Below are 56857 nucleotides of genomic sequence, written 5' to 3' on the forward strand. Positions count from 1 at the left end.
TGAGAACGCGCAAACTTCATGATCTCTGGCATGTCAGCCAGCTGACCATAGAGGTGAACAGGGAGGATTACCTTTGTTTTTTCCGTCAGTGCACTGGCGATATTCAGAATATCAATATTCATCGTATCGTTGTCAGGCTCAACCAAGACGGGTATCAGACCGTTCTCAGTAATTGCCAATATACTTGCAATGTATGTATTTGCAGGAACAATTACTTCATCACCGTCGTTGAGCTTACCCAGGACCTTCCACGCTCTTAATGTCAAAATCAGCGCGTCAAGCCCATTCGCCACACCGATGCAATGACGCGAACCACAATAAGCAGCGAATTCAGCTTCGAAGTTACTCAGCTCTTCTCCGCCGATGTACCAACCAGAATCGATGACTCTCGCTGCAGCTGATTTTAGCTCAGAATTATATTTATTATTAATAGACTTCAAATTCAGAAAATCGATCATGACTCACCCATCAAATACTTAGATTTCGCATTAAAAAAATTATTATATGATTCAGGATTCATACTAAAAAAGAAGTCGAGCTCAGACTCCCGTAGGCGTTGAGCGCCCATTTTTTCGTGAAAAGCTATAACTTTGATATTTTCTTTCCTGACATCGAAGTGACAGGACTTGAACCCAAGCTCTTTGAATGCGAATTCGTATACCAGCATTGCACTTTCAATTGCAGCATAGCGGGTTTTGTTTTCATCAAGAATCCAACTGCCCCAGCAAAATGATTCTTTATTGCCTATAAAGTCATAAAGCCTGACCGTGCCGATAGCCTGACCTGTATCACTACGTTCTATAATAAAGTAATATTCTTGCGCAGCCTTTTCTCTTGATTTGTAGCTAAGAAGCCACGCTCGCTGCGCTTCAACGTCACCCGTTACAGCGGATAGATGTTCATTTAACGCCGAGTTCACTCTTAGCGAATGAATATATGCGGCATCATCACTCTCAGCCAATCGTAAACGTACGGTTTTCCCTTGAATATCATGCATAACGCTTCACCGCCAACTTAAAGTCATTATAATTTCTAATGTAGTCAGACTCTTTATAGTGATCGCTTGCGAAAACCAGAAGCACGCAATCTTCACTAAAGTCGTGCATTTCCCGCCAAATCAGGTTCTTTACATGAAGCGCTTTTTGCGGAGCGTCAAGCCACGTGTTTTGTACCGTTACTCCATCGTCCGTCAAAATACGACAACTTCCGGACACACAAACAATATACTGCTGGAGTCGATAGTGCGCATGATACCCTCGACTCACATCTTTGCGTGTATCAAAAATATAATAAGCGCGACGAATATCAAAAGGAATATTCAGTCCTTGTTCAAGAGCAATCAAGCTGCCCCTATCGTCGCCCAGAACTTTAAGACTGTGCGCAACAACACTGCCTTTAAGAGACTCTTTCGATGAGCCCACGTCGGTAAAAAGCGGAGCAGCTTGATCTCTTTCACTGATGATTAGGTTTTCACAGACTGGCCAATCAATAGCCAACTCGGGATCGTTCCATCGAATACTCCGCTCACTGTGTTCCCTATAGACATCAGTCGTCTTGCAAAACAATTGCGTATTATCTTCCAGTGCCAGAAAGCCATGGGCAAACCCCTCAGGAATCCAGAGCATCTTTTGATTGGCTTCGCTAAGCTCTATACCGAGCCACTGAGCATACGTGGACGAGCCTTTACGCAGATCAACAACTACGTTATATATTGCACCGCTGAGTACCCGTACTAACTTACCTTGAGCGTGTGGATCCATTTGGTAATGCAAGCCACGCAGTACATTTTTCTTGGAGCAAGAGTGATTGTCCTGGATAAAAGATCTAGGGACAGCGCAACCCAACAACTCGAGCTTTTTATGAAAAAGAGGCTCATTGAACACCTCAGAAAACCAGCCTCGATCATCTTCTAAGACGCTTGGCTGAATAATAACTACATCCGAAATCTCACTTTGAGTTAACCTCATGTACCTGAAGCCTCATCCAATAGCCTTTTCAAATAATCATCCTTACCTGCTTTACTTAACGTGGTTATATGCTCACTTAGTTTTTTGGGGACGGCTATCCGGCCTTTATGGTAAGCAATATCCTTCAGGCGAACGATGTTCAAACGGTGTATCAGTACAACGGAGCACACAAATTTATTAGCTTTTGATGATGAATCATGGAAGCTGGAGTCAAGCCGTTCTGCCCCACGCCCCTTCACTTTTAAACTCGGGCATTCTTCACCCCGATCAGTTGAAAGCAACGAAACTTCATAGCTGCCAGCGTGCTTGCACGCAGACGGGGGACACCCCCTCGCCCATTTGTCATGAAGCGACTTCGCTGGGTCGCAAAAACCCAGAAGAGGATAAAGCACGCCCCCACCCTCAGCAGGAGGGGAGGCTTCGAGTTTGGTGTCCGTCATATCTCTACCTTCCCTTAGGTGTCTGGACTAATCCCCATGCGGCGTCAGCAGAGCACTTAAACAAATGCGCGAGGTTACGTATTATGCCGCAAATTTGCTCTAAGTCTGAAATGTCGTCAATCGCCTGCGTCTTATGCCCTGGCTACGCCGGGGACTCTCTCAGCACTGATTCGACAGAGCCGAAAATCCACACAACGAAACTCTGTAACATTACAATCAGGGCGATTGACTTTTTAAAAATCGCTCGGTCGCTATGCAGGCCTCATGACGATGATGCCCCATCCTGCACGAACCACCACTCACCTAACCCTCGAGCTGAGTGACGCGTGAAATAGTACTATAGAGGGCGCTGCCTGAGCGCGATCGTAGTTAATTAATCTCAGAGCAGGCAACATCTGAGCTCAGCCTCTTAAAGAAGCCACTACAGATCCAGGCCGAAGGAAGCGCAGATCTGCATAAACGGCCATCAAGAAATACGGGGAGGTTCGCCATCCAGTGACGTCGCCCCAGCGCCGCTCGATGAAATCGGAAGAGTACGATAGAATGATTGACGATTTCTAATGAACGCCCAAATGAACGCCAAAGCACATCCGACGATAAAGCCCAAAATGATCCCGATCACTACGACCAACAACCGCTTGGGCTTGAAAGGAGTTAAAGGTTCTTGAGCTGGCCTATCTATCGTGACCAATTTAACCCCAGCCATATCAATACTCAAATTACGAAGCCTCGCCTCTTCGGCACGTAGAGGCTGGACACCGGCCAAAAACAGGTCTTCCTTTTCACGGCTTTTCAACACTTCAATCTCACGATTGGCTTCGAGCAATTGAAGCTCTTTTGCAATTTGCGCTATTCGACCTTCGGTAAAGTCGTCGGACTTGCGCTTCATCAAGGCATTACGCTCTGCTTCAAGCGCTTCAACCCCCATGAAATACAGCGGAATTTGTTGATTATTGATCTCGGTGCGCATGACACTATTACTTGGTGATCGTTCCGAATCGCCCAACAGTGACGGCGTGCTGGGCTTTCTGATACCAAGCGACTTGGCGATACCAATTGCCTCGTCCAACTGAGCCACTCTATCGGTGCGCAATGTCTTTAGCTGAGCTCTCAACGCCTTTCGCTCATCTTGCAATTGAGCCCGGCGCAGGTTATCGAGCTCGCTAAGCGATGCTATCTTGGCCTCTTTATCAACTTCATAGTTTGCACGCGCCGCATCTAGCTTGCCTGCAATCTCAGTCAGACGGTTTTTTATTATAACGCGCATATCGGAGGCTATTTGTTCTCGCTCCGTATCAATCGCATAGTTAACAAGGCCATTCAGAATAGAGACACCGTCTACTCCCTTCGGATAAGTCATTTCCAGCTTGATATAGGCACTGAGAGAGTCAGCTTTTCTGGGATCAGGCAATATCAAGCTGATTGAGTTGCGATTAAACTCTTCAAAACTCTGCTCCAACGTCCTTCCCGGCGCTTCAAACTCCTTGAAGAAACCTGGGTTTGCACGAAAGAAACCTAGCCGGGTTTCATAAGACTCTAGAGATGCCCCCACCTTGGTTAAGGCTTCGCCTGGCGGAAGCTTATACACCTCAGAACGATTAAGGGCGTCTAGTTCATTGATGGCCGCAGGGCGTAAAACACTGCTGACCTCATAAGTGGGAGTAATCAGAAACGCGCAGGCAACGGCGATCAACCCTGCCGAAACTGTAATAGCCGCAACCAGTTTTTTACGCTGCAAGGTAATTTTGACAAGCTGAATGAAATCAATTTCTTCAGCGTGAGAAAAAGGAGAGACACGGAGGCTACTACTCACAACAAAAACCTGCCTTCAAAGAGAAACTGCGGGCTCGTTATGCAGACAAAATTGCGTATTTTTTATTCTAATTGGATGACCGCCAAAACCCGGCGTCTCTGCCAAATTTTGAGCGCACAAAATGCCTGTTATCGAGAACAGATTCCATTCTGCCATCTCTTTGGCATATTACAAGTCTTGACATGTATGCCAGACGATTCTGAATTTCCCATGAGAACTGTCGCAACCAACGGGGCTAGGTAGCTAGGCAGATTGAAGCGCTGGACATGATAAGATTTCTGACAAACGGTTGCCAACGCGACTGCTTCCCTAGGACTTAACCCTAAACCACCGCCTTACCCCGACGCCTACGCACAACCACACCCAACACAGGCCCAATCATCATCCCCACAATCAAAGCCACCACCACAAACACCGCCACCGGCATCTGCGCAGTACTCCACCCCAGGAACGACAGCGCCACGCCCTGCTGGTTCTCCAGCACAAACGCCAAAACCACCAACGCTGCAAGCACCGCAATCAACACCGCAACAACGCGCTTAACCCCACGCATACCCTTCTCCCTCCCCAAAAACACTCAGACGCCTTCTTCCTCTTCTTCGTTCACCCGATCGCGCAATTCCTTGCCCGGTTTGAAGTGGGGAACGAATTTGCCGTCGAGGCTGACGGATTGGCCGGTTTTTGGGTTGCGGCCTACGCGGGGTGCGCGGTAGTGCAGGGAGAAGCTGCCGAAGCCGCGGATTTCGATGCGATCTCCGGTGGCGAGGCATTGGGACATTTGCTCAAGCATGGTCTTGATAGCCAGCTCCACATCCTTGGATGAGAGCAGCCCTTGATGGGTGACAATTCGTTCGATCAACTCCGACTTCGTCATATTTTTCCCTTCTTTTTCAAGCAGCTAGGAAAAGCGCTCCGAAGGTTTTAGCATGAGTTGATGAATTTGAACAGCCCATGTGTCAACTTATCTGAGGCCGAATAAACACGCTTAGCGAGCAGCCAACCCCTTATTTACAGATCACCAACATGGTCCGCGTCACCGCGCCAGCAGGGTTCCAGCCGAACAGGTAGTCACCCTCTTCGTCCTCGGCGTCGCTGGAACGGGTAATGACCTTGTAGCCCTGCATCTTGCACTCACGGGCGGCGCGCTTTTCGCACTTTTCCCACTTGTTGCCCAGGCCAGAGCAGTCGATCTCGATGCCGCTGACGCCGCGCTTGGCGTGGGTCTTGGCGCTGGTGGAGGAGCAGCCTGCAAGTACCAGCAAGGCGAGTATTACGATAATTCTGTTCATTCAAACCCTTATTGAGTCAGCAACGCGAAATAGCCGTTTTTATGACTATAGTCAGTTCTGACATTGGGCTGAATGCCTTGGTTCGGTGCAGTTGCTTCATCAAATTTCAGGCAAAAAAAAGGCCTCGCATCGCAAGGCCCTTGATCGTGATCGTTCCGATGCTCTGCGTGGGAATGCAGCCAGTGACGCTCTGCGCCACTGGCGCTAACGGACGAGACGCAGAGCGTCTCAAGAGGCGTTCCCACGCGGAGCGTGGGAACGATCATGAATCCTGAATGAACGTGTCGTCTGTGAGTTTTTCGCGAGCGAGCTCGCTCCTACCGTTGAGGCGGCAGGCAACAAAAAAGGGCGACCGAAGTCGCCCTTTTTCTACAGCTTTACAGAACTTAGTTCTGCTTAGCCATTGCCTGGCGCAGCAGTGCCGCCATGGTGGTGTCAGCAGCAGCTTCCGGAGCAGCTTCTTTCAAGCTCTGGATAGCTTCTTTCTCTTCCACTTCGTCTTTCGACTTGATGGAGAGCTGAATCACGCGGCTCTTGCGGTCAACGCTGATGATCTTGGCTTCTACTTCCTGGCCTTCTTTCAGAACGTTGCGCGCGTCTTCAACGCGGTCACGGCTGATTTCGGAGGCTTTCAGAGTCGCTTCGATATCGTCGGCCAGAACGATGATGGCGCCTTTGGCGTCAACTTCTTTCACAGTGCCTTTAACGATGGCGCCTTTGTCGTTCTCTTGAACGTACTCGGAGAACGGATCGCTTTCCAGTTGCTTGATGCCCAGGGAGATGCGCTCGCGCTCTGGGTCAACCGACAGGATAACGGTGTCCAGCTCGTCGCCCTTCTTGAAACGACGAACAGCTTCTTCGCCAACTTCGTTCCAGGAGATGTCGGACAGGTGAACCAGGCCGTCGATGCCGCCGTCCAGACCAATGAAGATACCGAAATCGGTGATCGACTTGATGGTGCCGGAGATTTTATCGCCCTTGTTGAACTGGCCAGAGAAATCTTCCCATGGGTTAGATTTGCACTGCTTGATGCCCAGGGAGATACGACGACGCTCTTCGTCGATGTCCAGAACCATAACTTCCACTTCGTCGCCGACTTGTACGACTTTCGAAGGGTGGATGTTCTTGTTGGTCCAGTCCATTTCGGAAACGTGTACCAGGCCTTCCACGCCTTCTTCCAGCTCTGCGAAGCAGCCGTAGTCAGTCAGGTTGGTAACACGCGCGGTTACGCGGGTGCTTTCTGGGTAACGAGCTTTGATAGCAACCCATGGATCTTCGCCCAGCTGCTTCAAGCCCAGGGAAACGCGGTTACGCTCACGATCGTACTTCAGAACCTTGACATCGATCTCGTCGCCAACGTTGACGATTTCGGAAGGATGCTTGATACGCTTCCAAGCCATGTCGGTAATGTGCAGCAGGCCATCGACGCCACCCAGATCGACGAATGCGCCGTAATCGGTGAGGTTCTTGACGATACCTTTGACTTGTTGGCCTTCCTGCAGGGATTCCAGCAGAGCTTCACGCTCGGCGGAGTTCTCTGCTTCCAGCACGCTGCGACGGGAAACGACAACGTTGTTGCGCTTCTGGTCGAGCTTGATGACTTTGAATTCCAGTTCTTTGCCTTCCAGGTGCGTGGTGTCGCGCACTGGACGAACGTCGACCAAAGAACCTGGCAGGAACGCACGGATGCCGTTAACGTCGACAGTGAAGCCGCCTTTAACCTTACCGTTGATAACGCCCTTGACCACTTCTTCAGCTGCGAAGGCTGCTTCGAGAACAATCCAGCATTCAGCGCGCTTGGCTTTTTCACGGGACAGCTTGGTTTCACCGAAACCGTCTTCAACCGAGTCCAGAGCAACGTGAACTTCGTCACCGACATTGATAGTCAGGTCACCAGCATCGTTGTAGAACTGTTCCAGCGGGATCAGAGCTTCAGACTTCAGACCAGCGTGAACGGTTACCCAGCGAGCTTGGTAATCGATATCAACGATAACACCGGTGATGATGGAGCCTGCCTGAAGGTTCAGGGTTTTTAGGCTTTCTTCAAAGAGTTCCGCAAAGCTTTCGCTCATTTTAATTCCTGTTGATAAGGGCGAAGAATACGCCCATCTCCACACCCCAGACGGTGTGGGTCAGTTTCAGTTAAAAGAAGCCACCGCAGGACTATGACTGGTCCCCTGCGGCCTTCTTGATCACCCGGCGATATCGCGAATGGCGATTTCACTCATGATGCGTTCCAGCACCTGCTCGATGGACAGCTCCGTGGAATCCAGCTGTATGGCGTCAGCCGCCGGCTTGAGCGGGGCTACCGCACGCTGGGTATCACGCTCATCGCGTGCACGGATCTCATCTAGCAGACTCGACAGACTAACACCATCGACTTTGCCCTTCAACTGCAAGTAACGGCGGCGTGCCCGCTCCTCGGCGCTGGCGGTCAGGAAAATCTTCAGCGGCGCCTCGGGAAACACTACCGTGCCCATGTCGCGGCCATCGGCCACCAGGCCCGGTGCTTCCTGGAATGCGCGCTGGCGCTGTAGCAGCGCCTCACGCACGGCAGGCAGCGCGGCCACTTGGGAGGCACCCGCGCCGATACTCTCGGTGCGAATCACGTCGCTGACTTCATCACCCTCCAGAATAATGCGCTGCAACTGACCCTCGGTCGCCGCAATGAACTGCACATCCAGATGGGCGGCAAGTTTGGTCAGCAATTCTTCGTTGGTCAGGTCCACACCATGGTTGTGCGCAGCGAACGCCAGCAGGCGGTACAGCGCTCCAGAATCCAGCAGGCACCAACCCAGGCGCTTGGCCAGAATGCCAGCGATTGTGCCTTTGCCCGAGCCGCTAGGCCCGTCGATGGTAATCACCGGTGCTTTGATATTCACAATTGAGCCTCTTGGGCAACACGGATGCCGACTTGGGCACACAGTGTCAGAAAGTTCGGAAAAGACGTAGCAACATTGGCGCAGTCAAGAATACGAATAGGCGCCTTCGCCCGCAGGGAAGCCACACTGAACGCCATGGCAATCCGATGATCGCCATGAGCATGCACTTCACCGCCGCCCATCGGGCCACCGTCAATGATAATCCCATCGGGGGTGGGTTCACACTTCACGCCCAAGGCCAACAGACCGTCGACCATCACCTGGATGCGATCGGACTCCTTGAGGCGCAGCTCTTCGGCACCGCGCAAAACGGTGCGGCCTTGGGCACAGGCTGCGGCAATAAACAGCACAGGGAACTCATCAATCGCCAACGGCACCAGGGCCTCTGGAATCTCGATACCCTTGAGCGCGGCAGCACGCACACGTAAATCCGCAACCGGCTCGCCGCCCACCTCACGCTGATTTTCGAGGGTGATATCAGCCCCCATCAGCCGCAGGATGTCGATCACACCGGTGCGGGTCGGGTTGATACCGACATGCTCCAGCAACAGCTCGGAGCCTTCGGCAATCGAGGCCGCCACCAGGAAAAACGCCGAAGACGAAATATCCCCCGGCACTTCAATACGCGTAGCGGTCAACCCATGCCCCGACGCCAGCGACGCCGTCGCGCCCTGCACCGCCACCGAGTAACCAAAGCCGCGCAGCATGCGCTCGGTGTGGTCGCGGGTCGGTGCGGGCTCGGTCACCGAGGTTTTACCCTCAGCGTACAACCCCGCCAACAACAGGCAGGATTTCACCTGGGCACTGGCCATGGGCAGTACATAGTTCAAGCCTTTGAGCGATTGCCCGCCACGAATGCTCAGTGGCGGGCGCCCGTCCGGCCCGGTCTCGATGATCGCGCCCATTTCACGCAGCGGCTTGGCCACGCGGTTCATCGGGCGCTTGGACAGCGAGGCATCGCCGGTCAACACGCTGTCGAAGCGCTGCGCCGCCAATACACCGGCCAACAGGCGCATCGACGTGCCGGAATTGCCCACGTAGATCGGCCCCGGCGCTGCCTTCAGGCCCTGCAGGCCGACACCGTGAATGGTCACGCGCCCATGGTGCGGGCCCTCGATCACCACGCCCATGTCGCGAAAGGCCTGCAAGGTCGCCAGGGCGTCTTCACCCTCAAGGAAGCCTTCCACCTCGGTCACGCCCTCGGCCAACGACCCCAACATGATCGAACGGTGAGAGATCGACTTGTCACCCGGCACGCGGATGCGCCCGCTCAAGCGGCCACCCGGGCTGGCGATGAAGGTCAGGTCATCGGTGTTCACTGCGGTTTCCATATAGGCCCGGCGTGCGAGGATCTTGCTGAAATGTTCACGCGCCACCCGCGCACGGGTGAACACGCCCAGCAGTTGATGACCATCCCCAGCATCCACGGCGTCACGCAAGGCGTCGAGGTCACTGCGGAAGGTGTCCAGGGTGCGCAACACCGCTTCGCGATTGGCGAGGAAGATGTCGTGCCACATCACCGGGTCACTGCCGGCAATCCGCGTGAAATCGCGAAAACCACCGGCCGCGTAACGGAAAATCTCGAGGTTCTCGTTGCGCTTGGCCAACGAATCCACCAAGCCAAATGCCAGCAGGTGCGGCAAGTGACTGGTGGCAGCCAACACTTCGTCGTGACGCTCGACCTGCATATGCTCCACATCCGCGCCCAGCTCGCGCCAGAGACGATCCACCACCACCAACGCCGCGGGATCGGTTTGCGCAAGCGGCGTCAGGATGACCTTATGCCGACGGAACAACTGCGCATTGGAGGCCTCCACCCCGCTCTGCTCGGAACCCGCAATGGGGTGACCCGGCACAAAGCGCGGCGGCATGCCACCAAACGCCCGTTGTGCAGCGCGCACCACGTTGCCTTTGGCGCTGCCCACATCGGTAAGAATTGCTTGCCCGAGGTCCATACCGGCCAGTACCGCCAGCAGTTTCTCCATGGCCAGGATCGGCACGGCGAGCTGGATCACATCCGCGCCCTGGCACGCGACGGCCAGGTCCGCCTCACAGCGGTCCACCACCCCCAACTCCACCGCCAACGTGCGCGATTGCGGGTCGAGGTCCACGCCTACGACTTCGCCACACAGCCCGCTTTCACGCAGGCCCTTGGCGAAGGAGCCACCGATCAACCCCAGGCCGACCACCACCAGGCGACCGATCATAGGCACAGCAGGTTGCAATGCAGTGACATCAACCACGGGCCAGAACCTTGGCCAACGCCTCAAGGAAGCGGCTGTTCTCAGCCGGCAAACCGATGGTGATACGCAGGTGGTTCGGCATGCCGTAGTTGGCCACCGGGCGCACAATCACGCCCTCGCGCAGCAAGCCCTGGAACACCGGCGCGGCCACTTGGCCGAGGTCGACGCAGATGAAGTTGCCCTTGGACGGAATCCAGCCCAGGCCCAGCTCACGAAAGCCTTCCTGCAATTGCAGCATGCCGCTTTCGTTGAGGCGACGGCCTTCTTCCAGGTATTCGGCATCCTTCACCGCCGCACAGGCGGCCGCCAGGGCCAGGCTGTTGACGTTGAACGGTTGGCGCACGCGGTTCAGCACATCGGCGACCACGGGGGTGGACAAGCCATAACCGACCCGCAACGACGCTAGGCCATAAGCCTTGGAGAACGTACGCGACACCAGCAGGTTCGGGTAGGCCGCAAGGAAATCCAGGCCGTCGGGCAGGTCGCTGCCTTCGGCGTACTCGATGTAGGCTTCGTCCAGCACGACCAGCACATGCTGGGGCACGTCCTGCAGGAATTCGTTCAGTGCCTGCTCGTCAAACCAGGTGCCGGTCGGGTTGTTCGGGTTGGCGATAAACACCACGCGAGTCTGGGCATCGATGGCCGCCAGCATCGCCGGCAGGTCATGGCCCCAGTCCTTGGCAGGAATCACGCGAGCATCTGCCCCCACCGCCTGGGTCACAATCGGGTAGACCGCAAACGCGTGCTCGCTGAACACCGCATTCAAACCTGGCGCCAGGTAGGCACGGCCGACCAGCTCAAGGATGTCGTTGGAGCCGTTGCCCAAGGTCACTTGATTCAACTCGACCCGGCACTTGTCCGCCAGTAGCGACTTGAGGGCAAAACCGTTGCCATCGGGATAACGGGTCAGCTCGGCCAGCTCTTCACGAATCGCCGCCAACACTTTGGGGCTCGGGCCCAGCGGGTTTTCGTTACTCGCCAGCTTGACGATTTTGGACGGGTCCAGATTCAACTCGCGGGCCAACTCGTCCACAGGCTTGCCTGGAACGTAAGGCGAGAGTTGTTGCACGCCCGGCTGCGCCAGGGCGAGGAAGTTGCCACTCATGTCAAAGCCTCACAAAACCGCTTTCGGGTAAGAGCCCAGCACCTTGAGTGCCACGGCTTCCTGACTGATCTTCTCCAGCACGCCCTTGACCAGCGGGTCGCGGTGATGGCCGATGAAGTCGATAAAGAACACATAGGTCCACTTACCGCTGCGCGAAGGACGAGTCTCGATGCGCGTCAGGTCAATCCCGTTGTCGTGGAATGGCACCAGCAGTTCATGCAGCGCGCCGGGCTTGTTGCTCATGGAAACGATGATCGAGGTCTTGTCGTCGCCGGTGGGCGGCACTTCCTGGCTGCCGATCATCAAAAAGCGCGTGGAGTTGTCCGGGCGGTCTTCGATTTTCTCGGCCAGGCGCGTCAGGCCATACAGGCCCGCGGCCATATCGCCGGCAATCGCCGCCGAATTCCACTCACCCTTGACCCGCTTGGCCGCTTCGGCGTTGCTGGACACCGCCACGCGCTCGACATTCGGGTAATGGGCGTCCAGCCATTTGCGGCACTGGGCCAGGGACTGGGCGTGGGAGTAGATGCGGCTGATGCTGTCGGTCTTGGTGTTTTCACCCACCAGCAGGTGGTGGTGGATACGCAGCTCCACTTCACCGCAGATCACCATGTCGTGCTCAAGGAAGCTGTCCAGGGTGTGGTTGACCGCGCCTTCGGTGGAGTTTTCCACCGGCACCACGCCAAAATTCACCGCACCGGCCGCGACTTCACGGAAGACTTCATCGATAGCCGCCATCGGCTTGCTGATCACCGCATGGCCGAAGTGCTTCATCGCCGCTGCCTGGGTGAAGGTGCCTTCAGGGCCGAGGTAAGCCACTTTCAGCGGCTGCTCCAGCGCCAGGCACGACGACATGATTTCACGGAACAACCGCGCCATCTCTTCGTTGCCCAGCGGCCCCTTGTTGCGCTCCATCACACGCTTGAGCACCTGGGCTTCACGCTCCGGGCGGTAGAACACCGGCACTTCGCCTTCGGCGAGGGATGCCATCTTTACCCGGGCCACTTCCTGGGCGCAGCGCGCACGCTCACTGATCAGCTCCAGGACTTTCTCGTCCAGGCTGTCAATGCGTACGCGCAGGGCCTTGAGTTCTTGCTCAGACATTAGCCGTGTTCCTTCTCGAACTCTGCCATGTAGGCAACCAGCGCATTGATGGCGTGGATGTCGACGGCGTTATAAATGGAGGCGCGCATGCCGCCCACCGAGCGGTGGCCCTTGAGGTTCAGCAGGCCGCGCGCGTCGGCGCCAGCCAGGAACGGCTTGTCCAGACGGTCGTCAGCCAGGCGGAACGGCACGTTCATCCACGAGCGGTCGGTGAGGTTGATCGGGTTGCTGTACAGGCCGCTGGCGTCGATGAAGTCGTACAGGACGCGCTTCTTCTCTTCGTTGAGCTTGCCCATGGCCGCGACACCGCCCTGCTCCTTGAGCCATTCGAACACCAGGCCCGACAGGTACCAGGCAAACGCCGGCGGGGTGTTGTACATCGAGCCGTTATCGGCCGCGACCTTGTAGTTGAGCATGGTCGGGCACAGCGAACGGGCACGGCCCAGCAGGTCTTCGCGGATGATATTGACCAGGATGCCGCTCGGGCCGATGTTCTTCTGCGCGCCGGCGTAGATCATGCCGTACTTGGACACGTCGATCGGGCGCGAGAGGATGTCCGAGGACATGTCGCACACCAGTGGCACGTCACCTACTTCAGGTACCCAGTCAAATTCCAGGCCGCCGATGGTTTCGTTCGCGACGTAGTGCACGTAGGCCGCATCCTTGGACAGCTTCCACTCGTTCTGACCGGGAATGGCGAAGTAATCGTAGGGTTTGGCGGTGCCTGCCACGTTGACATGGCCGTAGCGCGAGGCTTCTTCGATAGCCTTCTGCCCCCAGATACCGGTGTCGATATAGTCGGCAGTGCCGCCTTCGGGGAGCAGGTTCAGCGGGATCTGGGCGAACTGCTGGCTCGCACCACCCTGCAAGAACAGCACTTTGTAATGGGATGGGATGCCCAGCAAGTCGCGCAGGTCCTGCTCGGCCTTGTTGGCGATGGACACGAACTCATCGCTGCGATGGCTCATTTCCATCACGGAGAGGCCTTTTCCATGCCAGTCGAGGAGTTCACCCTGCGCACGCTGCAGGACTGCTTCAGGAAGCGCCGCGGGACCGGCACAGAAGTTATAGGCTCTCTTGCTCACATCCAATCTCACTCTGATCTGGTGGGGCTGCAATCATGTCAGCAACGCCCTCGTTCCGGAGCGGACATCTGTGGGAGCTGGCTTGCCTGCGATAGCAGCGCCGCGGTATCACTGAATGACCGAGGCGCCTGTATCGCAGGCAAGCCAGCTCCCACATGGACCGCGTCCAGGCAAAGGGCGCTGTATTTCATACGGGACAAACAACAAGGGGGCGAATCTTCATCCGCCCCCTGTGTGTCCGCTTATTCCTGCGGTTCTTCTTCGTCTGCGGCAGCGTCGAGGGTTGGCTCGTCAACGTTGTCATCGCCGGCTGCGATCACCTCGCCTTCAAATTCCTCACCTTCGAGCTCTTCACCTTCGACTTCCGAAGGCTCCTGCACACGCTCCAGGCCGACCAGTTTTTCGTCCTTGGCCAGCTTGATCAGGGTCACGCCCTGGGTGTTACGGCCCAGGCTCGACACTTCCGCCACACGGGTACGCACCAGGGTGCCCTGGTCGGAAATCAGCATGATCTCCTCGCCGTCGAGCACCTGCACCGCGCCGACCAGACGGCCGTTGCGGTCGTTGCTGACCATGGCGATCACGCCCTGGCCGCCACGCTTGTACTCCGGGAACTCACTGATGGCGGTGCGCTTGCCATAACCACGCTCGGAAGCGGTGAGGATCTGGCTGCCTTCTTCCGGGATCAGCATCGAAATCAGCTTCTGCCCCTCTGGCAGGCGCATGCCGCGTACACCGCGGGCGGTACGGCCCATGGCACGCACGTCGGATTCCTTGAAGCGGGTGACCTTGCCGCCATCGGAGAACAGCATGACTTCACGTTCGCCATCGGTAATGGCGGCAGAAATCAGTACGTCGCCCTCATCCAGCTCCAGGGCGATCAAGCCCACGCTGCGTTGACGGCTGAAGGATTCCAGCGGGGTCTTCTTCACGGTGCCTTTGGCGGTGGCCATGAAGATGAAGTGACCTTCGGTGTATTCCTCGACCGGCAGCATGGTGGTGATGTACTCATCACTGTCCAGCGGCAGCAGGTTGACCAACGGACGACCACGGGCAGCGCGGGAGGCCTCCGGGATTTCGTAGGTCTTGAGCCAGTACACCTTGCCTTTGCTGGAGAACAGCAACAGGGTGGTGTGGCTGTTGGCGACCAGCAGGTGAGCGATGTAGTCCTCATCCTTCACGCCGGTAGCCGATTTACCTTTACCGCCACGACGCTGGGCCTGGTACGCAGCCAATGGCTGGGTCTTGGCATAGCCGCCGTGGGAGATGGTCACCACGCGCTCTTCTTCCGGGATCATGTCACCCAGGGTCAGGTCCAGGCGCGCATCGAGGATTTCGGTGCGGCGCACGTCGCCGTATTCGGCGCGGATCACTTCCAGTTCTTCGCGGATCACTTCCATCAGGCGCACGGCGCTGCTGAGGATGCGGATCAACTCGCCGATCTGGTTGAGGATCTCCTGGTACTCGGCCAGCAGCTTCTCGTGCTCAAGGCCGGTGAGGCGGTGCAGACGCAGCTCCAGGATGGCCTGGGCCTGTTCTGGCGACAGGAAGTACTTGCCTTCACGCAGACCGTATTGCGGGTCCAGGGTCTCCGGGCGGCACGAATCGGCGCCAGCGCGCTCAACCATCGCGACCACGGCGCTGGATTCCCAAGGCGTGCTGATCAGCGCTTCCTTGGCTTCCGACGGGGTTGGCGAGGCCTTGATCAGGGCGATCACCGGGTCGATGTTCGACAGCGCAACCGCCTGGCCTTCCAGGATATGGCCGCGCTCGCGGGCCTTGCGCAGTTCGAACACGGTACGGCGGGTAACCACTTCGCGACGGTGACGCACGAAGGCTTCCAGCAGGTCCTTGAGGTTCAGGATGCGCGGGCGGCCATCGATCAGGGCAACCACGTTGATACCAAACACGCTTTGCAGCTGGGTCTGGGCGTAGAGGTTGTTGAGGATCACCTCAGGCACTTCGCCACGGCGCAGCTCGATTACCACGCGCATACCGTCTTTGTCGGACTCGTCGCGCAGCTCGGTGATGCCTTCCAGCTTCTTCTCTTTAACCAGCTCGGCGATCTTCTCGATCAGGCGCGCCTTGTTCAGCTGGTACGGGAGTTCGGTGATGACGATCTGCTGGCGGCCACCGACCTTGTCGATGTCTTCGATCATCGAGCGGGCACGCATGTAAATGCGCCCGCGACCGGTGCGGTAGGCTTCGATGATGCCGGCGCGACCGTTGATGATCGCCGCGGTCGGGAAGTCCGGGCCGGGGATGTACTGCATCAGCTCATCGACGGTCAGCTCAGGGTTGTCGATAAGGGCCAGGCAACCGTCGATGACTTCACCGAGGTTGTGCGGCGGGATGTTAGTGGCCATGCCCACGGCGATACCGCTGGAACCGTTGACCAGCAGGTTGGGAATACGGGTTGGCATGACCGCCGGGATCATTTCGGTGCCGTCGTAGTTCGGCACCCAGTCCACGGTTTCTTTGTGCAGGTCGGCCAGCAGCTCGTGCGCCAGCTTGGTCATGCGCACTTCGGTGTATCGCATGGCCGCGGCGTTGTCGCCGTCCACCGAACCGAAGTTACCCTGGCCGTCTACCAGCAGGTAGCGCAGGGAAAACGGCTGCGCCATCCGAACGATGGTGTCGTACACCGCAGTGTCGCCGTGAGGGTGATACTTACCGATCACGTCACCGACAACACGGGCAGATTTCTTGTACGGCTTGTTCCAGTCGTTACCCAGCTCGCTCATCGCGAACAGCACACGCCGGTGCACGGGCTTCAAGCCATCGCGCGCATCAGGCAGTGCCCGACCGACAATTACGCTCATCGCGTAGTCGAGGTAGGACTGTTTCAGCTCGTCTTCGATATTGACCGGGAGGATTTCTTTGGCCAGTTCGCCCATGAGAAGCCTGATTCCTTTTTCGGGTGAAACCTCGTCACATCCATTCGGGACGAACGAAGCTCGCCGCTGCCGGCACGGTGCCTGACAACGACTTACGACAAATCAACGAGTTATGACACGGATCTGCACGTTATAGGCCACCCCTCGGGGCAGCCCTGGAAACCGCCGGATGTTATCACAATCGCCGCCACGCACCTATCCCCCTGATGCGCATGGAGGCTAGTAATTTGACGGATGACAGGCTTGAAGGGGACGAGAGGGGCTCAGAGGCGCGGTGGTGCTTTTTTTTGAGGGTGGAATGCAGACGTTTTGTTGACATCAAGCTCCATTCGCGAGCAAGCCCGCTCCCACCTTTGATTTGTGAACACCGTTAATGTGGGAGCTGGCTTGCCTGCGATAGCGCCCCCACAGGCGCCCACACACTCAATGCAGGCGCTTACGGCACATCAACTTGGCCAACTTGGCCACATCCGGCCGCTCCACCACGCCCTTTTCAGTCACGATCACATCAATCAGATCGGCAGGCGTCACATCAAACACAGGGTTAAACGCCGCGACATCCAACCGCTGCCCATCCACCTCAAGCAACTCGCCACTATCGCGCTGCTCCAGCGCAACATCCTCCCCCGTAGCCATCATCAAATCCAGGGTCGAACTCGACGCCACCACCATAAAGCGCACGCCATGGTGCATGGCACACACGGCCAGCTGATAAGTGCCGATCTTGCTGATCACATCGCCATTGGCCGCGATACAGTCAGCACCGACCACCACCCACGTCACGCCTTTGGTCTTGAGGATATGCGCCCCGGCGGAGTCGGCATTCACTGCCACCGGGATGCCCTGGCCCGCCAACTCCCACGCCGTCAGGCGCGAGCCTTGCAGCCATGGGCGGGTTTCATTGACATAGACCTGCTCGACCAAGCCCTCCAGATACGCTGCATGAATCACCCCGAGGGCTGTGCCAACGCCGCCGGAAGCCAGCGCGCCGGCGTTGCCATGGGTGAGGATCGCCTGGGCATTGCCCTGGTGCTTGCGAATCCGCTCCATGCCCAACTGGGCCATGACCACATTGGCCTCCCGGTCGCTTTCATGGATCGCCACGGCTTCGGCTTCCAGCACCACCAGCGGGTCGGCGTGCTGTTTGAGGCGGTCCAGGCGGTCGCGCATGCGCTGCAAGGCCCAGAACAAATTCGATGCGGTCGGTCGGGTATGAGCCAGCAAGGCGTAGTCTTCTTCCCATGCGGCCTGCCAGTCACCGCCCTCGGCGATGCGCTCACGGGCGGCCAGCACCAAGCCATAGGCGGCGCAGATGCCGATGGCCGGTGCACCCCGCACCACCATGGTGCGAATGGCGTCGGCCACTGCTTCAACGGTAACGCAGGCTACCCAGCTCTCATGGGACGGCAAAACACGCTGATCGAGCAGGTGCAGCGCGCCATCACGCCATTGGATGGCCTTCACTTTCTCTGCAGCCAACAGTCGGTCGCGCATCCCTTACCCCGCACTCATGAACAAAAGCCGCCGATTATAGCGATCCGCCAGCCAGGGCGCTCGGGTATACTTCGCCCTTCTTTTATAGCTGCCTGGGAAGAAGCCTGCGATGACCTCCACTGCCGCCCCGCTCGACTTGTTGCTGCTGCCGACCTGGCTGGTACCCGTCGAGCCCGCTGGCGTGGTGCTCAAGGAGCATGGCCTGGGCATTCGCGATGGCTGCATTGCCTTTATCGGGCCACGGGACGCGGCGTTGAAGCTGGCGGCGCGCGAGGTGCGCGAACTGCCCGGTATGCTGCTCAGCCCTGGCCTGGTCAATGCCCACGGCCATGCCGCCATGACTCTGTTCCGCGGCCTGGCCGACGATTTGCCGCTGATGACCTGGCTGGAAAAACATATCTGGCCGGCTGAAGCCAAGTGGGTCGATGAAGCGTTTGTGCGCGACGGCACCAACCTGGCCATTGCCGAGCAGATCAAGGGCGGCATCACCTGCTTCTCGGACATGTATTTCTACCCCAAGGTCGCCAGTGACTGCGTGCACAACAGCGGTATGCGTGCGCAGATCGCGTTGCCGATCCTCGACTTCCCGATCCCCGGCGCCAGCAGTGCCGACGAGGCGATTCGCCAGGGTATCGAGCTGTTCGGCGACCTCAAGCACCACCCGCGCATCAAGATCACCTTCGGCCCTCACGCGCCCTACACCGTGTGCGATGCCAACCTGGAAAAGATCCGGGTAATCGCCGAAGAGCTGGACGCCGTGATCCATATGCACGTTCACGAAACCGCCTTCGAAGTGCAGCAAGCCGTCGAGCAGACCGGCGAGCGGCCATTGGCGCGCCTGGCTCGCCTTGGCCTGCTGGGCCCGCGTTTTCAGGCCGTGCACATGACCCAAATCAGCGAAGACGACCTGGCTTTACTGGTAGAAAGCAACACCAGCGTAATCCATTGCCCGGAATCGAACCTGAAACTGGCCAGCGGCTTTTGCCCGGTAGAGCGCTTGTGGCAGGCTGGCGTCAACGTGGCCATCGGCACCGACGGCGCCGCCAGCAACAATGACCTGGATTTGCTCGGCGAAACCCGCACGGCGGCGATGCTGGCCAAGGCCGTGGCCGGTTCCGCTACAGCACTGGACGCCCACCGAGCCTTGCGCATGGCTACGCTCAACGGTGCCAGGGCGATGGGCCTGGACAGCCAGATTGGCTCGTTGGAAGTCGGCAAGGCGGCAGACATCGTCGCCTTTGATCTTTCCGGGCTGGCGCAACAACCGATCTACGATCCGGTCTCACAGCTTATATATGCCACCGGGCGCGATTGCGTGAAACACCTTTGGGTCGCTGGCAAACCATTGCTCGACGACCGGCAATTGACCCGCATGGATGAACAACAGTTGACCGCCACGGCCATTGCCTGGGGCCAACGCATCAGCGGGCACAGCGAATAACGACGCGGCTGAAGCCTTGGGTTCAGCCGCGACACACCGACTTATCAGATTCAGAGGATTCACCATGAGCAACGTCGACCACGCTGAAATCGCCAAGTTTGAAGCTCTGGCCCACCGCTGGTGGGACCGCGAGAGCGAATTCAAACCCCTGCACGACATCAACCCACTGCGGGTCAACTGGATTGACGAGCGCGTCAACCTGGCCGGCAAGAAGGTGCTGGACGTCGGTTGCGGCGGCGGCATTCTCAGCGAAGCCATGGCCCAGCGCGGCGCCACCGTCATGGGCATCGACATGGGCGAAGCGCCGCTGGCCGTAGCCCAGTTGCACCAGCTCGAATCCGGCGTGAGCGTGGAATACCGCCAGATCACTGCCGAAGCCCTGGCTGAGGAAATGCCCGAGCAGTTCGACGTGGTCACCTGCCTGGAAATGCTCGAACACGTGCCAGACCCGTCCTCGGTGATCCGTGCGTGCTTTCGTATGGTCAAGCCCGGCGGCCAGGTGTTCTTCTCCACCATCAACCGCAACCCCAAGGCTTACCTGTTCGCGATCATCGGCGCCGAATACATCATGAAGCTGCTGCCGCGCGGCACCCATGATTTCAAGAAATTCATCCGCCCTTCCGAGCTGGGTGCGTGGAGCCGCCAGGCCGGGCTGACCGTCAAGGACATCATCGGCCTGACCTACAACCCGCTGACCAAGCACTACAAGCTGGCCAACGATGTTGACGTCAACTACATGATCCAGACCCTGCGCGAGGAGTAAGCCTGTGAAGTTGCGAGCGGTTCTCTTCGACATGGACGGTACCCTGCTGGATACCGCGCCGGACTTTATCGCCATCTGCCAGGCCATGCGCGCCGACCGAGGCCTGGAACCGATCAACCCGCAGCACATCCGCGATGAAATCTCCGGCGGTGCCCGGGCGATGGTTGCCGTGACCTTCTCGATGGACCCCGAGTCGCCGGGCTTTGAGGAACTGCGCCAGGAATTCCTGGAGCGTTACCTCAAAGATTGCGCAGTGCACAGCAAACTGTTCGACGGCATGGCCGAGCTGCTGGAAGACATCGAGAAAGCCAAGCTGATCTGGGGCGTGGTCACCAACAAGCCGGTGCGCTTTGCCGAACCGATCATGCAGCGTCTGGGCCTGGCCGAGCGTTCGGCCGTGCTGATCTGCCCGGACCATGTGAAAAACAGCAAGCCCGACCCGGAGCCTATGATCCTGGCGTGCAAAATGCTCGACCTGGACCCGGCCAGCGTGCTGTTCGTGGGCGATGACCTGCGCGACATCGAATCCGGCCGCGACGCTGGTACGCGCACGGCGGCGGTCACCTATGGCTATATCCACCCGGACGACAACCCACGCCACTGGGGCGCGGATGTGGTGGTGGATCACCCGCTGGAATTGCGCAAGGTGCTGGATAACGCACTGTGCAGTTGCTGATTGTTCGAAGATCTCAACAACGCTGAGATCAATGTGGGAGCTGGCTTGCCTGCGATAGCGGTCTGCCAGCCTGCACATTTGGCGGCACGTAGTCCGCCATCGCAGGCAATCCAGCTCCCACAGGAAATGGATTCCACTTCAAGTGGTGTATCACCTTGAAATTTGTCGAGGCTATTTATGTTTGATTATTCTGCCCCTCCAGAACTGCTCAAAGGCCGGACCATCCTGGTAACCGGCGCCGGTCGCGGGATTGGTGCGGCAGCGGCAAAAACCTATGCCGCCCATGGCGCCACCGTGCTGTTGCTGGGCAAGACCGAAGCCAACCTGGCCCAGGTGTATGACGAGATCGAAGCCGCCGGCCACCCGCAGCCGGTGGTGATCCCGTTCAACCTGGAGACCGCCCTGCCCCATCAATACGATGAGCTGGCAGCGATGATCGAAAAGGCATTCGGCCACCTCGACGGCCTGTTGCACAACGCCTCGATCATCGGCCCGCGCACGCCCATCGAGCAGTTGTCCGGCGAGAACTTCATGCGGGTGATGCATGTGAACGTCAACGCGATGTTTATGCTGACCAGCACGTTGCTGCCGTTGCTCAAGCTGTCCCAGGATGCGTCGGTGGTGTTCACCTCCAGCAGCGTCGGGCGCAAGGGCCGTGCTTATTGGGGTGCCTACGGCGTGTCCAAGTTCGCCACCGAGGGGCTGATGCAAACCCTCGCCGATGAGCTGGAAGACGTGGCCGCAGTGCGCGCCAACAGCATCAACCCGGGCGGCACCCGCACCAGCATGCGCGCCCAGGCGTACCCAGGGGAAAACCCGATGGAAAGGCCAGCACCGGAAGAGATCATGCCGGTGTACCTGTACCTCATGGGGCCCGACAGTGCCGGCATCAATGGCCAGGCCTTCGATGCGCAATAAGCCCTGACACACCGCAAAACAAAGGTGGGAGCTGGCTCGCCTGCGATAGCGGTGGTGAATGTTCCATCGCCATCGCAGGCAAGCCAGCTCCCACATTGCTTTGTGGTGTACTCAAATACTCAGTTTTTGACCACTTCCTCCAGGGTGAAACGCCCCAACGGGTTCTGCAGGAAGTTGCTCACGTTCTTGCGTGAGATGTTGATGTACGGGCTGTAGTACAGGTCAATCCAGTTCACATCCTGTTTGGCCAGCTTCTGCAACTCCACATACATTTGCTCGCGCTTGGCCGGGTCTGCCTCGATCCGCGCGGCCGCCACCAAGGCCTTGACCTGGTCGTTCTTGTAGCGGGTCATGTAGTTCTGGTTGGTGTCGTGGCCCAGCACGAAGGTGGTTTTCTGGTCGGGGTCGAGGATGTCGTTGGTCCAGTACATCACCGAAATATCGTACTCACCGTCCACCAGCATCTGCCAGCTTTGGGTCGGGTCGACTTTTTGCAGGTTGGCGGTCACGCCGACCTTGGCCAACTGGTCCTTGATGATTACCGCGATTTGCTCGTCGGCCTCGTTGCCAGCGTTGACCACGTAGTTGAGCTTCAAGTCCTGGGCACCCGCAGCGGCCAGCAGCTTCTTGGCTTCGGCCGGGTCGTACGGGCGTTGCAGGTTGTTGGCGTAGTGGTACAGCGAGCCCTTTGGAATGTAGGAATAAGCCACGGTGCCTTGACCGTAAGTGACGGCTTTGACCAGCGATTGCTTGTCGATGGCCATGTCCAGGGCCTGGCGCACTTGCGGCTTGGCCAACAACCCGTGCTCGTGGTTGATCAACAGGTGATCTTCACGGGTGGACGGGTCGGCGTGGATCACCACGTTCTGGTCTTTTTTCAGCTCTTCGACGCGGGAGAACGGCACGAAAATCGCCGTGTCGAGTTCGTTGCTCTGCACCATGCGCATGCGCGTGTTGTCATCGGTCACCGACACCCACTCCACGCCGTCCAGGCTCACACTGCCGGCCTGCCAGAAATTCGGGTTTTTCTTCAGGATCACGCGGTCGCCCTTGCGCCACTCGTCCACGGTAAACGCGCCGGAAGTCACCGGGTTTTCCGAGTAGGCGTCTTCGCCCATCTTGGTCATGGCTTTTTCCGACAGGATCGACACCGTCGGCGACGCCAGTTGCGAAAGGAAGGCCACCGCCGGGGTTTTCAGGGTGACCACCAGGGTCTTGGCATCGCTGGCCGTGGCGGTGTTGATCAGGCTGAACGGGTCGCTCCACAAGGAGGCCTTGTTGTCGCGGATGCGCAGCAGGCTGAACGCGGCGTCGGCGGCGGTGATCGGCGAGCCGTCAGAGAACTTCGCCTCGCGCAGCTTGAAGGTGTAGGTCAGGCCATCCTTGGAAATGTCCCAGCTTTCGGCCAGGCCCGGTTCCATCTTGGTGCCCAGGTTATCCACGCGCACCAGGGTGTCGTAGACGTTGGCAAATACCCAGGTGTCGCGGTTTTGCGCGCTTTTGATCGGGTCGAAGGTGGTGCTGTCTTCACGGCAGCCGATGGTGAGCACACCGGCGGCCTGGGCCAGGCCGGCGGTCAGCGACCAGGCCGTGAGGGTAGCGGCGGCGAGCAATTTCAAGTGGCGCGAGTGCATATCACAACTCCTTGTTAATGAATGGCAGAGGGTCAAGGCAAAGGGTCTTCACGCACGCAACTGTACCGATGCTCGTGCAGGAAATGGGTGGGGGGCAATACCGAGGAACACTTGGCTTGCGCATACCGGCAACGCGGATGAAAGGCACAGCCTGTCGGCAGATTCAGCGGGCTCGGCGGTTCGCCGGGCAATGGCTGCGCAGGCAATGGCCGATGCGGATCGATCTCCGGGATGGCCTGGATCAGCGCGGCCGTATACGGGTGACGGGGCGTGGTAAACACCGCCTCCACCGGGCCTTCCTCGACGATCTTGCCCAGGTACATCACCGCCACGCGGTCGCACAGGCGTCGCACGATGGCCAGGTCATGGGCGATAAACAGGATCGCCAGGTTCATGCGTTGTTGCAGTTCCAGCAGCAGGTTGATGATCTGGCCCTGGATCGACACATCCAGCGCCGCCACGCATTCATCGGCAATGATCAGGCGCGGCTCCACCGCCAGCGCCCGGGCGATACCCACGCGCTGGCACTGGCCGCCACTGAGGGAGCCGGGCTTGCGTGAAGCCAGCTCAGGACGCAAGCCGACCAGTTCGAGCAATTCATTCACACGATCAGGAATCTGCTGCGCCGCCACCTTACGCTGCACACGCAGTACCTCGGCGATGGTTTCGCCAATGCTGTGCCGTGGATTGAGCGCGGCGTAGGGGTCCTGGAAAATCATCGCGGTTTCATGCCGCAGCCGGGCAATGTCGATAGCGCTGCCATGGGCCATGTCGATACCGTCGAACAGCACCTGCCCGGCGCTGATCGGGTTGAGGTGCAAAATTGCCCGGCCCAGGGTGCTCTTGCCACTGCCGGACTCGCCCACCAAACCCAGGGTTTCACCGGCGGCAAGGTTCAGCGACACCCCGTTCACCGCCCTCACCCACTGGCGGTTGAGGCCGAACAGGCCGCTGCCGGACGCGGCAAAGCGCACCTCCAGATCCTTGATCTGCAATAGGCTCATGGACGCCCTCCCAACGGATAGTGACAGGCCACGCGTGCGCCTTGTGGCAGCAACTCGGTACACAGGGCGCCGGCCTGTGGGCAACGCGGGTGGAAGCGGCAGCCGTCGGGCAATGCATCGAGCAACGGCGGCTGGCCAGCAATGGTGCGCAACGACGCATGCCCGCTGCTGTGGGCCGGCTGGCAGTCGATCAGGCCTGCGGTGTACGGATGTTGCGGTTGGGCCAGCAACTCGTATTTGCTGCCGTGCTCGCACAGGCGCCCGGCGTACATCACGGCGATGGCATCGCAGGTTTGCGCCACCACGCCCAGGTCATGGGTGATCATGATGATCGACAGGCCACGCTGGTCGCGCAGGTCGAGCAACAACCGCAGGATTTGCGCCTGCACCGTCACATCCAGGGCCGTGGTCGGTTCGTCGGCGATCAACACCTTCGGGTTGCAGCCCAGGGCCACGGCGATCATTGCGCGCTGGCGCATGCCGCCGGAAAACTCATGGGGGTAGTTGTCGACCCGCGCCTGGGGGTCGGGAATCCCGACCTGACGCAATACCTCGATCGCCTGCACGCGCGCGTCTTTTTTCGACGCACCTTGATGCAGGCGGATGCCCTCGGCGATCTGCTCACCGATACGCATCAGCGGGTCCAGGTGGCTGCTGGGGTTCTGGAACACCATGCCCAACTGCCCGCCGCGCACGGCGCGCATACCGGCATCATCCAGCGCCAGCAGGTCCTGGCCGGCCAACCGCACCGCGCCGCCCTGCACCCGCAGGTTGGGCGATGGCAACAGACGCATCAGGCCGCGACAGGCCATGGTCTTGCCCGAACCGCTCTCGCCCACCAGGCCAAGGATTTCACCTTCAGCCAGATCGAACGACACCCGATCCACCAACGTGATATCACGCCCCGCATTGTTGGCGATCACACTGAGGTCGCGCACCTGCAGCAGGCTCATGAGCGCTCTCCCAATACCTGCGCAACGCCGTCGGCCAACAGGCTGAAGCCCATGGCCAAGGTCACGATGGCCAGGCCCGGGAAGGTGCAGATCCACCAGGCGGTGGTGATAAAGGCTTGCCCTTCGGCCACCATCGTCCCCCATTCGGCGGTCGGCGGTTGCACCCCCAGGCCCAGGTAGCTGACGGCGGCGCCGTTGAGCAGCACCAGCACCGCGTCGGACATGGAAAACACAATGGAGCCAAACAGCGCATTGGGCAACAAATGCCGGAACAGAATGCGTCCATGGCCAAAGCCCAGGCTCTTGGCGGCCAGGGCGAACTCGCTTTCCTTGAGCACCAGGATCTGCGAGCGAATCAGGCGTGCGTACGACACCCAGCCCACCAGTGCCATGGCGATATAAAAACTCTGCAAGCCCGGCCCGAGGATGGCCATGATCGCCAGCATCAACACCAGGAACGGGAACGCCAGCACTACATCGATCACACGCATGCAGACACTGTCGAAACGCCCGCCGATATAACCCGAGACCGCGCCGATAAAGGTGCCGATGATGAACGGAAAGATCACCCCGATAATCGCCAACTGCAGGTCGATGCGCGCACCCCAGATCACCCTCGAGAGGATATCCCGGCCGTAATTGTCCGTACCCAACGGATGGGCAAGGCTGGGGGCCAGCAAACTGATGCTGGTGTCCTGCGCGATGGGGTCGTAGGGCGCGACCCACGGCGCAAACAGCGCCAGGGCCAACCACGCGAACAGGATCAACAAACCCCATGCGGCGGTCAGCCGGCCATTGCGAAAACCAAAGCGCAGGCGCAAGCGCCACGGGGCGATCAGGGGGCGACTGCTCATTGCATCTTCACCCGTGGGTCGAGGGCCACGGTTACCAGGTCGGCCAGGAAGTTGACTACCACCGTGGCACAGGCCAGCACCATCGCCACGCCCTGCACCACCATGTAGTCACGGGTGAAAATGCCGCGTACCAGCAACTGGCCGATGCCTGGAATCGCGAACAGGCTTTCGATGACCACCGTGCCGCTGATCAGCCAACCGATGTTGACCGCCAGCAGGTTGACCGCCGGCACCAGTGCGTTGGGCAGTACATGCCGGCGAAACACCGCGCCTTCAGGCAGCCCGCGCGCACGTGCGGCGGTGACATGGTCTGCCTGCAACTCCATCAACATGCTCGCCCGCAGGTTGCGCACCAGCACCGCCGACAGCGCCAGGGCGATGGTCAGGCATGGCAAGAGCATATGGTGCGCTTTGTCCAGCCAGGTGCGCCCGTAACCAGACACCGGGAACAGGCCCCATTTCACGCTGAGCAGCAGGATCAGCATCAACCCCAGCCAGAACGCCGGCATACCCAGGCCGACCGTGGTGAACACGCGGATCAGCTTGTCCGCCCAACGGCCTTGCTGGCGTGCCGCAATCGTCGCCAATGGCAGCGCTATCAACAAAGCCAGCACCACGCTGCCCAGCACCAGCACCAGAGTTGGCTCGATGCGGGTGACGATCAGTTTGAGGGCGTCGACCTTGTACAGCAGCGATTGGCCGAGGTCGCCCTTGAGCAGGTTTTTCAGGAAGTAAAAGTATTGCAGCCACAAGGGCTGGTCGAGGCCGAACTGGGCGCGGATCTTCAGCAGCGCATCTGGCGTGCTGCGCGAACCCAGCAAGGCGCGCGCCGGGTCGCCAGGAATCGAGCGCACCAACACGAAGGTGATCAGGCTGATGCCCAGCAGCACCGGCAGCAATTGCAGGGGCCGGGACAACACAAAACGGTAGCGCGCCAGGTTCATGCGTCAGCCTCGGTGGCGAGCGAGAAAGTCCAGCAGCACCGGGAAGTACGCCTGCGGCTCCTCGTAAAACGGCATATGGCTGCTGTTGGGGAACACATGCAACTCGGCATGGGGTGCTGCAAGTTTCATGCGCATCGCACAGGCGGGGGTGAGTTCGTCGTGCTGGCCGGTGGTGATCAGGATCGGCATCGTGAACTCGGCCATTTCCTTGAGGCGGTTCCAGTCCTTGAGGTTGCCGATATAGAGGAACTCGTTGGGGCCTTGCATGGTTTCGTAAGGCCCCATGTTCCAGTCGCCCAGGGAGCGCTTGACCGGCTCGGGCCATTCGTCGAGCCGGCACACGTGGCGGTAGTTGAGCAAGGTGATGGCGGCCTGGTACTGCGGGTGGTCGAGGGTGCCCATGGCTTCGTGGCGTTGCATCATGGCCACGGTTTCGCTGCCCAGGGCGCCGCGCAGGCGCTCCAGTTCCTGGGACAGGTGGGGAATGTCGCCGACGGTGTTTTCCAGGATCAGGCTTTTGAGCGCACCGGGATAATGCACGGCATATTCGATGCCCAGCCAACCGCCCCAGGAATGCCCGAGCAAATGCACGCGGCCCAGGCCCAGCGCCTGGCGCACGGTCTCGACTTCTTCGACATAACGGCGGATTTCCCACAGTGCGGCATCGGTCGGTCTGGCTGATGCGCCTGTGCCAAGCTGGTCGAATGCAACCACTCGCAGGTTATGTGCTTTGAGCCAGCCATGGGCGTCACGCAGATAGTCACACGGCAGGCCCGGCCCGCCGTTGAGACACAGCAGCACCTCATCGCCTTCGCCAAAGCTGTAGACCACGAGGTTATGGCCGTCGACTTGCACGTTGTACTGCTGGTCGGGGGCAATTTCACGCCACATGCATACATTCCTTGTGTTGTATCGGCCTGGCGGGTAGCGGCCGTTTATCAGGTCAACACTACCGAGGATGCCGTGCGTCCATAACCTAGTATTTCTTATAGGTTTGGCCTGGCAGTCCTTCGCCGGGGCGTGGCATTCTACTTGCAGCAAGTGGAGATTCAAATGAATTCGGGAGCAGAACGGATGCTGGCCAAGCTGACCGCCTTCAATAATCGCCTCATACCGGGCAGGAGCCTGGATGAACAGATGGACAATACGTTTATCCTTGCCCAACAACTGGGCTTCGATGCCCTGGTGTATGACTACAGCCCGGTGCCCATCGACCTCAATGGCACACTGATCACCCCCTCGCTGTTGCAACTGCGCAACACACCGGCCGACTGGCACGCCTTATGGTGCAGCGAAGGGTTTTACCAGATCGACCCGGTGCAACACCTGGCACTGAGTTCGGTATCACCGTTTGTCTGGTCCTATGAGGCCAAGACCGAGACGGCCCTGCAAAAGATCATCGACCCCTGCCACGCCCCCGTTTCCTCCTACCTGCATGAACGCCAGCTGACCTGCGGCGTCAGTGTGCCGATTCATCTGCCCAAGGGCGGTTTTGCCTCGCTCACCGGCTTACGCACCGGCAAGGCGCGCACGGTATTGAAGGACGCCCAGCATACGCTGGCCGATTTCAGCCTGATTACCCATGCCCTCCAGGAAGCGGCGTACCCGCTGTTCAGCAAGGAGATGCGGGCTTATCCGCACATCCGCCTGACCAAGCGCGAGCGCGAATGCCTGAAATGGGCGGCTGAAGGCCTGACCGCCGCTGAAATCGCCACGCAATTGAGCCGCTCCCTGGCGGTGGTGACCCTGCACCTGGCCTCGGCGATGCACAAACTGGGGGCCAAAAACCGTGTTCAGGCGGTGGTTCGCGCCACCCATTACCGCTTGCTGGAAGGTTGAGCTTTGGGCAAAAACCTATCTGTTTTGCTAGTTACCTAAACTTTTTGTTCAGACTATCGTAACCCTGATCCTTTTTTTTCAGAGCAGGGTACGAAATGGAATTCATCGAAAAAGTTCGCGAAGGCTACGCGCCCTTTGGCGCCTATCAGACCTGGTATCGCGTCACGGGTGACCTGAGCACAGGCCGCACGCCCTTGGTGATCATCCATGGCGGCCCGGGCTGTACTCACGATTACGTCGACGCCTTCAAGGACGTCGCCGCCAGCGGACACGCGGTCATCCACTACGACCAGTTGGGCAACGGCCGCTCCACGCACTTGCCGGAAAAAGACCCGTCGTTCTGGACCATCGGCCTGTTCCTCGACGAGTTGAACAACCTGCTGGACCACCTGCAAATCAGCGAGAACTACGCGATCCTCGGGCAATCCTGGGGCGGCATGCTCGGCAGCGAACACGCGATCTTGCAACCCAAGGGCCTGCGTGCGTTTATCCCTGCCAACTCGCCCACCTGCATGCGCACCTGGGTCAGCGAAGCCAACCGCCTGCGCAAGCTGTTGCCTGAAGGCGTGCACGAAACCCTGCTCAAGCACGAGCAGGCCGGCACCTACCAAGACCCGGAATACCTGGCGGCCTCACGGATTTTCTATGACCAGCACGTGTGCCGGGTCAACCCGTGGCCCGAAGAAGTGGCGCGCACCTTCGCCCAGGTGGATGCCGACCCGACGGTGTACCACGCCATGAGCGGCCCGACCGAATTCCACGTGATCGGCAGCTTGAAGGACTGGAACGTGATCGGTCGGCTGTCAGCGATCAAGGTGCCAACCCTGGTGATTTCCGGCCGGCACGACGAAGCCACACCGTTGGTGGTCAAGCCGTTCCTGGATGAGATAGAGAACGTGCGCTGGGCACTGTTTGAAGACTCCAGCCACATGCCCCACGTGGAAGAACGCCAGGCGTGCATGGGGACAGTGGTGAAGTTTCTGGATGAGGCGTGTTCGTTGCCGCACAAAGCCCTCAAGGCCGGCTGAAATCCGCCCTCTGTAGGAGCGAGCTTGCTCGCGAAAAACTCATCGACGCCGTGTTTATTCAGGAAGCACGCGTCATCGTTGACGTTTTTCGCGAGCAAGCTCGCTCCTACCTGTTTAAACCTCAGTGGTTTCGGGTTTTGCGGCTTTCTTTGAGGTATCTGCTACCAAGGGAATTTCCTTGCCCTCGGCATCAAACAGCTTCCCACCCCGGTAGTAATCACCGTCACGCAACGCAGCCACGTCGCGAAAGCACAAGCTACGCTCAGTCCCCGCCACAAACACTGACTGCTGGTCCGAGTTGCCGGCGGTGAAGTGGTTGAACGCCAGGTTCAGCAATATCGCCATGATTGCCGACGAACTGATGCCCGAGTGGAAGATGGTCGCGAACCAGCTTGGAAACTGATCGTAGAAGCTCGGCGCGGCGATAGGGATCATGCCGAAGCCGATGGACGTGGCAACGATGATCAGGTTCATGTTGTTGCGGTAATCCACCTTGGACAGCGTGCGAATCCCGCTGGCCGCCACCGTGCCGAACAACACAATCCCGGCGCCACCCAACACAGAGGTGGGCACGGCCGCGATCACCCGCCCCATAAATGGCAACAGGCCGAGCACCACCAGGAACACCCCGCCGGTGGCCACTACGAACCGGCTCTTGACCCCGGTCACCGCCACCAGGCCGACGTTCTGGGCGAATGCGCTCTGGGTGAACGAACCGAAGATCGGCGCGAACATGCTCGACAGCATGTCGGCACGCAAGCCGTTGCCCAGGCGCTTGGAGTCGACCTTGGTATCGATGATCTCGCCCACCGCCAGGATGTCCGCCGAGGTTTCCACCAGCGTCACCATCACCACGATGCACATGGAAATAATCGCCGCCACATGGAAGGTGGGCATGCCGAAGTGGAACGGCGCAGGGAAGCCGAACATCGGCCCCTGCATCACACCGGAGAAGTCCGCCATGCCGAGCAGCACCGCGATCACCGTGCCAATCACCATGGCTAGCAGGATCGACAGGCGAGAGATGGTTGCGCTGCCGATCTTGCTCAGCAGCAGCACCAGCACCAGGGTCAGCGCGGCCAGGCCGATGTTGGACATGCTGCCAAAATCCGCCGCCCGGCTGTTGCCGCCCATGGCCCAGCGCGCCGCCACGGGCATCAGGGTCAGGCCGATGGTGGTAATCACAATGCCCGTCACCAGCGGCGGGAAAAACTTGGTGATCCGTGAGAACACCGGGGTGATCAACAAACCGATAAAGGACGCGGCCATCACCGCGCCGAGAATCGCTGGCACACCACCGGCACCGTCGCTGCCGACAATCGCCACCATGGTCGCCACACCCGCGAACGACACGCCCTGCACCAGCGGCAACTGACAGCCGAAGAACGGCAGGCCCAGGGTTTGCAGCAGCGTGGCCAGGCCACCGGCAAACAGCGATGCCGCGATCAGCAGGCCGATATCCGCCGGCGACAACCCGGCGGCCTGGCCAACGATCAACGGCACGGCGACGATGCCGCCATACATGGTGAGCACATGCTGCAGGCCGTAAGCCATGTTGGCCGCGACGCCCAGATTTTCATCTTCGGGCCGCTGCGGTGACGCCTTCGGGATAGTCATGGTGAGGGGTTCTCTGTTTTTGTTGTGCGCTCACTGTATGCAATGTTCAGACTGTATGTCCATAGAGTTGTATACAATCAATCGAACAAGATACCCTCCAACGGCGTTACAAAAACAATCCGGCCGTCACGAGCCAGAACGCCAAAGGACAAAAAGAATGAAAAAGGCACTACAGGGCGCCACCGTCGCACTAACCCTTCTCGGCGGCGGGGAGGCTGTTGCGGTGGAGTGGATGAACAACAGCGTCGGGTTTCGCTACGGGCAGCACTTCACCAACCCGAACAACCCCGACGACTTCAGCAAGCGCATCTACAGCTTTACCCACGCCAGCGGCTACCGTTACGGCAGCAACTTCCTCAACCTCGATGTGTTCCTGTCCGACAGCAGCGACCCGCGCAAGGGCACCGATCACGGTGGCAGCGAGGTGTACGCCGTGTACCGGCATCAGCTATATGCCTCACGCGTGTTCGACTTGCCGCAGGGCACGGGGCTGATCAAGGATTACGCGCTGACCTTGGGCTTCGACGCCAACCGCAACAACAACTTCGCTTCCGCCAAGAAGCGCGCCCTGGTGATTGGCCCTACGTTGAAGTTCAACACTGTCGGCGTGCTGGACCTCAGCCTGATGTACTACAAGGAAAAGAACCACACCGGCATCCCTGGCGCGCAAGAGTCGAACCACACCTTCGACGACACCTACATGCTTAACCTGACGTGGATGCGCCCGTTCGAGGTTGGCAACCATGCAGCGAAATTTCAGGGGTTCATTAACTACGTCGGAGAGAAAGGCGAGGATTACCATGGCCGCGATACCGCAGCGGAAGCGCTGATGCGTACAGCGCTGATGGTGGCGGTGCGACCGGGTAAAAGCGTCAAGCCGAACCTGTATTTAGGAGTGGGCTATGAGTACTGGCATAACAAGTTCGGGGTGGACGGTGGGCGTGGCAGCCGCACCTCAACGCCTACGCTGAACATGGAAGTGACGTTCTAACTGAAGATACGCAAAAAATGTGGGAGCTGGCTTGCCTGCGATAGCGGCCTGTCAGTTAGCCCATCTGGCACTGATACACTGCTATCGCAGGCAAGCCAGCTCCTACAGTTTGATCGCATTGTCAGCTCAGGCGCTGGCCAGTTCGGAAGAATTGCCCTTCGGCCGTGCCAGCCAATACCCCAATACCGCCAACGGCGCCGTCGCCAGCATCACAATCACCGTAATCAACAGCGGTTGCTCGATCATCGACGACACCAACAGGCTGGCCAGGAAGCACAGGCCCAACTGCAGGGTATTTTGCAGAGCCGCCGCCTTGCCGGAATTTTCCGCAAAGGGCATCAGCGCATTTGCCACCACAATCGGGTAGCTGGCGCCGTTGCACAGCGCCATCAGGCAGAACGGGATCAACAAGGTGGTCAGGGTCGGCACACTCAAGGTGGCCACCAGGTACAACGCCACCATGCTCAAGCAATAGGCGACCAGCAACCACGGCAACAGGGTTTTACCCGACAGGCGCTGCAAGGCGCTGCGGCAACTGTAGCCGCCGACGAGAAACGCCAGGGTCGGCAATACGTAGCTAAGGCCGATGTCATTCGGGCTGTAGCCCATGCCACCGAGAATGAACGGCGAGGCGGTCAGCCAAGCGAAAAAGCTGGCCGAACAGGCGGCGAAGATCATCACATTGCCGGTAAACACCCGTGAGGTGAGCAATTGCCCATACCCCAGGCGCACCGGGCTGCCCTTGTGCTCCGAACGCTTGGGCATGTTGCGCAGGAACAACGTCGGCACCAGCAGCAACAACGACACCACCAGCAACACGCCGAAGATCGCCTGCCAGCCAAAGTGATTCAGCACCATGGCACCCAACAGCGGTGCCAAGGCCGGAGACAGCGACATCAACGGCATAATGCTGGCGAAGACGCGGTGGGCCTTGTCGGCCGGGTAGCGATCAATCACCAAGGCCTGCCAACTTACGGCAGCGGCACACACGCCAATCGCCTGCATAAAGCGCAGGGCCAACAGTTGCGGCGCGGTTTCGACCCAGAACATGCCCAGGCAACCGAGCACAAACAGGCTCAGGCCCGCGAGCAGGATGGGCTTGCGCCCCAGGCGGTCCGAGAGCGGCCCCCACAGCAACTGCCCCACTGCAAAGCCTGCAAGGAAAATACTCAAGCTGGCGCCCACCGCGCCAGCACCGATATTCAACTGCTCGCCCATGGCGCCAAACGCCGGCAAGTACATGTCCATGCCCAGATAACCGAGCATGCTCAGCCCCGCCAGGTACCAGGTAAAACCAAAAGAATTTTTCATCGAAGCCTTGTAGATACTGCCATCAAACTATTTGCTGACTGGCGCCCATTATGAGGCTGACAATATCTGTGTGAAGCGATAATAATTGGACACTCTCATCAATAATTTTGAAGGCAGCGCCCATGTGGTCGGAATATTCCCTGGATGTGGTCGACGCCGTCGCCCGTCACGGCAGCTTCAGCGCCGCTGCCCAGGAACTGCACCGCGTCCCCTCGGCCATCAGTTACACCGTACGCCAGCTCGAAGAATGGCTGGCCGTGCCGCTGTTTGTGCGCCGGCATCGCGACGTGGAACTGACCCCCGCCGGGCGTTTATTCATCGACGAAGCCCGCGGCGTGATGAAAAAAATGCTCGGCACCCGACGCCTGTGCCAGCAGGTGGCCAATGGCTGGAGCGGCCAGTTGAAGGTGGCCGTGGATTCCATCGTCAAACCCCAGCGCTGCCGGCAGTTGGTGCTCGACTTTTATCGGCAGTTTCCCGAAGTGGAATTGCTGCTCGAATACGAGGTGTACAACGGCGTGTGGGATGCACTGGCGGATGAACGCACCGACATCGTGATCGGCGCCACCAGCGCGGTGCCGGTGGCCAGCCACTTCAGCTTCCGCGACATGGGCCTGTTGAACTGGCTGTGCGTGGTCAGCGCCCGGCACCCGCTGACGGCGGTGCAAGGTTTGCTCAGTGATGACCAACTGCGCCCCTTTGCCTCGCTGTGCATGACCGACACCTCGCGCAACCTGCCCAAACGCGACACCTGGACCCTGGATAACCAGCGCCGCCTGGTGGTGCCCAACTGGGCGTCGGCCCTGGATTGCCTGCGCGATGGCCTGTGTGTGGGGATGGCACCGGCCCATCAGGTATTGCCATGGATCGAGCGCGGGGACTTGGTGGCGCTGCAGTTGAGCCGGCCATTTCCGGCCAGCCCGTCGTGTGTGGCGTGGGCGCAGAACAAGCTGTCGCCGGCCATGGCGTGGTTGCTGGAGTACCTGGGAGATACGGAGACCATGAACCAGGAATGGCTCAATGGCCCCTCCCTCTGATCGTTCCCACGCTCCGCGTGGGAATGCTGCCCTGGACGCTCCGCGTCCGCTCTTAAGGCGTGACGCAGAGCGTCACAGGAGGCGTTACCACGCAGAGCGTGGGAACGAGCATCGCCCCCTTCCGCACTTTTTCAGTCCAGTAGGCGGGTGATGGCCCGTACGATCATCTCCACTTCCTTGCGCTCCAACGTCAGCGGCGGCAACAGGCGAATAATCTTGCCCCGCGTGACATTGATCAACAGCCCATGCTCCTGCGCCGCCCGTTGGGCCAGGTCGCGGTAAGGGCTGGCCAGCTCAATGCCGATCATCAAGCCCTTGCCACGAATCGCCCGCACCTGGGGATGCTCCTCCAACTCCATGCGCAAACGCGCCAGCAAGTGTTCGCCTTGGCGTGCAGCGTTTTCGAGCAAGCCTTGCTCCTGGATAATCTCCAGCACCGTACACCCGACGCGACACGCCAGCGGGTTGCCGCCAAAGGTGCTGCCATGGCTGCCTGGGGTGAACAGCTCAGCGACAGCAGCGCGGGCCAGGCAGGCGCCGATGGGCACGCCATTGCCCAGGCCTTTGGCCAGCGTCATCACGTCCGGCACGATGCCTTCGTGCTGGAAGGCAAACCAGGTGCCGGTGCGCCCGATGCCGGTCTGGATTTCGTCAAGCATCATCAGCCAGCCGTGGCGGGTGCAGTGCTCGCGCAGGGCTTTGAGGTAGCCCGACGGCGCCACCAACACACCACTTTCACCCTGGATCGGCTCCAGCAACACCGCCGCAATGCGCGTGCCGAACTGTGCGGTGAGCGCCTCCAGGGCCGCCATGTCGCCAAACCCAATCTTGATGAAATCGCCGGGCAGGCGCTGGAACCCCAGGCGCACCGAAGGCCCGTCGCTGGCGGCCATGGTGCCCAGCGTGCGGCCGTGAAAGGCGTTCTCCATCACCACCACCAAGGGCTGTTCGATGCCTTTTTTCCAGCCGTGCAAACGCGCCAGTTTCAGCGCCGTCTCGTTGGCTTCGGCGCCGGAATTGTTGAAGAACGCACGGTCCAGCCCGGACAGTTGGGCCAGGCGCCGGGCCAATTGTTGTTGCCAGTCGATGCTGTAGAGGTTGGAGGTGTGCAGCAGCAAGCCGGCCTGTTCGCTGATGGCGGCCACTAACCTTGGGTGGGAATGGCCGACATTGGTCACCGCCACGCCGGCCACGGCGTCCAGGTATTCGCGGCCCTGTTGGTCCCACAGGCGCGTGCCCAGGCCGCGGGTGAAACTCAGGGCCAGGGGTTGATAAGTGCTCATCAGGCAGGCGGCGGTCATGGTGGCGGCTCCAGTGCATCGTTGGGGTGGATCCAGTATGGTTAACCACCCTTGCTGGATAAACGTAGAATCGCTGCAATAACTTTAAACCAGGGCTTGATAATGGACCTGTTCCAGGCAATGTCGGTGTATGTGAAAGTCGTCGAAACCGGCAGCATGACCGCCGCCGCGCAGGAATGCGGGATCTCGACCACCATGGTGGGCAACCATCTGCGGGCTCTGGAACAACGGCTTGGCGTCAGCCTGCTCAAACGCACCACGCGCAAGCAGAACCTCACCGAATTTGGCGGTCAGTATTATCAGCGCTGCCTGGAAGTGCTGGGGCTGGTGGCCGACTCCGAGCTACTGGCCGAGCAGGTCCACAGCGAAACCCCCAAAGGCAGCCTGCGCATCACCGCGCCGCCGGTGTTCGGCACTGAACGCCTGGTACCGGCCTTGAGTGAGTTCGCCCAGCGCTACCCCCTTATCGACCTGTACGTGGTGATGAGCAATGAACGCATGGACCTGGTCGACAGCGGTTTTGACGTGGCGATCCGTCTCGGCGAACTGGAAAGCTCCAGCCTGATCGCCCGGCCCCTGCAGGCCTACACCCTCACCCTTTGCGCCTCCCCTGCCTACCTGGCGCGACGCGGCGCACCGCAAACCCCGGCCGACCTGCAGGAGCATGACTGCCTGGCATTCGCCTACCCCGCCAACGACAACTGGCGCGACACCGACAAACTGTGGCGCATGACGGGCGATGAAGGTGAGGTGCAGGTGCCGGTGTCTGGCTCATTGACCATCAACAGCTCCCAAGGCTTGCGCCAGGCCGCCATCAACGGCATGGGCATCACCATGCTGGCCGATGCCCTGGTGCAACCGGACCTGGACAGCGGCAAGCTAGTGGCCTTGCTGGCCACCTATAAACTGCCCAGCCGCCCCATGCACCTGATGTATCGCCAGGACCGCTATCGCCTGCCCAAGCTGCGGGCGTTCGTCGACTTTGTGATGGAGAAATGGGCGCGCTAGAACGCTACGCCCAACTCACGCAAGCGCGTGGCGGTGCGCTCGGCCGATACGTGGTGAATGCCCTGCCAGCCCAACGCGATGGCGGCCTCGATATTGCCGGCGACGTCGTCGATAAACACCACTTCACTGGCCTGGATGTCTGGCAAGTGTTCACGCACTTGACTCAGGCTGGCGTGGTAGATCGCCGGGTCAGGCTTGATCAGTTTCAATTCGCCGGACACGACGATGTTGCGAAAACGCTGCAGGAACGGGTAGTTGGCCCGGGCATAAGGGAAGGTTTCTGCCGACCAGTTGGTGAGCCCGAACAGCGGCATCTCAACCTGGTGCAAGGCCTCGAGAATCGCCACACCCTCGGGTAATTCGGCACGCAGCATTTCTGGCCAGCGCTCGTAATAAGCCTGGATCAGGGCCTTGTGTTCGGGGTATTGGGTAATCAGGGTGCGGGTGGCCTCAGCCAAGGAGCGACCGGCATCTTGCTCGGTGTTCCAGTCCTGGGTACAGATGGTGTCGAGGAACCATTGGCGCTCGACGTCGTCGGCGATCAGCTTGCGGTACAGGTGCTGCGGGCTCCAGTCGAACAGGACACCGCCGAAATCAAAAACTACTGCACGAATCGTCATCAGATCCTCCGTTAGCGTGGCTTGATAGCAGCTGGAGTCTGACAGATCTACAAGAGGGAGGCGCGCGCCGGGGCGTAAGAAGTGTCTGAAAAGACAGGTGGGAGAAGGCATGGCTTCATTAAGCGAACGCAATGCTCAAAGCAATGAAGATCAAATGTGGGAGCTGGCTTGCCTGCGAAAGCGGTCGTACAGCCTCAGATGCTGCGACTGACACACCGCCTTCGCGGGCAAGCCCGCTCCCACAAGGGATTTGCGTTAACTGACTGACATCAGGGCAAGCCAGTTCCCACCTTATTGGCCGCGTTTTAAGCCTGGATCAGGCCGTTGATTTTGACGGTCGGGTTCACATCCGCGTCGTAATCCACGCCGTCGACTTCAAAGCCGAACAAGCGCAGGAACTCAGCCTTGTAACCGGCAAAATCGCTGATCTCGTTGACGTTGTCGTCGGTCACCTGATTCCACAGCGCGGCCACGGCGTCCTGGACCTTCGGCTCCAACTCGGCCAGGTCGGCACGCAGGCGGCCATCGGCGTCGAGTTTCGGCTGACTGCCGTACAGGCTGTCCTTGAACAGGCCGTAGACCTGCTCGATGCAGCCCTCGTGAGTGCCCTGCTCTTTCATCACCTTGAACAGCAGCGACAGGTACAGCGGCATGATCGGGATGGCCGAGCTGGCCTGGGTGACCACGGCCTTGAGCACCGACACGCGGGCGTCGCCCTTGAGCGCAGCGAGGTTTTCGCGCAGGGTCAAAACTTTCTTGTCCAGGTCTTTCTTGGCTTCGCCAATGGAGCCGTTCCAGTAGATGTCCTGGGTCAGCTTCTCACCGAGGTAGGTGAACGCGGTGGTCTTGGCGCCTTCGGCCAGTACGTCGGCGTCACGCAGGGCGTCGATCCACAGCTGCCAGTCTTCGCCGCCCATGACCTTCACGGTGCCGTCGATTTCTTCCTGGGTTGCAGGCTCAAGGGTGGTGTCTACCACTACGCCCTTGTCAGTGTTGATACCGCGCAGGGTCACGGCCTTGCCGATTGGCTTGAGGGTGGAGTTGTGCACCACGCCTTGCGGGTCGGTACGGCGTGGCGCGGCCAGGCTGTAGACCACCAGGTCGATCTTGCCCAGGTCTTTCTTGATGGTCTCGATGGTCAGGCGCTTGATCTCGTCGGAGAACGCGTCGCCGTTGATGCTCTTGGCGTACAGGCCTTTTTCCACGGCAAACTTCTCGAACGCCGCGCTGTTGTACCAGCCGGCGGAGCTCAGCTTGCCTTCTTCGCCTTCTTTCTCAAAAAACACGCCCAGGGTGTCGGCGCCGCAGCCAAACGCAGCACTGATGCGCGCGGCCAGGCCGTAGCCGGTGGAGGCACCGAGGACCAGCACCTTTTTAGGGCCGCCTTCGATGACGCCGTTTTTGGTTACGTAGTCGGTCTGCTCTTTGACGTTCGCTTCACAGCCAACAGGGTGAGCGGTCACACAGATAAAGCCACGAACCCGCGGTTTGATGATCATAAAAATTTCTGCCTCTTCCAAGGTGCCGAAGGCCAATAGTGGCCATTCAACTTCAATCGTACCGGTCTATGACGCCTGAAAAACCGAAGCGTCACGATAGTCGCAAATCTTCTGTTCTCAAAATTCAATCCATAAAACGCCGGAGCCTGCACGGCAACGGTTACAAATTGTGCAGCGGCTTCACAATTTCACCCTATTTAAAAACGCCTGCGAGCCTCATAAACCCCTATGATGACGATATTGTTTCAATATGTTTCGGCTTTGGAGCCTCGTTTCATGAGCAAAAATGCTGTCGGCAAAAAGCTGGTATCCCTGGCGTGGGTGCTCGGCGTTCTGCTGTTGATCTATTGTTTCCCGCGCAGTTGCCTGGTGTTTCTGCTGTTGGTGGTGTGCTGCGGCGTTTATGACTTCCTGCGTAACGGCCTTTACGACCGCGACACCATCAAGAAGTATTTTATCGGCAACGGCCGTAATACCTGGGTGCTGGCACCGTTCAACACCCTGCTCGACCTGCTCAGCAGCCGCAACCGACATGTCTACACCATGAACGACCTGCCACCGGCCTGGCGCGAAGACCTGCAAAAGGTGATCGACGACGCCATGGCCCGCAAGGATGAAATCATCAGCTACCTGGACGAGCGCATGGCCGAGAAGAAACGCGGCATGTTGTTTTTCCAGTGGTACGGCCGCCCGATCGAAACCACTCTGGATATCCCGCAACTGCGCAAGAAACTGCCGTTCGTGAAAACCATCGGCGTCTCGGTGTTCAACGAGAACCGCTCGACGTCGTTCCACTTCGGCCCCCTGCGCATGATGTTCCGTGTGCTCTACAACATGGCGCCGGCACCGCACCATGAGGGCGTGTATATCCAGGTGGGCAAGCACAAGCACTACTGGCACGACGACCCGCTGTTTATCTTCGATGACACGCTGATGCACGCCTCCTTCAACAAAAACGACGCCAAACGCTACTGCCTGTTCATTGATATTGTGCGCCCGACCCTGCTGCCCTCGGTGCTCAACGCCGTGATCGCAGGGTTTGCCGGCCTGGTCTTTACCCTGCGTCGGGTTTTCTACAAAAACTGGAAGCTGATTCAGTAAGTTCTGCGGCATGATGGTGTTGGACGGCATTTGCGCTGGGCCTTGTGCCTGAGGTAAATAATCGTCTCGTGCGACCTTAATTGGCGCTCACCATTCTCAAGCCATCGCCCCCAAGCGGGCGCGGTGGCTATGCTTTCAAGGAATCAGAATGCCCCAACGTCAAGTCATCAATGCCTCCGTCAGCCCCAAGGGCAGCCTCGAAACCCTGTCCCAACGTGAAGTGCAGCAACTGAGCGAAGCCGGTACCGGCAGCATCTACACCCTGTTCCGCCAATGCGCCCTGGCGATTCTCAATACCGGCGCGCATATCGACAACGCCAAGACCATCCTCGACGCATACAAAGACTTTGAAGTGCGTATTCACCAGCAAGACCGCGGCGTACGCCTGGAACTGCTCAACGCCCCCGCCGATGCCTTCGTCGATGGCGAAATGATCGCCAGCACCCGCGAAATGCTGTTCAGCGCCCTGCGCGACATCGTCTACACCGAGAACGAGCTGGACAGCCAGCGTATCGACCTGAGCAACTCCCAAGGCATCACCGACTACGTGTTCCACCTGCTGCGCAACGCCCGTACGCTGCGTCCGGGTGTGGAGCCGAAGATCGTGGTGTGCTGGGGCGGCCATTCGATCAACACCGAAGAATACAAATACACCAAGAAAGTCGGGCACGAACTGGGCCTGCGCAGCCTCGACGTGTGCACCGGCTGCGGCCCCGGCGTAATGAAAGGCCCGATGAAGGGCGCGACCATTTCCCACGCCAAGCAACGCATCACCAATGGCCGTTACCTGGGCTTGACCGAGCCAGGCATCATCGCCGCCGAAGCGCCGAATCCCATCGTCAACGAGCTGGTGATTTTGCCGGACATCGAAAAACGCCTGGAAGCCTTCGTGCGTGTCGGCCACGGCATCATCATCTTCCCCGGCGGCGCCGGTACGGCCGAGGAGTTCCTGTACCTGCTGGGCATCCTCATGCACCCGGACAACCGCGACGTGCCGTTCCCGGTGGTGCTTACCGGGCCCAAACATGCCGCGCCTTACCTGGAACAATTGCACGCGTTTGTCGGTGCCACCCTGGGCGAAGCGGCGCAGAAGCATTACCAGATCATCATCGACGACCCGGCCGAAGTGGCCCGCCAGATGACCACCGGCCTCAAGGCGGTGAAGCAGTTCCGCCGCGAGCGTAACGACGCGTTCCACTTCAACTGGCTGCTGAAGATCGACGAAGGCTTCCAGCGCCCATTCGACCCTACCCATGAAAACATGGCCAGCCTGCAACTGAGCCACGCGCTGCCGCCCCATGAACTGGCAGCCAACCTGCGCCGGGCGTTCTCGGGGATCGTGGCGGGTAACGTCAAGGACAAGGGCATCCGCCTGATCGAGGAAAACGGCCCGTATGAGATCCATGGTGACCCGGCGATCATGAAACCGCTGGATGAGCTGCTGAAGGCCTTCGTGGCCCAGCACCGCATGAAGTTGCCAGGCGGCGCGGCGTATGTACCGTGCTACCGCGTGGTGCAATGAGCTAGCGGTGGTCGGTCATAGTTTGTATCCGTTTGGGGCATGGCTCGGCGTGTGAGGTTCAAGAGTTCGGACTAGGGTTTTACTATTCCTTCCAACTCACCCACCTCAGCGAGCGACCTATGGACCAACGGATATTGTCCTCTGTCATTCCTTACCCTAAGGTAAGGAGTATCACGATGGAGATCTTCACTATGGCCACCGCCACACTCACTTCAAAAGGGCAAATCACCATCCCTGTCCAGGTCAGGACGGCCCTGGGCCTGGAAACAGGCGACCGGGTGGAATTCGTTGAAATGGAAGACGGCAAGTTTTCCATGATTGCCGCAAGCAAAACCGTCAAGGACCTCAAGGGTCTGATCCGCAAGCCTGCCCATGCCGTGTCTATCGAAGACATGAACCGCGCCATCGCGGCCCAGGGAGCAACAGCTGGATGATTGGCCTGGATACCAACGTACTGGTGCGTTACGTGACCCAGGACGACCCGGTTCAATCCGCTAAAGCATCCCAACTGATCGAATCGCTCACCGCCGCCTCGCCAGGCTTTGTCAGTCTGGTGACGCTTACGGAGTTGGTGTGGGTGTTGCAGTCCTGCTACCAGTCGGCCAAAAGCGACGTGGTGACGGTGCTGGAAACCTTGTTGCACACACGGGAGCTGACCGTCGAGCACGCCGATATCATCTGGCAGGCATTGCGCAAGTTCAGCGCAGGCAAAGCCGACTTTGCCGACTGCCTGGTTGAACGCTGTGGCCACGCGGCGGGGTGCGAGTACACCGCCACGTTTGATCTGAAGGCGGCCAATGCAGCGGGGATGAAACGGCTCGGCTAGCTCGCTTTGTTTGTGTAGGAGCGAGCTTGCTCGCGAAAAACTCACAGGCACCGCGTGCAACCTGAATGCCCGTGTAACCGTTGACGTTTTTCGCGAGCAAGCTCGCTCCTACAGAGGAAAGGGTGAGGAGGTTTGGTCAGCGAACCCAGCCGCCGATCTGCCAGTGGTAGCCATCATTACGCTGCACCCAGTGCGGGTGTACATAACGATAGCCCTGGCGCACCGGCTCCCAATGGCCGTGCACCGCCACATAGCGCCCGCCTTCCCAACGCCAGTAACCGCGTGACCAGATATAACCCTCGCGTACCGCCGGTTCGACTTCTATCACCTGCACCGGCGGCGGTTGCGGCGCCACCACATCAACATACTCACGTTGCACCGGCCTGCGTTCATGCACCACACGCTCTTGTACACACCCGGACGCAGCCACCACCATGGCGGCCAATGCTGCATAACGTAGCAACATACAAAACCCTCGGGCGCGAACGCCCAACACCTGCACTGGTAAAAATCCCCCCTTGTTTCAGCCACGCTCCTGCTTGGCCCTGGGTACTTTTTAACAGGCGGTGTCTGTCGGGTTGCTGAACCTAACAGCCTCAGGAAGTACAGGCGACAGTCGGTCGCTTCAGGCGCACCAGCACCAACCCCGCCACGACTACAGCAATGCCCGCGTAGGTCGATGCGTGGATCACATCACCAAACATCAACGCGGCCCACACCAGAGTCACCGGCGGCTCCAGGTACACCAGCGCCGCCACATGGGTGGCAGTCATCACCCTCAGCAGCATCCACAGGCTCAAATAGGCGAGGAAGGTGGAGAACACCGTCAGCCACACAATCGAGATCAGTACGTTGGTGTCATGGGGAATACTCAGGGTGTCGGTGTAGATCACGGCCGCGGTAAAACCTATCAAGGTCAACAGCGACTGGATAAACAGCGGCAATACCAACCCGCTGTCCTGGGCCTGCACCGAGCGACGCTCGTACAAAGTCGCCAGTGTCAGCCCAAGTGCCGACACCAGAGGCAAGAGATACATGACCAGCCCGACACCCTGCCCGCCACCGCCATACTGCCCGGCAATCACAATCGACACACCGACAAAGCCGATCATCAACCCCAACCACTGCCAGCCGCCACTGCGCTCGGACGCCATGCCCGTCGACAATGCCGCGGTCATCAACGGCTGCAACGCCGCAATGATCGCCGCGATCCCGGGCGGTAGACCGTTCTGGATCGCCACGTAGAGGCAACTCAAATACAGGAACTGCGACAGGAACCCGACAACCGCGTGATGACGGATCTGCTGCCAGGAAACCCTCAGCAACCGTCTGTTCAAAAACAGCGCCAGGCATAACGAAACCAACAAAAAACGCCAGAACAAAAGGTTGAAGGCTCCAGCACTCTGCGCGCCTAACTTGGCACCTATAAAGCCGGAACTCCAAGACAGGACAAAGACGACCTGCAGCAGTAACAACCGCGTGTAGCCAATACGAGCCGTCATCGTGCCCCCTGCAATTGCAACGGCACGAGTTCGCCAAACGTGATGGGGTCAATCCCCAAACGCCGATATTGCTCGCTGGCGGGTCGTATCAGGTCACACTTGAGCTGGAACCAAGGCCTGATGGTACGCAGCACGCCATCGTCAGATGCCAAGTGCCAGAACTTATTTACATCCGCCTGACTGTAAGGACAGTGAAACGACAACACCAACGACATGCGCCGGCCTTGAGTGAGTGGGCGCACGCCATGAAACACTCGACTGCCGTAGATATACACCGCATCGCCACTGGCTTTCACACCACAGCTTCGCACGTTGTCATTGAGGCTTGCGACATCAAAGCGCTCCACAGGGCCCTCAAAATAAACGAACTCTCCACCTTCGTACTCGCTGGGCTCAGACAGCACTATGTTCAGCACAAAGCTGGTTCCATCGGTATGCCACATACCGATCTGTGCCCTATCGTGCTGAGCCTGGGGCGGGTAGAAGTAATTGACCTGGGAACGGGCGCGCAAGAAAGGGTGCGGAACCAGCGGCACACCTGCAATTTTTGACACCGCCAGCAGGAACGCCCGACTGTCCATCATCTCCCGGATAAGTGTCGATGACCGCGTTGCCGCACGGGTACGGTTAGAGATAATCCAGTCGCTGGTGCTGGACCCCGCCTCCAGCTGATAACACGCTCGCCTCAACTCGGCGATGCCCTGCTCATTGAACAGCCCCGAGACCTGAGCCACTGCCGTCAGCTGCTCGGGCTGGGCAATTACTAGTGGCGACCTCATGTACCCCAGGTTCGCTAAGCTGCGATGACCTGTGAGGCATGGGCCATCACTGCGCAAATAACTGTCACTCCAGTGTTGCAACGTGTCGAGCAGGGCCCCGGGATGCTTACATCGGGATGCGGGAACCAGTGATGCTTGCAGGGCTGACTTCAGGCGTGCAGCCCCTTGTGCGAATACGGGTAGCTCACTTTGCTGTTTCATCGTGACTTCCTCTCTCAATTGGCTATACCGTGATCCATTCGGTACTCCGATAACTGGTAGAGAACGCTGCCGTCACCGCTGCAATACTCACCAATGACGCGACATCCACCGTAATCCTGACGCACGCGGCTAAATTGCTCGCGGGTGTACTTCAAGCACACATTGGTCAACAAATAACCTTCATCTTTACCGCTGAGAACAGGAAGCAAGGTTGCCGCTACGCGATACCAGTCATCATCGACTTCAATGTCTGAAACGACGACTTCATGATTGCTGCCGACCTTGTCAAAACCGAGCTTCAAACCCACCAGCTCAGAAAAGCGAGTCATGCAGTGATGCCGATAAAAGCGATGAATATGCGCATCATCATCCGGGATGGACAGCTGCATTTCTGACAAGACATAGGTCCGTGTCCCACCTATTCTGCGAATGATTTGGCCGATCGTTTCGGGCAGTTCATTTCCCTCCTGAAACCCCAGCATCGTGACTAATGTCACGTCTTGCCCACATTCAATATCGTCCCGGCACAACGCGCGGAAATCGGTGGCCAAGTAACGAAAGTTCTCAGGCGCTGCCAGCAGTGGTTCCACCGCTCGACGCATTACGTCATGTGAGGCCCGGTTGATATCAACCGCCGTGTAATGTGCAGCTTCCACCCCGTTCTCAAGCAGATGCTGAAGCAGCACGGACGTCTTGATCGGCTCTGGCCCCAATTCGACGTAATGCAAACGGTCTTGACCTACCAGACCGACCAAATCATCCGCCACGGCGCGTAAAATCTCACTTAATGCTCCATTGCCGCAGGGTGCCGCACAGAGGTCAACTCGGTTCACACCCTCCAAATTCAACGAGGTCATCAAACCAAGGATTTCTTCACTGACCTGTCGATCTCGATCCTTGAGATCGGTAGATGTCGATGCGTACTTTTCGGCATTTTCAATCGTCCAGATCTGGGCGTCATATCCGTGGTTGTTTTTCAGCGATGACGCTACCAACTCATTGATATCCATATATGGGCTCCTTTTTCTTATTGTCAGGCGCGAAAGCACATACGAACCTGTTTGACCCAAAGCCTAATCAGCATGCATGATTTTGTATATTTGAATAACCCGCACCACTAATCCTCAAAAGAGGAATCATGAGCAAGCAACTCAATATCGATCTGCTGCGAACCTTCCATGCGGTCGCCCGCTTCCGTCGCTTCAATGAAGCAGCGAGCCATGTGCATCGGAGCGCTTCGACCGTTACGACGCAGATTCAAAAGCTGGAAGACTTAGTCGGCCAACGCCTGTTCAGCCGGAGTAACCAAGGTGTTGAGCTGACGATGTATGGCAAGAAACTACTCAGCGAAACCACTGACTTTCTCAAGAGCCACGACCGCTTACTGGCCTCCTTAACCCCCCAGCGCATGCAAGGAAGGATTCGCCTGGGGCTTCCTGATTCTTATGCGCCGGCTTTCATGCGCGATTTCCTGCCGCAGCTTATCGCTGACAATCCCTTGCTTGAGTTGGAAATAGAAGCCAGATCCAGTGGCGAACTGTTCACCATGTTCAGCCGGGAACAGATTGATTTGGCATTGATCGTCAGTGCTCAGCCCTTGGAGCAGGGAGAACAGTTGGGTTCGATACAGCCTGTATGGGTTGTTTCCGACCAATTCAAAACACCAGAACAGGCGCCGCTACCTATCGCAGTGCAATTAACCGGCTGCCCCTATCGAGCCTCGGCGATACGGGCGTTGAAAGAGCATGGCGCCTACTATCGAGTCCTGCTGGAAAGTGCCAGTTCTACTGCGGTAGAAGCCGCCGTGATCTGCGGATTGGCCGTTGGCCTGATTGAAGAAAGCCGAATAACCGCTGGGTTGACCCAAAATATCCCCGGCGTTCAACTGCCTGAATTGCCGCGCCATCACATCTACTTGTTGTCCGATAGCGCAAACCATCTGGCGCTTCATCTGCATGAGCAACTCAAGAAGGGATTCACCCTCTGAATGCCCACAAAAAAGCCCGCTGACCGTCACCGGTTCAGCGGGCTTTTTCGTAGATGTTGCTTACAGCGCCAGGTCAGAAACCGGCTTGCTTGGCTCAGCCGCAGGCTTGGCAGCCTCGGTGGCCTGTGGAGCAGCCAGCTGCGGAATCGCAGGTGGCGGGGTCAGTTGCAGGATACCGGCGGTGTAGGCCCATTCCTTGGCAACCGCTTCAGGGCTGTCGTTCAGCTTGGTGCCGTAGCTTGGCACGATCTGGTGCAGTTTTTCCTGCCAGGCCGGGCTGGCTACTTTGTCCTTGAACACCTTTTGCAACACGGTCAGCATGATCGGAGCCGCGGTGGACGCGCCTGGCGATGCACCCAGCAGGCCTGCGATGGTGTTGTCGGCAGAGCTGACCACTTCGGTACCGAGCTTCAGCACGCCGCCTTGCTCTTCATCACGCTTGATGATCTGCACGCGCTGGCCGGCTTGCCACAGGCGCCAGTCGGACTGCTTGGCGTTCGGGAAGTACTCTTGCAGTGCCTTGAAGCGGTCGTCATCGGACAGCATCAGTTGGCCGGCGAGGTACTCGACCAGTGGGTATTCACGAATACCAACTTTGGTCATTGGCCAGATGTTGTGGGTGGTGGTGCTGGTCAGCAGGTCCAGGTACGAGCCTTCCTTCAGGAACTTGGTCGAGAAGGTCGCGAATGGGCCAAACAGAATCACGCGCTTGCCATCCAGCACACGGGTGTCCAGGTGCGGAACCGACATCGGAGGCGAACCTACCGAAGCCTTACCGTAGGCCTTGGCCAGGTGCTGCTCAGCGATGGTCGGGTTCTCGGTCACCAGGAACGAACCACCAACCGGGAAGCCTGCGTATTCCTTGCCTTCAGGAATGCCCGACTTCTGCAGCAGGTGCAGGGCACCGCCGCCGGCGCCGATGAACACGAACTTGGCGTCGGTTTCAGTCTTGGTGCCGTCTTTGAGGTTTTTGTAGCTCACACGCCACGAACCGTCGGCGTTCTTGGTGATGTCCTGCACTTCGCTCGACAGCTTCAAGTCAAACTTCGGCGTGGTTTGCAGGTGAGCGACGAACTGGCGGGTGATCTCGCCGAAGTTCACGTCGGTGCCGATCGGGCTCCAGGTGGCCGCGATTTTCTGGTTGGGGTCACGCCCTTCCATCATCAGCGGAACCCACTTGGCGATCTGCGCCGGGTCTTCGGAGTACTGCATGCCAGCGAACAGCGGGCTGGCCTTCAGGGCTTCGTAGCGCTTTTTCAGGAACTTGATGTTGTCATCGCCCCACACAAAGCTCATGTGCGGAGTGGAGTTGATGAACGAACGTGGGTTCTTCAACACGCCCTGCTGAACCTGCCAGGACCAGAACTGACGGGAGATCTGGAACGCTTCGTTGATCTCGACCGCTTTCGGGATCTCAACGTTGCCGTTCTTGTCTTCCGGGGTGTAGTTCAGCTCAGCCAGGGCCGAGTGACCGGTACCGGCGTTGTTCCAGCCGTTGGAGCTTTCTTCGGCCACGCCATCGAGACGCTCGACCATTTCCATGGACCAGTCCGGTTCCAGCTCATTGAGCCAGACACCCAGGGTTGCACTCATGATGCCGCCGCCGATCAGCAGCACATCGACTTTCTTTGCCTCTTCCGCGTGAACGGACGTGATCCCCATCGACAAAGCCAGCCCCAGCAGGGCAGTGTTTACTTTTTTAAACATCAGTAGCACCTATGATAAAACGCCATCCGCCCTACCGCCCCTGGTCATGAGTAACCCTCGTTCACGCTACGTCAGGCAACGTACCGCGGGGTCTGCACAGTCACATAAAGGCTGCAGGGTGGGCACACAAGGCCGATGGATCGACCTCACTGTTATGTCCCTTCTGCGCTGACTTCTTATCATTATTGGCTTCAGCTACCTGGGCGACAGCCAACCGCTGGGACGTATACGGGTGTACGCACCAGGGAAAGACTAGCCCAAGACGGCGCGCAGAATATCACGCTAAACAGCGTTTATGCGCCGTTTGGCCAATTGACAGGCCTAAATCGCGGCTTTTAATGCGCTCCTGTCAAGCCTGGCAGCCGCGACCTGCGGTCACAGGCGTGGAACTCTGCCGAAAATGACGGCTCTAGACACCTTCGTCGCGGCTTGCGTAGCATCGGCGACCGTCCTTCGTGCACACCTTCCACACAGAGTTACCCATGACTATCCAGCAAACACCCGGGCAGGTACTGCCCGCGCGCAGCGCCGCCAAAATGGAAGCGGCCATGGCCGTGGGCGCCTTCGCGATCGGCACCGGCGAATTCGCCATCATGGGCCTGATGCCCGACATCGCCCAGAACCTGGGCCTGAGCGAACCCCAGGTGGGCCACGCCATCAGCGCCTACGCCCTGGGCGTGATGGTGGGCGCCCCGCTGCTGGCCATCCTCGGCGCCAAGCTGCTGCGCAAACACATGCTGCTGTTGCTGATGGGCCTGTACGCCCTGGGCAACTTCGCCACCGCCTTCACCCCCACCTTCGGTTCGCTGGTGGCCTTCCGCTTTATCAGCGGCCTGCCCCACGGCGCCTACTTCGGCATCGCCGCCGTGGTTGCCTCCAGCATGGTGCCCACCGACAAACGCGCCGGCGCCGTAGCCCGCGTGATGATGGGCCTGACCCTGGCCATGCTGCTCGGCAACCCCATCGCCACCTTCCTCGGCCAACACCTGGGCTGGCGCTCGGCGTTCGCCCTGGTCAGCGTGATCGCCCTGCTCAGCATCGCCCTGGTCTGGCAATTCGTGCCCCACCGCCACGACGAACAACGCAGCGACCCACGCAAAGAACTGCGCGCCTTCACCAAACCCCAGGTCTGGATGGCCCTGTCCATCGGCGCAATTGGCTTTGCCGGGATGTTCTGCGTATTCAGCTACCTGGCGCCAACCATGCTCGAAGTGACCAAGGTCTCGCCGCAGTGGATTCCGTTTGGCCTTGCCGCGTTCGGCGTGGGCGGCATCATCGGCAACATTGCCGGTGGCAAGCTGTTTGATCGCATGCAGTTTCGGGCGGTGGGTTTGATTTTGGTATGGTCGATGGCCGTGCTGCTGTTCTTCCCCTTCGCCGCCTCGTCGCTGTGGGGTGTGCTGCTGAGCATGGGGTTGGTTGGCACTATGGTTGCGCTGGCAGCACCGTTGCAGATTCGCCTGATGGACATCGCCCACGAAGCGCCGAGCCTGGCGGCAGCGTCGAACCATGCGGCGTTCAACCTGGCGAATGCGCTGGGGCCGTGGTTTGGTGGGATGGCGATTACTGCCGGCCTCGGCTGGACCAGCACCGGCTACATCGGCGCCGCGACCGCCCTGGTGGGCCTGGGTCTCTACCTGATCGCCCGGCGGATGAAAGGCGGCCACTGACGCGCTACTCAATCAAACTGTGGGAGGGGCCTCCAGCCAGTTGAGACTTCTTTGTAGGAGCGAGCTTGCTCGCTCCTACAGAAGGCGATGACACTTAACTGGCAGGCATTAGTGCTTGCCCCCACTCCATCAATCATCATGCAGCAGCCCCGAACCATACTCCCCATAACTACTGCCCAGCCCACTACCGCCAAAATTCATTTTCGCGGCTTTGTTGGGGCTATGATCACCAAACGCCTGGCATCCGCCTGAAAAGCACGGGTCACTGCTCACGGCTGGTGAAGATGAACAAGCACTCAACAGCAACGTGCCGGTGATCATCACAACTTTGACGAGGTTCGAGATCATGGTTTCAGTTCCCTGTGGGCTGGAGGCGCTGGGGTCCTCTCTTGCAGGGAATCGTAGACCTCAACGGCGCAGGAAATTATGAAACTTTGCTGGGTGACAGCATGAGTTCAGGTTGCCGCCTTGGGTAAGGCGGCAGGGTTGGTAGTCAGGCTTTGACTGGGGCGGTTCCAGGCGCAACCTGCTCCTGGGCTCGGTCAACGAGCAGCGAGCTCAACTCGATTAACTGCTGAATGCCCAAGGCGATGGCGCGTTGGGAGTCGTCGAGATCGAACGCCAAGGTGGAGGCCATTTCGTTGGCGGATGCTAGGTTTTCGGCGGCGTTGGCCAGGAGAGTTTCGGGGTCGATGGTTGGGTTGACGAGGAATAGGTTGTCGCTTGGGCGTTCGGTGGGGGCAGCGTCGTCAGATGGGGGCAAGTGATCATGGATTGCTCGCTGGGCTGCGGCTTGAAGCTTGGCATCGACGGACGATGCGGTTTGATCAGGTGAAGCACTGCGTGTGTTGTTGTGCATGGGCGAAGCTCCAAATATTTTCGGGAGTTAAATAAACGCCTTAGCAATTCGGACTTCCACCTCCGACCGCTGAGTTTGCAGCGGCCCAACGAGGTTAGCTATGGATGGTCCAGGGGGCAAGCCGAGATAGCGTCGGACATTTCCTAGAAATTTTGACCTATTCCCCCAAGATCGTTCCGGCGCTTTCTGCATTGCCCCGATGATGGATTGGAACGACTAAACCTTCAGGCCTTGTAGGAAAGGCATTTCAGCGCTGCCTCCATCTCCCCGTACCATTTTCATACCATCACCAACGAGTGCAGCAAAGCCCAACCCCTTTTTACTGGCTGTAACAAAGCCGCGCATTGCCACCAAACACATTGAACTACTGACAGATTGCGTTACTCTGGCAGAGCTCATGCATATTTTTTGCAAAACAGCCAAGGATAGTCGTGACCCCTTTAGCACGGAGCTTTGTAATATATTAGCTTCTAGCGCCCCCAGAAGCAGCCCCCCAGCCTTCCTACGTCTTTAACTAGTGAGCAAGCATGTTCGAAGATATCAATATACAAGTCAGAACAGCCGCAAGTACTTCAGAGCATCTGCAGTCTTTATTCAAGGGACAACTAGAATCTCAAGATTTGTTAAGTCTCTTTTCCGAGATAGCAAAAAACCTCTTAATGTTTGAAGAGCACTTCAACGCTGGCCACATGGAAGATGCGCTTAAGCCTGCCAAAATGATTAGCATCTACGGGCAACAGCTCGCTGCAAAAGTTCAGGGCATTCCAAATGATATAATTCGGAATACTGGGAAGCTTTTAGATATAGACTGTGAGTCCCTTCAGGAGGCTATCAAAAACAGATCCTCATCCACTGATCATGTCTATAATGACGATAGAATAAAGAAGCTTCTAAATGAAAACGCAGTTCGTATCGCAGAACTTGAAATAAGAATTCAGCGCCTAGAACATGAAGCACAGGATGAAATCAATAAGGTTTTAGCTTTATATACTGACGGTATAGAAGCCATAGAAAGCTCAAAATCGGAAATCAATGATATTCTTGGTCATGTTTCAGGCCGAGCGATTGCGGGCGATTATGAGAAAAGCGCAACCGATGAGAAGGTGATGGCGGACTGGCTACGATATGGTGCTTTAGCGTGTATGGCGCTTATTGTAGTAGTTCTGGGCAGTGCAGTGGCCGCAACCATTACGAACGAGTTTGAATGGCCAAGATTCTTGAGCCGCGTCAGTTTAGTGTTCTTACTTTCTGTGCCTGCCGCTTATTTGGCGAGAGAGTCTGCCAAACATAGGGAGCAGCAGTATCAGCACCAGCAAACCTCACTCGACATGAAAGCGGTCTCGCCGTTCCTAGCGTCCCTACCCGAGGATGAGCGGCACAAGATCAAAGCCGCCATTGCATCTAGGATATTCAGCGGGAAGGACTTCTCCAAAGCCGGTAGTGATCCGTACCCAATCAACACTCATGAAATTCTTATGGAACTTATTAAAAAGTTAGAAGTATCCACAAAACCCACAGACTCAAAAAATAGCACGTCTATTTAATTCATATACTGGCGCTGGGCTTTCTCTATTTTAGAGTACTCCGCGCCTGGTTGACATACGAACCAACGGTATATGCAGCTGACTCGCACCCGTCAGGGATTACTTTTCTTGAAGGGACAAAGGGGACAGATTTATTTATCCGCCACGATATCGGGTTTTGAGTTGGCAAAGGAAAGCAAACGACTCACTCCCAGACACACCTCGCGACGGCCTGCTGCTTCAACCCGACGCTTCACGGCGTAAGATGCCCCACAACCGTCCACCATCGAGGCCGCCATGACTGGGATATTCCTAAACCTGCCGGAAGACCTATCCAACTCTCTCGCCGACCTGGCCAAAACCAACGGCCAGACAGCGAGCTACCTGGCAATGGACGTTCTTCGCGACTACATCGAGCACGAAAAGACGCTGACCTCTCAGATTGAGCTAGCGGTAAAACAAGCCGACGAAGACAAATTCGCCACCAATGACCAGGTGGCGACCATGCGCGCTAGGCGCTGGAGCCAGAATGCGGGTTGAGTGGCTTGAAAGAGGACTCAAAAATCTGGAAGACGAAGCGAGCTATGTCACTGTCGTAAAACCAAAAGCCGCTGACGATTTCTCGGATGCCATTTCACCAGCGAGGACAGACTGGCTCAGTTTCCTTCCAGGGGACGCGAAGATCGGGTGAAACATACCGCCGATGGGCAGCTCCCAACTGATCCTATCTGACCTCCGTTTAGAGTGCGAGCTGATCGATTGTAGATCCTTGGCGTATTTCACACGCGGCAACGTCCTCGTTCGAAGTGGCAATGCGCGCAAAATTTGCCTCTCCGGCCCCCACGATCCGTTCCTGATAAACTGCGCGCCATTCGCCTCGCTGACTCAGCCCCCCCATGCCCCTACAAACCGCCCCACTCTTTCGCCGCTTCTCCGTCGCCACGATGATGGATTGGACATAGCCTTATAAATAAAGCGCTGTGCAGATTCATTGGTTCTCGCGCACCAATTTCGTCCATCATCCAGAGATCTTCCTTGCCATTATCCTAACGCCTTCTAGAATCCAGAACTCAATTGATAAAACTGGACTCCGTTTATGCGCATCGTTGTCAAACTCTTGCTTTTTGCAGCTTTCGTAGCCTGTGCAGCCTGGGCCATTATGAAGCCTGGCTTTGACTCCGTGACCGCTGTCATTGCGTCGCTTGGTAGCTTGCTAGCGGCGTTCATTACGGCAAAGAAAGCAGAGCCTACCCAATCGCAAAAGGTTGGTGCGAATTCGAAAGCCATTCAAGCTGGCCGTGACGTGAATATCAGCAAATGAGGCCCGGCATGTTTGGAGACAGCCAAGAGCAGAATGTCGGAACCGGTGCAGTCGCCGTTCAAGCGGGAAATGACGTCCACATCACCCAAAACGGTCTAAACATGGCCGATGTCAAAGAGCTAACACAAATATTTCTTGACAGACACCTCCCTGCTCTTAGAGCAGAAGCTGAGGCTACTGCGAGAAAACACGCAGGTGAGTTTTTAGATGAGTTTGTGAAAAAACTTGCAGTGGCTAATACCGTTAAACCCGAAGCTTTTGCGAGACCTGACAGTCAAGCGTGTTTCAGCTCAGCGTTACTCAGTAGCGCTGAGAAAGGCGATCAGATTGATCTGGCTATGCTAGCATCGATGGTAGTCGCGAGACTTGAGCAAGACTCTGACCCCCTATTAAAGCTCGTATATGAGGAGGCTATAGCTGCGTTGCCTCGGATCACAAAAGAACAGATAGCTTTTCTCACCTTTATTTTATTCACCAAACACATCACTCCAAAACATCCTTCAGTGCATATCCTGGAGCTTAACGCACAAAGAGTTATGCCTCTGATTGAGCCTGGCTTCCTTCTTTCTACAGCTAACAGAGAATACCTCTGCAGTAAAGGACTTTTGAATATAAACTTGGTTGCAGATGCAAACTTAATGCTTTCAAACTATAAAAGAGGCGTACCTGACTTTCCACAGACAGACGAAGAACTAATAGAAACATATCCAGCACTTAACAAAATAATCGAGGCTTATGGCGCAGATTCTTTACCCACGTGTTTTTTAACTGCATCTGGAAAGCTTATTGCTCTATCAGCCCTTGAAGTCGCTTTCGGAAAGCTCGACATGTCTATCTGGATCAATTAGCCGGAAAAATGGGACAAATTTATTTGTACCATTGCCTAGACAGAGATAATCACTAGGCAGTAAAAAGCCGCCTTATCGGCGGCTAATTGTCTTAGGCATGATCTTCGGCGACTAAGCCTTCAGCTCATCCGGCGTATGCGTTTTAAGCCAATCAGCCAAGGCGGCGTTCATTCGCGTTTGCCAGCCCGGCCCGGAAGCTCTGAATCGCTCCAGCACGTCAGCATCAAAACGAACATTAACGTGCTCTTTAGTGGCCACCGACTTTGGCCGACCACGCTTCGGTTTGAGCATTTCCTTCGCCTGAGCTTTGCCAAACAATCCCGCAAGCACCTCGCTGGCTGGCTTGGCCTTAGCAAAGTCTTCAGCCGACCACTCAGGGTTCGCTGTATCGACCTTCTCAGGGCTGGGTTTCTTGGTCATAATTTTTGACCTCCCGTTTGTTGGCTTTACGAAAGCTGATGACGTGAACCGCGCCCCACCCGTGGGGTGAACACTACGACATGCAGCCGATCCCCTATGTATCCCATCGCCCGATAACGACACTCGCCATAGCCAAATCGATCATCTTCCAAGATCAAGGCAGTAGACCATTCAAAGTCCCGCACTAATGCAAACGGGAGTCCACGTTCTTCAACGTTACAAGCGTCTTTGGCTGGGTCATAGGTAATCCGTATACGATTATCGTAGCCACAATAAATCATCAACACAAAGTGCGCGTCGAAAGCCTGACCGAGCGTGTGCTCTGGTTATCACCGAAGGCTGACTGACTAGGCTTGAGAACCCGCCAAGTACCCGACAAACATCCCTGATAAACTACGCCCCATTCGCCTCGCTGACTCAGATCCCCCATGTCCCTACAAACCGCCCCACTCTCCCGCCGCTTCTCCGTCGCCCCCATGATGGACTGGACCGACCGCCACTGCCGGTTCTTCCTGCGCCTGCTCTCCAAACACGCCCTGCTCTACACCGAGATGGTCACCACCGGCGCTATCCTCCACGGCGACCACGACCGCTTCCTGCGCCACAACGAAGCCGAGCACCCGCTGGCCCTGCAACTGGGCGGCAGTGTCCCCGCCGATCTGACCGCCTGCGCCCGCATGGCCGAGGCCGCCGGTTACGACGAAGTGAACCTGAACGTTGGCTGCCCCAGCGACCGGGTGCAGAACAATATGATCGGCGCGATCCTCATGGCGCACCCTGCCCTGGTGGCGGATTGTGTGAAGGCGATGCGCGATGCGGTGTCGATCCCTGTGA

55 protein-coding genes (2 of these 55 cut by a window edge) are annotated in these 56857 nt (G+C 58.2%); 20 read left to right on the forward strand and 35 right to left on the reverse strand.

The annotated features are described in order from the left end of the window. From QK296_RS09170 to mtnA, 16 genes are all read right to left on the reverse strand, one after another. Window positions 1–458 carry the 5' end (the start) of a DegT/DnrJ/EryC1/StrS family aminotransferase gene (locus QK296_RS09170; RefSeq protein WP_044272971.1) on the reverse strand. Its footprint begins 670 nt before the window's first position, so only the first 458 of its 1128 coding nucleotides appear in the window; it begins with the start codon at window positions 456–458; its stop codon lies beyond the left edge, outside the window. Beyond that, entirely contained in the window at window positions 455–997 is a 543-nt protein-coding gene (locus QK296_RS09175) for a GNAT family N-acetyltransferase (protein WP_044272970.1), read from the reverse strand. The genes QK296_RS09170 and QK296_RS09175 overlap by 4 nt, the downstream gene beginning before the upstream one ends. Further along, on the reverse strand, window positions 990–1967 hold the full coding sequence (rfbC, locus tag QK296_RS29045) for a dTDP-4-dehydrorhamnose 3,5-epimerase (RefSeq protein WP_120247693.1): 978 nt from the start codon (window positions 1965–1967) through the stop codon (window positions 990–992). The genes QK296_RS09175 and rfbC overlap by 8 nt, the downstream gene beginning before the upstream one ends. Further along, window positions 1964–2407, reverse strand: a complete 444-nt coding sequence (locus tag QK296_RS09190) for a hypothetical protein (RefSeq protein WP_147412229.1) — start codon at window positions 2405–2407, stop codon at window positions 1964–1966. The genes rfbC and QK296_RS09190 overlap by 4 nt, the downstream gene beginning before the upstream one ends. 466 nt (window positions 2408–2873) lie before the next feature. Further along, window positions 2874–4220 carry a Wzz/FepE/Etk N-terminal domain-containing protein gene (locus tag QK296_RS09195; RefSeq protein WP_120247692.1) on the reverse strand — a complete coding sequence of 449 codons (1347 nt, stop codon included), beginning with the start codon at window positions 4218–4220 and terminating at the stop codon, window positions 2874–2876. Window positions 4221–4542: 322 nt separating this feature from the next. Then, on the reverse strand, window positions 4543–4773 hold the full coding sequence (locus tag QK296_RS09200; RefSeq protein ID WP_120247691.1) for a lipopolysaccharide assembly protein LapA domain-containing protein: 231 nt from the start codon (window positions 4771–4773) through the stop codon (window positions 4543–4545). A 24-nt stretch (window positions 4774–4797) separates the two neighbouring features. Then, complete coding sequence (gene ihfB, locus QK296_RS09205) at window positions 4798–5094, reverse strand: integration host factor subunit beta (protein WP_003189779.1); 297 nt, start codon at window positions 5092–5094, stop codon at window positions 4798–4800. A 130-nt stretch (window positions 5095–5224) separates the two neighbouring features. Next, complete coding sequence (locus tag QK296_RS09210; RefSeq protein WP_003189775.1) at window positions 5225–5509, reverse strand: hypothetical protein; 285 nt, start codon at window positions 5507–5509, stop codon at window positions 5225–5227. 386 nt (window positions 5510–5895) lie between these two features. Further along, on the reverse strand, window positions 5896–7581 hold the full coding sequence (gene rpsA / locus QK296_RS09215; RefSeq protein WP_003189774.1) for a 30S ribosomal protein S1: 1686 nt from the start codon (window positions 7579–7581) through the stop codon (window positions 5896–5898). A gap of 120 nt (window positions 7582–7701) precedes the next feature. Beyond that, window positions 7702–8391, reverse strand: coding sequence for a (d)CMP kinase (gene cmk, locus QK296_RS09220; RefSeq protein WP_003189772.1), 690 nt, complete (start codon window positions 8389–8391; stop codon window positions 7702–7704). Next, window positions 8388–10598: a bifunctional prephenate dehydrogenase/3-phosphoshikimate 1-carboxyvinyltransferase gene (locus QK296_RS09225; RefSeq protein WP_282390862.1), complete on the reverse strand. Its 2211-nt coding sequence runs from the start codon at window positions 10596–10598 to the stop codon at window positions 8388–8390. Before QK296_RS09225 ends, cmk begins: the two co-directional genes overlap by 4 nt. A gap of 28 nt (window positions 10599–10626) precedes the next feature. Beyond that, entirely contained in the window at window positions 10627–11739 is a 1113-nt protein-coding gene (gene hisC, locus QK296_RS09230) for a histidinol-phosphate transaminase (protein ID WP_014717619.1), read from the reverse strand. A gap of 9 nt (window positions 11740–11748) precedes the next feature. Beyond that, a complete protein-coding gene (gene pheA / locus QK296_RS09235) occupies window positions 11749–12843 on the reverse strand; it encodes a prephenate dehydratase (protein WP_003172650.1) in 1095 nt (364 codons plus the stop codon). After that, on the reverse strand, window positions 12843–13928 hold the full coding sequence (gene serC, locus QK296_RS09240) for a 3-phosphoserine/phosphohydroxythreonine transaminase (RefSeq protein ID WP_003189767.1): 1086 nt from the start codon (window positions 13926–13928) through the stop codon (window positions 12843–12845). Before serC ends, pheA begins: the two co-directional genes overlap by 1 nt. A 242-nt stretch (window positions 13929–14170) precedes the next feature. After that, a complete protein-coding gene (gene gyrA / locus QK296_RS09245) occupies window positions 14171–16825 on the reverse strand; it encodes a DNA gyrase subunit A (RefSeq protein WP_003189765.1) in 2655 nt (884 codons plus the stop codon). 423 nt (window positions 16826–17248) lie between these two features. After that, window positions 17249–18319: an S-methyl-5-thioribose-1-phosphate isomerase gene (gene mtnA / locus QK296_RS09250; protein ID WP_057710874.1), complete on the reverse strand. Its 1071-nt coding sequence runs from the start codon at window positions 18317–18319 to the stop codon at window positions 17249–17251. A gap of 109 nt (window positions 18320–18428) precedes the next feature. Between mtnA and QK296_RS09255 the strand changes: the two genes are divergently transcribed. The 4 genes from QK296_RS09255 (at window position 18429) to QK296_RS09270 (ending at window position 22117) form a co-directional block, all read left to right on the forward strand. Continuing rightward, a complete protein-coding gene (locus tag QK296_RS09255) occupies window positions 18429–19760 on the forward strand; it encodes a TRZ/ATZ family hydrolase (RefSeq protein ID WP_003189761.1) in 1332 nt (443 codons plus the stop codon). A 64-nt stretch (window positions 19761–19824) separates the two neighbouring features. Beyond that, window positions 19825–20523, forward strand: coding sequence for a bifunctional 2-polyprenyl-6-hydroxyphenol methylase/3-demethylubiquinol 3-O-methyltransferase UbiG (gene ubiG / locus QK296_RS09260; protein WP_003189760.1), 699 nt, complete (start codon window positions 19825–19827; stop codon window positions 20521–20523). Window positions 20524–20527: 4 nt separating this feature from the next. Then, on the forward strand, window positions 20528–21199 hold the full coding sequence (mupP, locus tag QK296_RS09265; protein WP_034135125.1) for an N-acetylmuramic acid 6-phosphate phosphatase MupP: 672 nt from the start codon (window positions 20528–20530) through the stop codon (window positions 21197–21199). Window positions 21200–21376: 177 nt separating this feature from the next. Then, complete coding sequence (locus tag QK296_RS09270; RefSeq protein WP_003189758.1) at window positions 21377–22117, forward strand: YciK family oxidoreductase; 741 nt, start codon at window positions 21377–21379, stop codon at window positions 22115–22117. A gap of 119 nt (window positions 22118–22236) precedes the next feature. On the opposite strand, the gene QK296_RS09275 is transcribed toward QK296_RS09270, so the two are convergent. The 6 genes from QK296_RS09275 to QK296_RS09300 are packed head-to-tail and all read right to left on the reverse strand — an operon-like array spanning window position 22237 to window position 28397. Next, window positions 22237–23751 carry an ABC transporter substrate-binding protein gene (locus QK296_RS09275; protein WP_057710872.1) on the reverse strand — a complete coding sequence of 505 codons (1515 nt, stop codon included), beginning with the start codon at window positions 23749–23751 and terminating at the stop codon, window positions 22237–22239. Between the two features lie 32 nt (window positions 23752–23783). Next, a complete protein-coding gene (locus QK296_RS09280) occupies window positions 23784–24755 on the reverse strand; it encodes an ABC transporter ATP-binding protein (RefSeq protein ID WP_282390840.1) in 972 nt (323 codons plus the stop codon). Then, window positions 24752–25708 (reverse strand): ABC transporter ATP-binding protein, encoded by a 957-nt coding sequence (locus QK296_RS09285; protein WP_094774426.1) that lies wholly within the window; start codon window positions 25706–25708, stop codon window positions 24752–24754. Before QK296_RS09285 ends, QK296_RS09280 begins: the two co-directional genes overlap by 4 nt. Beyond that, entirely contained in the window at window positions 25705–26562 is an 858-nt protein-coding gene (locus QK296_RS09290; protein WP_034135122.1) for an ABC transporter permease, read from the reverse strand. Before QK296_RS09290 ends, QK296_RS09285 begins: the two co-directional genes overlap by 4 nt. Beyond that, window positions 26559–27506: an ABC transporter permease gene (locus tag QK296_RS09295; RefSeq protein ID WP_034135121.1), complete on the reverse strand. Its 948-nt coding sequence runs from the start codon at window positions 27504–27506 to the stop codon at window positions 26559–26561. Before QK296_RS09295 ends, QK296_RS09290 begins: the two co-directional genes overlap by 4 nt. A gap of 3 nt (window positions 27507–27509) precedes the next feature. Continuing rightward, the gene (locus QK296_RS09300) at window positions 27510–28397 is read right to left on the reverse strand and encodes a proline iminopeptidase-family hydrolase (protein WP_003189751.1); all 888 of its coding nucleotides are present in this window, start codon (window positions 28395–28397) and stop codon (window positions 27510–27512) included. Window positions 28398–28580: 183 nt separating this feature from the next. On the opposite strand from QK296_RS09300, the gene QK296_RS09305 reads away from it, so the two are divergent. Beyond that, a complete protein-coding gene (locus QK296_RS09305; RefSeq protein ID WP_003189749.1) occupies window positions 28581–29345 on the forward strand; it encodes a LuxR family transcriptional regulator in 765 nt (254 codons plus the stop codon). 95 nt (window positions 29346–29440) lie between these two features. Beyond that, window positions 29441–30373, forward strand: a complete 933-nt coding sequence (locus QK296_RS09310) for a proline iminopeptidase-family hydrolase (protein WP_032892802.1) — start codon at window positions 29441–29443, stop codon at window positions 30371–30373. Between the two features lie 114 nt (window positions 30374–30487). Here the strand turns inward: QK296_RS09310 and QK296_RS09315 are convergent, their stop codons facing one another. After that, the gene (locus QK296_RS09315; RefSeq protein WP_003189745.1) at window positions 30488–31990 is read right to left on the reverse strand and encodes a nucleobase:cation symporter-2 family protein; all 1503 of its coding nucleotides are present in this window, start codon (window positions 31988–31990) and stop codon (window positions 30488–30490) included. 157 nt (window positions 31991–32147) lie between these two features. Here QK296_RS09315 and QK296_RS09320 point away from each other — a divergent pair, with 157 nt between their 5' ends. Continuing rightward, on the forward strand, window positions 32148–32981 hold the full coding sequence (locus tag QK296_RS09320) for a nucleoside-binding protein (protein ID WP_094774424.1): 834 nt from the start codon (window positions 32148–32150) through the stop codon (window positions 32979–32981). A 126-nt stretch (window positions 32982–33107) separates the two neighbouring features. On the opposite strand, the gene punC is transcribed toward QK296_RS09320, so the two are convergent. Further along, window positions 33108–34292 carry a purine nucleoside transporter PunC gene (gene punC / locus QK296_RS09325; RefSeq protein ID WP_034135118.1) on the reverse strand — a complete coding sequence of 395 codons (1185 nt, stop codon included), beginning with the start codon at window positions 34290–34292 and terminating at the stop codon, window positions 33108–33110. A 122-nt stretch (window positions 34293–34414) separates the two neighbouring features. Here punC and punR point away from each other — a divergent pair, with 122 nt between their 5' ends. After that, on the forward strand, window positions 34415–35329 hold the full coding sequence (punR, locus tag QK296_RS09330) for a DNA-binding transcriptional activator PunR (protein ID WP_034135117.1): 915 nt from the start codon (window positions 34415–34417) through the stop codon (window positions 35327–35329). 131 nt (window positions 35330–35460) lie between these two features. On the opposite strand, the gene QK296_RS09335 is transcribed toward punR, so the two are convergent. Then, window positions 35461–36630 carry an aspartate aminotransferase family protein gene (locus QK296_RS09335; protein ID WP_282390841.1) on the reverse strand — a complete coding sequence of 390 codons (1170 nt, stop codon included), beginning with the start codon at window positions 36628–36630 and terminating at the stop codon, window positions 35461–35463. 102 nt (window positions 36631–36732) lie between these two features. On the opposite strand from QK296_RS09335, the gene QK296_RS09340 reads away from it, so the two are divergent. Beyond that, on the forward strand, window positions 36733–37638 hold the full coding sequence (locus QK296_RS09340; protein ID WP_282390842.1) for a LysR family transcriptional regulator: 906 nt from the start codon (window positions 36733–36735) through the stop codon (window positions 37636–37638). On the opposite strand, the gene QK296_RS09345 is transcribed toward QK296_RS09340, so the two are convergent. Together QK296_RS09345 and fabV are read right to left on the reverse strand one after the other, a co-directional pair. Further along, the gene (locus tag QK296_RS09345; RefSeq protein WP_034135116.1) at window positions 37635–38258 is read right to left on the reverse strand and encodes an HAD family phosphatase; all 624 of its coding nucleotides are present in this window, start codon (window positions 38256–38258) and stop codon (window positions 37635–37637) included. The two genes, QK296_RS09340 and QK296_RS09345, sit on opposite strands and share 4 nt — an antisense overlap. Window positions 38259–38563: 305 nt before the next feature. Further along, complete coding sequence (gene fabV, locus QK296_RS09350) at window positions 38564–39757, reverse strand: enoyl-ACP reductase FabV (RefSeq protein ID WP_282390843.1); 1194 nt, start codon at window positions 39755–39757, stop codon at window positions 38564–38566. Between the two features lie 276 nt (window positions 39758–40033). On the opposite strand from fabV, the gene QK296_RS09355 reads away from it, so the two are divergent. The 4 genes from QK296_RS09355 (at window position 40034) to QK296_RS09370 (ending at window position 43206) form a co-directional block, all read left to right on the forward strand. Then, window positions 40034–40858 (forward strand): aspartyl/asparaginyl beta-hydroxylase domain-containing protein, encoded by an 825-nt coding sequence (locus QK296_RS09355; RefSeq protein WP_057710865.1) that lies wholly within the window; start codon window positions 40034–40036, stop codon window positions 40856–40858. A 148-nt stretch (window positions 40859–41006) separates the two neighbouring features. Next, window positions 41007–42380, forward strand: coding sequence for a nucleotide 5'-monophosphate nucleosidase PpnN (ppnN, locus tag QK296_RS09360; protein ID WP_094774420.1), 1374 nt, complete (start codon window positions 41007–41009; stop codon window positions 42378–42380). Window positions 42381–42556: 176 nt separating this feature from the next. Beyond that, window positions 42557–42814 (forward strand): AbrB/MazE/SpoVT family DNA-binding domain-containing protein, encoded by a 258-nt coding sequence (locus QK296_RS09365; RefSeq protein ID WP_032892812.1) that lies wholly within the window; start codon window positions 42557–42559, stop codon window positions 42812–42814. After that, window positions 42811–43206 (forward strand): type II toxin-antitoxin system VapC family toxin, encoded by a 396-nt coding sequence (locus QK296_RS09370; protein ID WP_003189725.1) that lies wholly within the window; start codon window positions 42811–42813, stop codon window positions 43204–43206. Before QK296_RS09365 ends, QK296_RS09370 begins: the two co-directional genes overlap by 4 nt. A gap of 136 nt (window positions 43207–43342) precedes the next feature. Here QK296_RS09370 and QK296_RS09375 read toward each other — a convergent pair whose 3' ends face one another. From QK296_RS09375 to QK296_RS09390, 4 genes are all read right to left on the reverse strand, one after another. Continuing rightward, window positions 43343–43672, reverse strand: coding sequence for a YXWGXW repeat-containing protein (locus QK296_RS09375; protein ID WP_034135113.1), 330 nt, complete (start codon window positions 43670–43672; stop codon window positions 43343–43345). Window positions 43673–43802: 130 nt separating this feature from the next. After that, on the reverse strand, window positions 43803–44708 hold the full coding sequence (locus QK296_RS09380) for a DMT family transporter (protein ID WP_003189721.1): 906 nt from the start codon (window positions 44706–44708) through the stop codon (window positions 43803–43805). Then, window positions 44705–45688, reverse strand: coding sequence for a hypothetical protein (locus tag QK296_RS09385; RefSeq protein ID WP_003189719.1), 984 nt, complete (start codon window positions 45686–45688; stop codon window positions 44705–44707). The genes QK296_RS09380 and QK296_RS09385 overlap by 4 nt, the downstream gene beginning before the upstream one ends. Window positions 45689–45702: 14 nt before the next feature. After that, on the reverse strand, window positions 45703–46698 hold the full coding sequence (locus QK296_RS09390) for a hypothetical protein (protein ID WP_003189717.1): 996 nt from the start codon (window positions 46696–46698) through the stop codon (window positions 45703–45705). Window positions 46699–46826: 128 nt separating this feature from the next. Here QK296_RS09390 and QK296_RS09395 point away from each other — a divergent pair, with 128 nt between their 5' ends. Continuing rightward, window positions 46827–47675: a LysR family transcriptional regulator gene (locus QK296_RS09395; RefSeq protein ID WP_003189715.1), complete on the forward strand. Its 849-nt coding sequence runs from the start codon at window positions 46827–46829 to the stop codon at window positions 47673–47675. 60 nt (window positions 47676–47735) lie between these two features. Here QK296_RS09395 and mqo read toward each other — a convergent pair whose 3' ends face one another. Continuing rightward, complete coding sequence (mqo, locus tag QK296_RS09400) at window positions 47736–49382, reverse strand: malate dehydrogenase (quinone) (protein WP_034135222.1); 1647 nt, start codon at window positions 49380–49382, stop codon at window positions 47736–47738. A 482-nt stretch (window positions 49383–49864) separates the two neighbouring features. Between mqo and QK296_RS09405 the strand changes: the two genes are divergently transcribed. After that, complete coding sequence (locus tag QK296_RS09405) at window positions 49865–51052, forward strand: MFS transporter (protein WP_282390844.1); 1188 nt, start codon at window positions 49865–49867, stop codon at window positions 51050–51052. A 129-nt stretch (window positions 51053–51181) separates the two neighbouring features. Here the strand turns inward: QK296_RS09405 and QK296_RS09410 are convergent, their stop codons facing one another. Both QK296_RS09410 and QK296_RS09415 read right to left on the reverse strand, forming a co-directional pair. Continuing rightward, complete coding sequence (locus tag QK296_RS09410; RefSeq protein WP_081339059.1) at window positions 51182–51400, reverse strand: hypothetical protein; 219 nt, start codon at window positions 51398–51400, stop codon at window positions 51182–51184. A 145-nt stretch (window positions 51401–51545) separates the two neighbouring features. Further along, the gene (locus QK296_RS09415; RefSeq protein ID WP_282390845.1) at window positions 51546–51911 is read right to left on the reverse strand and encodes a DUF6124 family protein; all 366 of its coding nucleotides are present in this window, start codon (window positions 51909–51911) and stop codon (window positions 51546–51548) included. Between the two features lie 527 nt (window positions 51912–52438). Between QK296_RS09415 and QK296_RS09420 the strand changes: the two genes are divergently transcribed. From QK296_RS09420 to QK296_RS09435, 4 genes are all read left to right on the forward strand, one after another. Beyond that, on the forward strand, window positions 52439–53455 hold the full coding sequence (locus QK296_RS09420) for a hypothetical protein (RefSeq protein ID WP_282390846.1): 1017 nt from the start codon (window positions 52439–52441) through the stop codon (window positions 53453–53455). A 276-nt stretch (window positions 53456–53731) separates the two neighbouring features. Beyond that, window positions 53732–53974, forward strand: coding sequence for a CopG family transcriptional regulator (locus tag QK296_RS09425; RefSeq protein WP_282390847.1), 243 nt, complete (start codon window positions 53732–53734; stop codon window positions 53972–53974). Between the two features lie 556 nt (window positions 53975–54530). After that, window positions 54531–54755 carry a hypothetical protein gene (locus tag QK296_RS09430; RefSeq protein WP_282390849.1) on the forward strand — a complete coding sequence of 75 codons (225 nt, stop codon included), beginning with the start codon at window positions 54531–54533 and terminating at the stop codon, window positions 54753–54755. Between the two features lie 8 nt (window positions 54756–54763). Further along, window positions 54764–55603: an LPO_1073/Vpar_1526 family protein gene (locus tag QK296_RS09435; protein WP_282390850.1), complete on the forward strand. Its 840-nt coding sequence runs from the start codon at window positions 54764–54766 to the stop codon at window positions 55601–55603. Between the two features lie 111 nt (window positions 55604–55714). Here QK296_RS09435 and QK296_RS09440 read toward each other — a convergent pair whose 3' ends face one another. Further along, on the reverse strand, window positions 55715–56023 hold the full coding sequence (locus QK296_RS09440; protein ID WP_282390851.1) for a BrnA antitoxin family protein: 309 nt from the start codon (window positions 56021–56023) through the stop codon (window positions 55715–55717). Window positions 56024–56451: 428 nt separating this feature from the next. Between QK296_RS09440 and dusA the strand changes: the two genes are divergently transcribed. After that, window positions 56452–56857, forward strand: the start of a protein-coding gene (gene dusA, locus QK296_RS09445) for a tRNA dihydrouridine(20/20a) synthase DusA (RefSeq protein WP_282390852.1). 581 nt of this gene lie beyond the right edge of the window; the window shows 406 of its 987 coding nt (coding positions 1–406); its start codon is at window positions 56452–56454; the stop codon falls past the right edge of the window.

Source organism: Pseudomonas sp. AL10 (assembly GCF_029960685.1).
GTDB classification, from domain to species: Bacteria; Pseudomonadota; Gammaproteobacteria; order Pseudomonadales; family Pseudomonadaceae; genus Aquipseudomonas; species Aquipseudomonas lactis.

Excerpts from the sequence above, each read along its gene's own strand:
- QK296_RS09375 (WP_034135113.1), bottom strand. The coding sequence starts at position 43,672 with ATGTTGCTACGTTATGCAGCATTGGCCGCCATGGTGGTGGCTGCGTCC.
- QK296_RS09385 (WP_003189719.1), bottom strand. The coding sequence starts at position 45,688 with ATGAAACAGCAAAGTGAGCTACCCGTATTCGCACAAGGGGCTGCACGC.
- ihfB (WP_003189779.1), bottom strand. The coding sequence starts at position 5,094 with ATGACGAAGTCGGAGTTGATCGAACGAATTGTCACCCATCAAGGGCTG.
- QK296_RS09370 (WP_003189725.1), top strand. The coding sequence starts at position 42,811 with ATGATTGGCCTGGATACCAACGTACTGGTGCGTTACGTGACCCAGGAC.
- QK296_RS09300 (WP_003189751.1), bottom strand. The coding sequence starts at position 28,397 with ATGTGGCGTGAAATTGCCCCCGACCAGCAGTACAACGTGCAAGTCGAC.
- QK296_RS09405 (WP_282390844.1), top strand. The coding sequence starts at position 49,865 with ATGACTATCCAGCAAACACCCGGGCAGGTACTGCCCGCGCGCAGCGCC.
- punC (WP_034135118.1), bottom strand. The coding sequence starts at position 34,292 with ATGAAAAATTCTTTTGGTTTTACCTGGTACCTGGCGGGGCTGAGCATG.
- QK296_RS09415 (WP_282390845.1), bottom strand. The coding sequence starts at position 51,911 with ATGCACAACAACACACGCAGTGCTTCACCTGATCAAACCGCATCGTCC.
- QK296_RS09290 (WP_034135122.1), bottom strand. The coding sequence starts at position 26,562 with ATGAGCAGTCGCCCCCTGATCGCCCCGTGGCGCTTGCGCCTGCGCTTT.
- QK296_RS09210 (WP_003189775.1), bottom strand. The coding sequence starts at position 5,509 with ATGAACAGAATTATCGTAATACTCGCCTTGCTGGTACTTGCAGGCTGC.
- mtnA (WP_057710874.1), bottom strand. The coding sequence starts at position 18,319 with ATGCGCGACCGACTGTTGGCTGCAGAGAAAGTGAAGGCCATCCAATGG.
- QK296_RS09340 (WP_282390842.1), top strand. The coding sequence starts at position 36,733 with ATGGACCTGTTCCAGGCAATGTCGGTGTATGTGAAAGTCGTCGAAACC.
- QK296_RS09285 (WP_094774426.1), bottom strand. The coding sequence starts at position 25,708 with ATGAGCCTGCTGCAGGTGCGCGACCTCAGTGTGATCGCCAACAATGCG.
- QK296_RS09420 (WP_282390846.1), top strand. The coding sequence starts at position 52,439 with ATGTTCGAAGATATCAATATACAAGTCAGAACAGCCGCAAGTACTTCA.
- ubiG (WP_003189760.1), top strand. The coding sequence starts at position 19,825 with ATGAGCAACGTCGACCACGCTGAAATCGCCAAGTTTGAAGCTCTGGCC.
- QK296_RS09395 (WP_003189715.1), top strand. The coding sequence starts at position 46,827 with ATGAGCAAGCAACTCAATATCGATCTGCTGCGAACCTTCCATGCGGTC.
- QK296_RS09430 (WP_282390849.1), top strand. The coding sequence starts at position 54,531 with ATGCGCATCGTTGTCAAACTCTTGCTTTTTGCAGCTTTCGTAGCCTGT.
- hisC (WP_014717619.1), bottom strand. The coding sequence starts at position 11,739 with ATGAGTGGCAACTTCCTCGCCCTGGCGCAGCCGGGCGTGCAACAACTC.
- QK296_RS09440 (WP_282390851.1), bottom strand. The coding sequence starts at position 56,023 with ATGACCAAGAAACCCAGCCCTGAGAAGGTCGATACAGCGAACCCTGAG.
- QK296_RS09255 (WP_003189761.1), top strand. The coding sequence starts at position 18,429 with ATGACCTCCACTGCCGCCCCGCTCGACTTGTTGCTGCTGCCGACCTGG.
- QK296_RS09175 (WP_044272970.1), bottom strand. The coding sequence starts at position 997 with ATGCATGATATTCAAGGGAAAACCGTACGTTTACGATTGGCTGAGAGT.
- QK296_RS09275 (WP_057710872.1), bottom strand. The coding sequence starts at position 23,751 with ATGCACTCGCGCCACTTGAAATTGCTCGCCGCCGCTACCCTCACGGCC.
- QK296_RS09270 (WP_003189758.1), top strand. The coding sequence starts at position 21,377 with ATGTTTGATTATTCTGCCCCTCCAGAACTGCTCAAAGGCCGGACCATC.
- ppnN (WP_094774420.1), top strand. The coding sequence starts at position 41,007 with ATGCCCCAACGTCAAGTCATCAATGCCTCCGTCAGCCCCAAGGGCAGC.
- QK296_RS09345 (WP_034135116.1), bottom strand. The coding sequence starts at position 38,258 with ATGACGATTCGTGCAGTAGTTTTTGATTTCGGCGGTGTCCTGTTCGAC.
- QK296_RS09380 (WP_003189721.1), bottom strand. The coding sequence starts at position 44,708 with ATGACGGCTCGTATTGGCTACACGCGGTTGTTACTGCTGCAGGTCGTC.
- QK296_RS09435 (WP_282390850.1), top strand. The coding sequence starts at position 54,764 with ATGTTTGGAGACAGCCAAGAGCAGAATGTCGGAACCGGTGCAGTCGCC.
- gyrA (WP_003189765.1), bottom strand. The coding sequence starts at position 16,825 with ATGGGCGAACTGGCCAAAGAAATCCTCCCGGTCAATATCGAAGACGAG.
- QK296_RS09295 (WP_034135121.1), bottom strand. The coding sequence starts at position 27,506 with ATGAACCTGGCGCGCTACCGTTTTGTGTTGTCCCGGCCCCTGCAATTG.
- QK296_RS09315 (WP_003189745.1), bottom strand. The coding sequence starts at position 31,990 with ATGACTATCCCGAAGGCGTCACCGCAGCGGCCCGAAGATGAAAATCTG.
- QK296_RS09320 (WP_094774424.1), top strand. The coding sequence starts at position 32,148 with ATGAAAAAGGCACTACAGGGCGCCACCGTCGCACTAACCCTTCTCGGC.
- QK296_RS09335 (WP_282390841.1), bottom strand. The coding sequence starts at position 36,630 with ATGACCGCCGCCTGCCTGATGAGCACTTATCAACCCCTGGCCCTGAGT.
- QK296_RS09365 (WP_032892812.1), top strand. The coding sequence starts at position 42,557 with ATGGAGATCTTCACTATGGCCACCGCCACACTCACTTCAAAAGGGCAA.
- QK296_RS09280 (WP_282390840.1), bottom strand. The coding sequence starts at position 24,755 with ATGAGCCTATTGCAGATCAAGGATCTGGAGGTGCGCTTTGCCGCGTCC.
- QK296_RS09425 (WP_282390847.1), top strand. The coding sequence starts at position 53,732 with ATGACTGGGATATTCCTAAACCTGCCGGAAGACCTATCCAACTCTCTC.
- QK296_RS09190 (WP_147412229.1), bottom strand. The coding sequence starts at position 2,407 with ATGACGGACACCAAACTCGAAGCCTCCCCTCCTGCTGAGGGTGGGGGC.
- QK296_RS09355 (WP_057710865.1), top strand. The coding sequence starts at position 40,034 with ATGAGCAAAAATGCTGTCGGCAAAAAGCTGGTATCCCTGGCGTGGGTG.
- mqo (WP_034135222.1), bottom strand. The coding sequence starts at position 49,382 with ATGTTTAAAAAAGTAAACACTGCCCTGCTGGGGCTGGCTTTGTCGATG.
- QK296_RS09200 (WP_120247691.1), bottom strand. The coding sequence starts at position 4,773 with ATGCGTGGGGTTAAGCGCGTTGTTGCGGTGTTGATTGCGGTGCTTGCA.
- rpsA (WP_003189774.1), bottom strand. The coding sequence starts at position 7,581 with ATGAGCGAAAGCTTTGCGGAACTCTTTGAAGAAAGCCTAAAAACCCTG.
- fabV (WP_282390843.1), bottom strand. The coding sequence starts at position 39,757 with ATGATCATCAAACCGCGGGTTCGTGGCTTTATCTGTGTGACCGCTCAC.
- QK296_RS09390 (WP_003189717.1), bottom strand. The coding sequence starts at position 46,698 with ATGGATATCAATGAGTTGGTAGCGTCATCGCTGAAAAACAACCACGGA.
- punR (WP_034135117.1), top strand. The coding sequence starts at position 34,415 with ATGTGGTCGGAATATTCCCTGGATGTGGTCGACGCCGTCGCCCGTCAC.
- pheA (WP_003172650.1), bottom strand. The coding sequence starts at position 12,843 with ATGTCTGAGCAAGAACTCAAGGCCCTGCGCGTACGCATTGACAGCCTG.
- QK296_RS09410 (WP_081339059.1), bottom strand. The coding sequence starts at position 51,400 with ATGATCTCGAACCTCGTCAAAGTTGTGATGATCACCGGCACGTTGCTG.
- QK296_RS09225 (WP_282390862.1), bottom strand. The coding sequence starts at position 10,598 with ATGATCGGTCGCCTGGTGGTGGTCGGCCTGGGGTTGATCGGTGGCTCC.
- QK296_RS09310 (WP_032892802.1), top strand. The coding sequence starts at position 29,441 with ATGGAATTCATCGAAAAAGTTCGCGAAGGCTACGCGCCCTTTGGCGCC.
- rfbC (WP_120247693.1), bottom strand. The coding sequence starts at position 1,967 with ATGAGGTTAACTCAAAGTGAGATTTCGGATGTAGTTATTATTCAGCCA.
- QK296_RS09305 (WP_003189749.1), top strand. The coding sequence starts at position 28,581 with ATGCTGGCCAAGCTGACCGCCTTCAATAATCGCCTCATACCGGGCAGG.